Raw genomic sequence first — 43,406 nt, 5'->3', positions numbered from 1 at the left:
CAGATGGGGATCCCGGCCGCCGAGTGGAAGAAGGGCGGCTACCGGATCACCACGACGATCAACCAGGAAGCGCAGAAGGCGGCCGAAGGCGCGGCTCGCCGGATCAAGGGCTCTCCGATGGAGAAGACCCCTGCCTACTACCGGTCGGCGCTGGTGGCGATCGATCCGAAGAACGGTCGCGTGATGGCCTACTACGGTGGCGACAACGGCACCGGCTTCGACTACGCCGGCCTCAACAACGGCGGCACGGCCGGTGGCCACGCTCCCGGTTCGACGTTCAAGATCTATACGCTCGCGGCGGCGCTGCGAGCAGAGATCCAGATCGAGTCGTACTGGGACGTGACCAAGGACGACGACGGCGGCCGTAAGATCAACAACGCGGGTCGTACCAACATCCCCTGTGGCAAGTCCTGCACACTGGAAAAGTCGACGGTCGAGTCGTACAACGTGCCGTTCTACTGGATCGCCAAGGAGCTCGGCCCGGCCAAGGTCGTCGAGGCGGCCCGCGACGCCGGCATCCGCACCATGTGGGACACCAGCAAGGGCGAGGCGCACGACCTGACCAAGAACTCCCCGAAGGAACTGGCGCCGGCGGAGTTCGACAACGAGGTCGGCTTCGGCCAGTACCCGGTGACGGTGCTCGACCACGCGAACGGCATGGCCACCCTTGCCAACCGCGGCGTCTACAACAAGGCTCACTTCATCCAGAAGGTCGAGTGGCGCAACCCGGCGACCGGCAAGTACGACCTGGTCGCGGGCACGGGCGAAAAGCGGGATCCGCAGCGGAAGTTCGAGGAAGCCCAGATTGACAACATCAACTCCGTGTTGTTGAAGATCCCGGGAAGCATCTCGAACTCGCTCGACAACGGCCGGCAGGCGACGGGCAAGACCGGTACGTGGGAGCTCGGCCCGAGCGGCAACAAGGGCGACAGCGGTGACGCCTGGATGGTCGGCGCGACGCGCCAGATCGCGGCCGCGGTCTGGATCGGCACCGAGGGCAAACGCAGGGCGATCAAGGATCCCTTGACTGGCAGGGCCATGAGCGGTGGCGGCACGCCCGCCGCCGTGTGGGAAAAGTTCATGAACGACGCTCACAAGGCCCTGAACATGGAGAGGGAGACCTTCCCGGATCGCAAGGAGATCGGCGACCCGAACAGCGAGTACCCCAACGGCGTCAAGCCCGTGGAGCAGCCGACCACACCGGACCCATGCGCGCTGCTGCCCGACTTCCTGTGCCCCGACCGCAACAACGGGAACAACAACAGGAACGGCAACAACAACGGCAATGGCAACAACAACAACGGGAACGGCAACACGACTCCGAGCCCGGGTACAGACAACGATGACAACACGTTTCCCGGCACGGGGGGTGGCGTCGTCATACCAACGCCATCGCTGACACCACGGAGACGGTGATGACCAGGGGCCCGGCGGCGACACTCCGCCGGGCCCTACGCTTGGGTCGGCCGATAAGGCAAGATGCCTGTTCATGAGCGTTCAGTCGGCGGAGGACATCGACGGCCCTGAGCGGGTTGACCATCCGGCGCAGTCCGACCCGTTCGTACGCGGGCTCTCCGAGGCGATCGGTGGCCCCATCGGTGAGCATGCCGTCGGCCGAGACCGGCCGGACGGCTGGGGCGGGCGATTCTGGACCGCCGCGCGGATCGTGCTCGCCCTCACGTGCCTCACGCTGGCGCTGCACTGGGTGCAGAAGTCGCCTTGCCGCGATGGCGCCTGGGCCGACCACATCCAGTACACCAAGTTCTGCTACACCGACGTCCTCGCGCTGTACTACGCCGAGGGCCTCAACGAGGGCAAGGTGCCGTACCGCGACCACCCGGTCGAATACCCGGTCGTCACCGGGTACTTCATGGGTGCGCTGGGCCTGCCGGTGCATGCGCTCGGCGAGAGCCGCCCGGAGCTCAACCAGGCGCTGTGGTTCTACGACCTGAACGCGCTCGTGCTGGGCGCCTTGGGCGTGGCAACCGTCGGCGTGATCCTCGCGTTGCGCAGGCGCCGCCCGTGGGACGCGGCGATGTTCGCCCTCTCCCCCGCCCTCTTCGTCACCGCCACGGTCAACTGGGACCTGCTGGCGATCGGGTTCGCCGCGTTCGGCCTCTACGCCTGGGTGAAGAAACGACCGGCCGCCGCGGGCATCCTGCTGGGCATCGCCGGCGCGGCGAAGATGTGGCCGCTGTTCATCCTCGGGCCACTGCTCGTGCTCGGCCTGCGCACCGCCCGTCTCCGGCCGATCCTGACCACGATCGGCACGGCGATCGCCACGGTCGTCCTGGTCAACCTGCCGGTTGCCATTCCATACCGGGAGAACTGGGACCGGTTCTTCGAGCTGAACACCGAGCGCCCGATCGACTGGGGCACGTTTTGGTACGTCGGCCGATACCTGGACGGCAAGTGGAACTCAGGCAACGCCGGTGACCAGGGTCCGTTCCAGTGGCTCAGCAACCACGTCGACCCGCAGCTCAACTACCTCACGTACGGCATCTTCGGCCTCTGCTGCCTGGGCGTCGCCGCGCTCGCCCTGTTCGCGCCCAGGAAGCCCCGGGTGGCGCAGCTGGCATTCCTCGTGGTGGCCGCGTTCCTGATCTTCAGCAAGGTCTGGTCCCAGCAGTTCGTCCTGTGGCTGCTGCCGCTGGTGGTGCTGGCCCGGCCGCGGTGGGGCGCGTTCCTCGCCTGGCAGATCGCCGAGGTGCTGTACTTCGTGTCGTTCTACGGCGAGTTGCTGGGCGCCTCGGGCAAGCAGGTCTTCCCGGAGGGCGTGTTCGTGCTGGCCGCCTCCCTGCGGCTGATCACGGTCGGCGTCCTCTGTGGACTGATCGTGCGCGACATCCTCAAGCCCGAGCAGGATCACGTGCGACGCACGTACGAGGACGACCCGGACGGCGGTGTCTTCGACGGCGCACCGGACGCGCCGTGGCTGGTGCGCCGCCGAGAACGCCGGGACCGCCGCGAAGAGGAGGAGGAGGCTCTCGCCCCCGCGTGACCTCCCTTGGTCAGAGGCGGAAGATGATCGTCTCTCCGACGTCTTCGCGCTCGATGCCGAGGCTGTCGACGGACAGGTCGGCGGCCGCCTGCCATGGCGTGCCGGAGATCTGGTCGCGCAACAGGACCACCGTCTTGACGCCCATCTCCCGCAGGTAGTCGACGCTGGCCTGGTCGGGGAAGGTGCGAGTCACCTCGCGCACCTCCTCCTGCCTGGCCGGCGTGAACCCGCTGCCGCCGTTGACGATCGGCTGGAACCGCGTCGTCGACCACAGCATGACGTTCTGGTCGATCTTGAGTGTGCTCGGCAGCACCAGGATCGGCCCCTCGTCGACCCGCATGACCACGGGCTGCCGCGGCACGACCGGGTGCGGCGTGGTGCCCCGGCCCTCGACGAGCACCAGCACCAGTGGCAGGAACGTCAGCAGGCGCAGCCACGGCTGCGGACGCGGCGGCACCCGCAGCGTCGAGATCTCCTCGACCCGACGGACGAACGCGCTCACCGCGCCGGCGGCCAGGATGCCGAGCAGCAGCGATGTCCACAGCATCAGGCGGCCGGGGGTACGCAGACCGTCCCAGCCCGGCAGGTTGTCGAAGAGCGGCAAGTAGGTATATGTGCCGCCGAAGAAGCGGGGGCCCATCGCGAGGATGCCGCTGACGAGCACACCGGCGAACAGCATCAGCCGGTGGCGCAGCTTCCAGACGGAGAAGAAAAGCCCCGCCAGCGCCAGGCCGTACAGCACGAAACCGGGCAGGAGAGTCATCTCCGGCGCCCACGGCAAGCCGGCGCGGGCACTCTCGTGCAGGTTGCCCCAGACCAGCGACTCCGGGGGCGCGATGAAGAACCCACTCGGCGGCGGCGAGTATGCCCTGAGGTCGTTGACCGTGCGAGCCGCTTCGGGATGCTGGTGCGCCACCTCGAAGTACGGCAGCGACATCAGCGCGCCGGTAGCGGCGAAGATCGCACCGCCGACCACGTCGGCCAGCGCCAGCCGTATCCCGAACGGGCGCTTCACCGCCCAGCTCCGCGCCTTCCGCCAGAACCAGGCGCCGGTAGCCACGACGCCGAGCAGCGCCAGCACGTACGCGAAGGGGAGGCCGATACCGAAGCCGAGGCTGATCTGCCAGGCAGCCACGACCCATCCGGCCAGCGCCCACCCGGCGTGCCGCCGGTCAGGCCGGTATCCGTGCCGGAACGAGTAGCCGTGGCCGCGCGCCAGCATCGCCAGCGCCAGCGGGATGCCCCCGTTCGACACGATGTGCAGGTGACCCGCCTGCGCCAGCATCCACGGGGCGTACGTGTAGGCGGCCGCCGCCACGACGGCACCGGTGCGCCCGGCGCCGAGCTGGCGGACCAGCGCGTACGCGCCGAGGGTGGCCAACGCGTGTGCCAGCACGAACATGATGTTGTATCGGAGCACCGCCGCGGTGGGCCCGTCGCCGAGCATCCCGGCCGGCGCGTACCCAAGCAGCGTGTCGGAGAACGCGAAGCTGAGCCGTTCCGGGAAGAAGGCGTTGGCGTTCCAGAGCTGGGTCGGGTCGCTCAGCAGGATGTGGCCCGACCAGGCCATCTGCCACGCCTGGAGGGTCGGATCCCAAATGTCCTGCGGCAGCGTGTGCTGCGGGTAGCGCAGGGTGGGCCAGGTCATGAGGACGGCGAGCGCGAGCGAGCCGACGACCGCCAGGAACCGTTCGTGCACCAAGAACCGGCCGACCGCGCGGCCGAAGCGCTGGAGCCGGGTCGGCTGGTGCTCGGGCTCCGGGGCGAACGAGGTGAACGGATCACGGGCCGGCTTCGCCGCCTCTGCCTCGCTGGCCGCGCCGTCCTTCTCGGATTTCTCTGACTTCTCTGGCGTCTCGGCCTTTTCGGCCTTCTCCAGCTTTGTGGCGACCGCCTCAGTCTCGGCATCGGCCTTCTCGGCCTTGGCCGTCTCGCCGGGGTTGATCGCGGCTCCGGCAGGTGCTGGCGAGGTCGGCGCGCTGGCAGGCGTCGGCGTGGCCAGGGAGCTCTTCGCCTCGGCCGGCCTGTCGGAGCTTGCCGGGTCAGAGCTTGCCGGGTCAGAGCTGGCCGTGTCGGTAGCCGGTGTGGGGGTGGCGGGTGCCGGCGGCTCGGTAGTCATCGACCGACGACCCTATCGGCCGAGGCGGTCACGCAGGAACTCGATGTCGGCGCCCTGCCCCGCCACGCCACCCGGAGTCTCGACGACCACGGGTGCGCCCGCCGCCCGCACCACGGCCACGATCAGCTCCGGGTCGATCGTGCCGGCCCCGAGGTTGTCGTGGCGGTCGCGGCCGGAGTCGAACGGGTCCTTGGAGTCGTTGGCGTGGATCAGGTCGATGCGGCCGGTGATGGCCTTGATCCGGTCGACCGCGTCGAGCAGGTCTTCACCGCCCGCGTACGCGTGGCAGGTGTCGAGGCAGAAGCCGACGTCGTAGTCGCCGATCGCCTCCCACAACCGGGCGAGCGCGTCGAACCGCCGGGCGCACGCGTTGTCGCCGCCGGCGGTGTTTTCGATCAGGATCGGCGTCGGGAACCCGCCCGCCTTCGCTCCGTATTCGAATGTCTTTCGCCAGTTGTCGAAGCCGACCGCCACATCTTCACCCTTGCCGACGTGTCCACCGTGGACGATCAGACCCTTGGCGCCCAGCGCGGCCGCGCCCTGGGCGTGGGTAAGGAGCAGCTTGCGGCTCGGGATGCGGATCCGGTTGTTGAGCGTCGCCACGTTGATCCGATACGGCGCGTGGATGTAGACGTCGATGTCGGTGGCGCGCACGGCGTCGGCGTCTGCGCGCGGCTCCGGGTCTTTCCACGCTTGCGGGTCGGTGAGGAAGAACTGCACGGTCTCGGCGCCGCGGGCGGCGGCCTCGCCCAGCGGGTCGGTCGAGTCGACGTGGGCTCCGATACGCATGGTGCCGAGCCTACGACCCGCGTCCGACACAAGCATGCCGGCCTACCCGGCAAATCACCCGTCACCGTCGTGTTGACCACCTCGTTACCCCGGATAGACCGACTCACCGACCTGTCGCCGACCCTGGGAGATGGTGAATGCCGCCGCTGGCCCGACATCGCGCCGCAGCTACCGCTGTGGCCGCTCTGTTCGTCGCCGCACCGCTGCTGGCCACCGGAGCGGTGTACGCCGCACCGGCGCCGTCTCCCGTCGTGTCCGTGCCGGAGAGCGGCGAGGAGGTCGTGTTCAGCGGCGGAAGAGGGCTGCTTGGCGTCTCGTGCGAGGCCAACCCCAGCGCATCGGCGGTCACCGTGCCGGCGGAGACGACGCTGCGGGTGGTCAACCGGACGGGGTACCGCGCCAAGCTGTACCTCGACGGCGCCTCGCAGGGTGAGATCGAAAACGGCGGCGTCGCCCCGGTGGTGTTCCACCGCGGTCCGGTGACGCTAGGGCTCAAGCCGAGCTGCATGCTCGGCAAGCAGTCGGCCGTACGCGTGGAGGTTGTCGCGGCATCCGGATCGGCGACGCCTGGTTCCGGTACCAAGCCGGGAGCCAGCCGCCCGGAACGCCCGCCCTCCAATGAGGGCGACCGGCCGCGGACGCGGGCGTCGGCATCGCCGGCGCCGGACGCGAGCCCGTCGGCGGACGCCAGCCCGGACGCGGCTGTCACCAGCGAAAACGGTGGCAACCTGGACGAGGGCGTGGCTACCGTTGACGAGACGACCGGCGCGGAAGGAGCCGCCGCGGAGGCGCTGGCTTCGGTCGAGCCGGTACGCGAAACCGGGCCAATCGGATTGTTAGCGCTTATCGCCACAGTCTGTGTCGTTGGCGTGTCAGCAGGGGCAATTCGGGCTATTATCGCTCAACGTGCAACTCGGACGGGTGTCGCGTAATATGTAAGTGAACAAAGGCTCCGCGGGGCGCCTTCTATCCAACCTCATCGGTGTGGTCGTTCCTCCCCAGGTCCCACCCAAAGAAGCGGATAGGGCGCCCCGCGGCTCTTCGTACCGGGGCCTCCCGGTACCCTGGTTCAGTTCGCCGGTCGCCGTGGGCCTATCCCGCGGCACCATTGTGCGAACAGACGCACGACCTCCTGCCACGGATGGACCGTGGCCGCTAGCCCAGAGGAGGTGAGCACGTCTTGCGTCATTACGAGATCATGGTCATCCTCGATCCAAGCCTCGAGGAGCGCACCGTCGCCCCGTCGCTCGACACGTACCTCAACGTGATCCGCACCGCGGGTGGCTCGGTGGAGAAGCTCGACGTCTGGGGCCGCCGGCGCCTGTCGTTCGAGATCAACAAGAAGGCCGAGGGCATCTACGCGGTCATCGACCTGCAGGCTTCGCCTGAGGCGGTGGCTGAGCTGGACCGCCAGCTTCGGCTGAACGAGTCCGTTCTGCGTACCAAGGTCATTCGTCCGGACGTCCGCTAGCGCGGCGCCCGGCCCACCCGGACCCGGCTCATCGATTGTTGTCGGAGGGCTCTGACAGCCTGAACGGCGAAACGATGAGTGCGCGAGGAGTTGGTCATGGCAGGAGACACCACCATCACGGTCATCGGCAACCTGACCGATGACCCCGAGTTGCGCTTCACCCCGTCGGGTGCGGCGGTCGCCAAGTTCCGCGTCGCTTCGACGCCGCGGTTCATGGACCGCACGTCCGGCGAGTGGAAGGACGGCGAGCCGCTGTTCCTGGCCTGCACGGTGTGGCGTCAGGCGGCGGAGCACGTCGCCGAGTCGCTGCAGCGGGGTGCCCGCGTGATCGTCTCGGGTCGGCTGCGCCAGCGGTCGTACGAGACCCGCGAGGGCGAGAAGCGCACGGTCATCGAGCTTGAGGTCGACGAGATCGGCCCGTCGCTGCGGTACGCCACGGCGAAGGTGCAGAAGATGTCGCGCTCCGGCGGCGGTGGCTTCGGCTCCTCCGGTGGCGGTGGCGGTGGTGGTGGCCAGGGCGGCGGAGGCAACTTCGACGACCCGTGGGCCACTGCGAGCCCGGCTGCTGCCTCGAGTTCCTCCGGTTCCGGCGGTGGCAACTTCGACGACGAGCCCCCGTTCTAAACAGGATCACAGGAGCAAGAGCCATGCCTAAGGCTGCGGCACTGCGCAAGCCGAAGAAGAAGGTGAACCCGCTCGACAAGGACGGGATCACCTACATCGACTACAAAGACACCGCGCTGCTGCGCAAGTTCATCTCCGACCGCGGCAAGATCCGCGCTCGCCGGGTGACTGGGGTTACGTCCCAGCAGCAGCGCCAGATCGCCCGTGCGGTCAAGAACGCCCGTGAAATGGCGCTTCTGCCCTACACGGCCACGGCGCGCTGAGGGGAGGCACCGACATGAAGGTCATCCTGACCCAGGAGGTGTCCGGCCTCGGCACCCCGGGCGACATCATCGAGGTGAAGGACGGCTACGGCCGTAACTACCTGCTCCCCCAGGGCTTCGCCATCGCCTGGTCGAAGGGCGCGGAGAAGCAGGTCACGGTCATCAAGCGGGCGCGCGACGCCCGTGAGATCCGCGACCTGGGCCACGCCACCGAGGTGAAGGCGCAGCTCGAAAGCCTCAAGGTCAGCCTGTCGGCACGTGCCGGCGACGGCGGCCGCCTCTTCGGCTCGATCACGCCGGCCGAGGTCGTCGACGCGGTCAAGGCCGCGGGCGGTCCGGCACTCGACCGGCGCCGGCTCGAGCTGTCGGGCCACATCAAGGCCTTGGGCGCCCACCAGGTGCGGGTGAGGCTGCACCCGGACGTCACCGCCAAGTTTGACGTCAACGTGGTGCGCTCCAAGTAGCAGCGGTAAACGAAAACGGGGGCGCGAATCGCGCCCCCGTTTTCGTTCAGTCCACCTCGCCGGCCTTGCCGATCAGGGACGTGAGGTCACGCACCGCTGGATCGCCGGTCTCCTCGCCCGCACGCCGGGCCATCAGCGCCCGGACCGCCAGCGCGGCGGGGAGCTGGTTGACGAAGACCTCGCGGGCGTGCGCGGGCTCGCTGACGTACACGACGAAGCCGTCGCCACGCGTCGCCGCGTCTTCGCCGCGGGTGCGCAGGCCCACCCGCATGAGCCGGACGTCGGACCCGGCCCCGTGGAACTCCGGCAGGCGGGCGCCGTCGAGATGCACCGCGAAGCCGTCACCGCGGGGCTCCGGGTACTCCTGGGTGAAGGAGTTCACGAACTCCTCGGGCCGGACCTGGCTGGCCTCCGGCTTCCGGCCGTCGGTGATCAGCTCCGGGCGTACCCGTACGAAGCGGTGTCCACGTCGATGGCGAATGTCGACTGTGGATCCTCTTCGACGGTGGTCTCCCCGTCGTTGTCCGGCCAGGGCGTAGTCGGGCGGTGGCGGTCCGGCGCGGGCATCACCGTGTCGGAATCCTGGTGCCCGCCCCCGCACGCCGCGAAGACGAGCGTGGCGGCGATCCCCAGGACCAAGAATGCGAACCGTCGAGTGGTGACCATCGAGTCCTCCCCGTGCAGATGACTTGATGGCATTGGGACAGATCAACGGCTGTCATGGCTCCAGCCGTAGCCGAGCCGATACCCAAGCGTGAATGTCGTGATCATGTCGTGCGGAAGCCGTGACCGCGCGGTGGTTGCGAGTGAGATCGTCAGCCGAGCGGCTGGCCGCTGATCACCGAAAGGACCACTGTGGACAGGCCGCCGCCCACGACGGCCGCGGCGAGGCCCACGCTCACCGAGCGCCACGTCGCGCTGAGCCAGCGTATGAACACGGCAACCACCACGCTCAACGCCAGCGCAGCACCGAACCGCCCGGTGGCACCCACCAGCGAGTTGAACGCCTGCGCACGATCGGCACTGCCGATCGTGAACGTGTAGACAACGAAGATCACCAGCGGCACCGCGTACCAGGCAAGTGTCGCGAGGATCGCGCCGGCCGTGGTGCCGCGGGGAGCCTCGTCGAGCAGCTCATCGTCGTCGGCAACCTCGACGAGGCTGGCGCGGCGGCTGAAGGCCGGGGCCGCCGCGCGCTGCCGCAACGCGGAACCCCTGTCGAGCGGCGGCGCGGAGCGCGGCGCCGGGACCCGGCTGCGCATCTCATCGGGGTACGCGACCGCGGGCGATCGAGGCGCGGATGACGGGATGCCGACCCACCGGGGATCGTCGCGAGACAGCCGGACGCTGGTCTCGTCGTCCAACTCGCCCGCGGTCCACCGCGTCTCGAACTTCTCGCGGCCACTACCACCGGAGCCGCCCCACCGCGGCTCGATGTCGTCGGACCCAGCCTCGGTCTCGGCCTCGTCGGTGTCCCACCGGGGCTCGATCTGGTCCTGCCACGAGCGACGACGCCGGCCGGTCGGCGACCGGTCGCGGCCGCCTCCCCAGGAGGGGCGGTCGTATTCGTCTTCGTCCCGATCGCGGTCGGCATAACGGCTGGGCACGTCGTAGCGGCCGGGCAACCCGGACGCCGGAATGGAGGAGGACGGGATCGACGACGAAGGCATGGACGACGACGGCATCGCCGAAGCCGGGATGCTGGAAGCCGGCGGGTCGTACGACCGCCGGCCGGTGTCCCATCGGCCGGCGCGGGTGGACTCCCCGCGTCCCGCGCCGGGCTCCTCGGTACGGCGTTCGCGGCGGCTTACACCGCGTCGCTCGCTGCGACTGGGGCGTGCCGCACCATCGTCGTAGGACGTGGGGGCTGCCCACTGCTCAGTGCTCGCCTCGCTGGTGGACCACTGGCCGGTGAAGTCGGAGCGGTCCGTGTACGTGGGCTGGTCAGCGTAGTCCGACCGGCTCCACTCGCCGGTGTAGGCCTCGCGGGTCCACTCGGCGGTGTTGACCCCGGGACGGAGATCGCGGCTCTCGTCGGCGGGTTCCTCCCAGCGCTCGCGGGCGCTGCGGCGACCGTACGGCCGGTCGGTGGCCGGTGGTGTGTCTTCCTGCCTGCGGCGTCCTCGATAGGCGCTTCGGAACTCACTCAGCGTGGCATAGCCGATACGAGGCGGCTCGGCTTCAGGGTCGCCCTCAGCGCGGTGCGCCCCGGCGCGGCGGCTGCGAAACCGCTCGACCTCACCGGTGGAGCCCCGTTCACTTGGGCGTGCGTCATCGCTGGCCCGCCGGTCGCGCGGGCCACGCGTGTCGTACCCCCAGTCCCGGTAGTCCACTGCGAAAGCGTGACCTTCCTGATACTGGACCGCAACCGGCCTTCTGGGCACATTCGCCAGCGGCAATGATAAGCCCAGTCTGGAAGTCACGGCAGGCCCGAATTTCTTCCTCCACACCGTGGGGATCGTGTCCGGGCACGTCACACGATACCCGGGCGGCCGTCCCCAATACTTATTCACAGGCTGTGCACAGGGCTGCACACACCCGTTGGATGACTGTCCACAGGTTGTCCCAAGCCTCGTCCACCGGCAGGTTTGAGGTGCTGAGCTGCGATTTCGTATCGTTGCGGCGCGGCCTGCGGTAACTTGTCACACCCCTGCGGTTCGCTTGTGGGCGTAGGCGATCGAGCGAGGGGGCCTTTGTGTCGATCACCGACGATGTGCGGTCGGAGGGCCGTTCCCCCTCCGGTCCGCCGCCAGGCGACTCCGGCGGATTCAGCGGTGGCGGCGGGCAGTACGACAAGACGCCCCCACAGGACATCGCCGCCGAGCAGTGCGTCCTCGGCGGGATGCTGCTGTCCAAGGACGCGATCGCCGACGTCGTCGAGATCCTCAAGTCCAACGACTTCTACCGGCCGCTACACGCGACGATCTTCGACGCGATCCTCGACCTGTACGGGCGCGGCGAGCCGGCCGACGCCATCACGGTCGCCGCCGCGCTCGCCGACTCCGGCGATCTGGGTCGCATCGGCGGCGCCCCCTACCTGCACACGCTCATCTCCACCGTGCCCACCGCGGCCAACGCCTCCTACTACGCCCGGATTGTCGGCGAGCGAGCGGTGCTGCGCCGGCTGGTCGAGGCCGGCACGCGCATCGTGCAGCTCGGCTACGGCTCTGGGCAGGGCGGCCGTGACGTCGACGACCTGGTCGACCTGGCACAGCAGGCCGTCTACGACGTGACCGAGCGGCGGGTGAGCGAAGACTTCGCGGTGCTCGCCGACATGCTCCAGCCCACCCTCGACGAGATTGAGGCGGTCGGCGCTCAGGGCGGCGTGATGACCGGTGTGCCGACCGGCTTCACCGACCTCGACCGTCTCCTCAACGGCCTACACGCCGGCCAACTCGTGATCGTTGCCGGCCGACCGGGTCTTGGAAAGGCGCTGGCGCTGGACACGCCGCTACCCACGCCGACCGGTTGGACCACGATGGGTGAGGTCGCGGTGGGCGACCAGTTGATCGGTGCCGACGGCCAGCCCACGACGGTGGTGCACGCCTTCGAAGTCAGGCACGGTCGGCCGTGCTACGAGGTCGAGTTCTCGGACGGCTCCGTCATCGTCGCGGACGCGGAGCACCTGTGGAAAACCACCACGCGGGCGAGCCGGCGGCAGGCGGCCGAACGGAAGCTCAGCCCCCAATGGCCCGTGGAGCAGCGGGCAGCCGCCCACACGGCGTACCAGATGGCCTCGAAGTCTCCCGACGAGCTGATCACCTTTGACGACGCGGTCGGTCTGGCCGGCACTGAGTTCCGCCACGTTCTCCACACGGTTGCGAAGCAGGTCGAACCCGCGGGCCAGGTCGTCCGCGAATACGTACGCGCCGGCAAGGCGTGGCACCGGAAGGTTCCCGCCTACTCGTGTCAGGCGGTCCTCGAAGGGTTGGCGCAACGGGTGAGCCGGCAGGTGAACGCTGAGACCACTGCAGACCACCCAGGGGTCTTTACCACCGCGCAGATCGAGGCGTCGCTGCGGTGTCCGACCGACGGCCGGCTCAATCACGCTGTGGAAAACAGCCAACCGCTGGCGTTGCCGCACCGGGACGACCTGCCCGTCCCGCCGTACACCCTCGGTGTATGGCTCGGCGACGGTCACTCCGCCGGCAGCCGCTTCACCACCGCAGACCCTGAGATCGTGTCCTATGTCGAGGCGGACGGGTTCGTAGTGCGCGCCACAGCGGGTCGCATGCGCTACAGCATCTCCCCGCCGGCTCCTGAGCCACTCGCGCCCCGTTCCTGCATCGTGTGTGGTGTCTCATTTACGCCTCGGGGACCAGCGGTCCAGACATGCGGGAGATCGTGTGGCGGCAAGTCACGCGGAATGGCAAAGCCTGCCAGCGGGGAAGGCTGCGTCTCCTGCGGTGCGGTGCTGGACGGAGCCTGGAACGGCAGTCGTAGGTGCGCGGAGTGTCACAGCCGGTACGGATCATTCGTTGGCTATCTGCGAGCCGCCAATGTCCTGGGCAACAAGCACATCCCAATCAGCTATCTACGAGCCGCGGAATCGCAACGTAGGGCGCTGCTGGCCGGACTACTTGATACGGACGGCACCGTCACGGCAACCGGAAACGTCCAGTTTTGTGTGACGTCCAGGCGGTTGGCCGACGACGTCCGCGAGCTGATCGTGAGCCTCGGTTACCGGTGCTCTATGACGACGAAGCAGGTCCGCGGTCGTCGACCCGACAGCTCGACCGCCTTCATCCTCAACTTCTCGACGGCGGATGAGGTCTTCCGCCTCCGTCGGAAGCAGCAGGCACAGCAGGAGAGGTATCGCGGCGCGAACCGGGCGCGTACCGGCTCGCGGTACATCGTCGCGGTCCGGCCGGTCCCCAGCGTGCCGGTGCGCTGTGTGACGGTCGACAACGTCGACCACCTCTACCTCGCCGGCCGATCGATGATTCCGACGCACAACTCGACCGCCTCAATGGATTTTGCCCGAAATGCGGCCGTTCGACATAATCTCGCTAGCGCAATCTTCTCGCTGGAAATGAGCAAGGTCGAGATCGTCATGCGACTGCTCTCGGCCGAGGCGCGGGTGCCGCTGCACGTGCTGCGATCGGGTCAGCTCTCCGATGACGACTGGACCAAGCTGGCCCGGCGCATGGGTGAGATCAGCGAGGCGCCGCTGTTCGTCGACGACACGCCGAGCATGAACCTCATGGAGATCCGGGCGAAGGCGCGGCGACTCAAGCAGCGCCACGACCTCAAGCTGATCGTCGTCGACTATCTCCAGCTGATGACGTCGCCGAAGCGCACCGAGAGCCGCCAACAGGAGGTCGCGGACCTTTCTCGTGGACTCAAGCTGCTCGCCAAGGAGGTCGAGTGCCCGGTGATCGCGGTGAGTCAGCTCAACCGTGGTCCTGAGCAGCGCACCGACAAGCGCCCTCAATTGTCCGATTTGCGTGAATCTGGCTCAATTGAACAGGACGCGGACGTCGTCATCCTCCTGCACCGCGACGACTACTACGACAAAGAGTCGCCGAGGGCAGGCGAAGCGGACTTCATAGTCGCTAAGCACCGAAATGGCCCTACCGATACCGTCACGGTGGCCGCGCAGCTGCACCTGTCCCGCTTCGTCGACATGGCAGTGGTCTAGCGTCCCTCGCCGATCGAGGGCTTCTTCAACGACCAAGGGCAAATGCACGTGGATTGGCGATCGAACCACGTGCATTTGCCCTTGATCGACGAAAGGCGGCGGGCCGGTGCGCCGGACGGAGCCGAAAGTGCCCGTGAGCGCTGTCAGTCGAAGAGTTCGCCCAGGAAGCCCTTGCGGCGCTTCTTGCGGTAGTGCCCGTGGTAGCCGTACTGGTGGCCGCCGCCGTAGGCCGGAGCGGGCGGCGGGTAGCCGTGCGACGGGGCGGGCGGGGGAGGCGGGGGCGGGGCGTAGCCGGGCGCTGGCGGCGGCGCGTATCCGCCCTGCTGCTGAGCCGGGGGACGCTGGCCGGCCGAGGCCGGCTGCTGCTGGTTCCAATTCGCCTCGGCGTCGAAGAGCTTCTCCAGCTCACCGCGGTCGAGGAAGATGCCGCGGCACTCGCCGCATTGGTCAATGGTGACGCCGCTGCGCTCGTACTGGCGCATTTCGCCGTGACACTTCGGACAGGTCATCATGCCTTCGACGGTACCGGGTCGCATCACCCAACGGCCGTCAGCGCGGCCCAGAAGGCTAAGCGTTCCCCCGCCGCGCCAGCTCGTTCGTGCGGCGCTGGTGGGCGACGCCTTCCCTCGTCGCTGCGCTCCTCAGTCCAGGCGCCGCCGCGCCAACTCGCTCGCGACGTCACCTGATGGGTCGCTCGTTCGTGCGGCGCTGGTGGGCGACGCCTTCCCTCGTCGCTGCGCTCCTCAGTCCAGGCGCCGCCGCGCCAACTCGCTCGCGACGTCACCTGATGGGTCGCTCGTTCGTGCGGCGCTGGTGGGCGACGCCTTCCCTCGTCGCTGCGCTCCTCAGTCCAGGCGCCGCCGCGCCAACTCGCTCGCGACCTCCTCATCGGTTACTTGGTGGAAGTCTCGGTAGTAACGGCTGACGGCCCCGAAGTCGCGGGGGCGCAGCGGGCACACCAGCTCGTCGACGAGGCGGCTGAGGCCGTTGCAGGCTTCGATCGAGCCGACGGGTACCGCGAGTACGACGCGGGACGCGCCGAGTTGGTAGGCGACCGTGGCGGCGGCGCGTGCGGTGGCACCGGTGGCGAGGCCGTCGTCGACCAGGATCGTGACTTGGCCGGTGAGGTCCAGAGGTTTGCGGTCGGCTCGGTACCGCTGCTCCTGGCGGCGTTGTTCGACCGTCTCGCGCTCGGTCACCTCGGCGATCTCGCCGGGGTCGAGGCGGCTGGCGATGTCGTCGTTGAGCACCTGTACGCCGCCTGGCCCCAGCGCGCCGAACGCCACCTCGCGCGCCCACGGTATGCCCAGCTTGCGGACCACGAGCACGTCCAGTGGGACACGGAGGTGCGCCGCTACAACCGCCGCCATTGGTACGCCGCCGCGTACCAGTCCGAGCACGACCGTGTCGGACCGGCCGGCGTATCGGGTCAGCCGGTCGGCGAGCGCCACGCCAGCGGTGAGCCGGTCGCGGTACACGTGCCGCACACCTACAGTGTCCGCCCGATGTGCCAGCCGAGCGCGGCGACGGCCAATCCGGCCCCGAGGGTGAGCGCGACGTTGAGCAGCGCGTATAGCCGGGCGCCGCCCCGGGCGAGTTGAATGGTCTCGTTGGAGAAGGTGGAGTACGTGGTCAGCGCTCCGCAGAACCCGACGCCGACCAGGGAGCCGACCCAGCCGGGAAGGGCACCGCCGAGCCCGGCGATCAGCCCGAGCAGGGCCGAGCCGGCCACGTTGACCGAGAGCGTGCCCCACGGCAGCACCGGGTCGAACCGGGTGCGGACCGCGAGGTCGGTCAGGTATCGCGCGGACGCCCCGACGGCACCGCCCACCAGTACGAGCAATAGCGTCATCCGGCCCGCCGACGAGTCAGCGGGCGGGCGGCGAGCATCCCCAGGGACAGGGCGGTTAGGGCTCCGACGAGGGTGCCGAGGGCGTAGGCCACGGCGGTGCCGGGCCGGCCGTCGGCCATGAGCACGCGGGTCTCGACCGCGTACGTGGAGAAGGTCGTGAACCCGCCGAGCACACCTGGGCCGAGAAACAGTCGCAGCAGCCGGTGCCGCGTGGAGAGGGCCTCGACGACGAAGCCGAGGACCGCGCATCCGATCAGGTTGACGGCCAGCGTCGCGGCTGGGTGCGGCCAGGCCAGGCCGACGCCCCAGCGGGCAGCCGATCCGAGCGCTCCGCCCGCCGCCACCATCGCCAGTCTCACGATGGCTCCCGGAGGGCCGGCAGCCGCAACGCGGGCACCCACATCAGGAACGCGACCGGATACAACAGGTATCCGAACCTTGTCGACGGCATCAGCAGGATCGCCGCCAGCAGCCCGATTCCGCACACCTTCGCCGCGTCGGCGGCGGTGCGCGGCGGTCGGCGGATCATCCAGACGGCTATGGCGAGCCCGGCGGCCACCAGCAGCGCTCCGGCGATCACCCGGCCGCCGGGCAGGTTGTTGGCGATCAGGTAACCGGGGAAGGGCGACTGCGCCGGGCTCTCGACCACGCCCTCGCCGAGTGGGAAGCGCACCACGTTGTCGAGCAGCGCGGTCGAGTCGAGTACGGCCGCGGGGATGAGCGCGAGGATCGGCAGCGTGATCGCGCCGATCGCCAGCCGCCGGTCGCGCGGCCAGGCATGCACGAGCAGCACGAGCGCCACCGGCCAGGCGAAGAGTTTGAGAGCGGCGGCCAGCCCGACGGCGACGCCCGCCGCGCCGTAGCGCGCCGCCGCGCACAGGGCCAGAGCACAAAGGCACAGCGCGAGTACCGGGATGTCGTCGCCGCCGGTCGCCAGCGTGAGCGCGCAGACGGGCAGCACGGTGGCGAACTGCATGGCGCGCAACAGGGCGGTGCCCCGGACCAGGAGCGTCGCGGCGAACCCCAGCACGACGGCGGTGACCAGGGCGAACCAGACGCGTGAGTCGGTCCACCAGGCGACGCCGGCGAGCGCGCGGGGCAGCCCGAAGAGAGCCATGCCCGGCTGGTACGGCAGGTAGCCGAGCAACTGCTCGCCGGACGGGAGGGCGGCGATTTCGTCGGTGCGCAGGTACGGCGTGCCGTGGTCGAGGAGGCGCTGGCCGCCGTGCTCGATGACGACGACCTCTTCCTGCGCCCGGTCGGTGCGTCCACCGGCCCGCTGGGCGGCCTGGATGACCATGGGCAGCAGCGCGGTCGTGGCCCACGCGAAGGCGCTCACCACCGTGCGGGCGGGGAGGCTGTCCGCGTATCGGCTGAATAGCAGGACCACCGCGGCGCCGGCGGCGATGGTGTAGCCGACGACGGCGACCGCGCCCCACGCGCGGTGCGGGACCAGCGTGGAGGTCGCGGCGGTGACCCCCGCGAAGGCCGCGGAGAGTGCGTAGAGGGCGAGGTCACCGGCGATCGCGCGGCGGCCTTTGGTGATCACGCGGGCAAGTGTGGCAGACGGTCGGTGCGGGCCCGGCCACCGGAGCGGCGGTTCGGCGAGAGGCGGATGACCGAGCCCTCGTCGTGAAGGGCGGGTGCGAGCGTGCCGGGGCGGCCGCCGGAGCCGCGGTGGAGGGCGGCGAGTAGGCGGGCGGACGGCATCGGACGGGCGAAGAGGTGGCCCTGGCCGGCGGTGCAGCCAAGCTCCCACAGGGCCCGGCGCTGCGGCTCGCTCTCGACACCTTCGGCGACTACGGCGAGGTTGAGGCTGCGTCCGAGATCCACAGTGGAGCGGATGACGGCGGCGGCCTCGGCGGAGGTGTCCATCGCGGTGACGAAGCCGCGGTCGATCTTCAGCTCGTGGACGGGGATCCGGGACAGCACGGACAGCGAGGAGTATCCGGTGCCGAAGTCGTCGAGCGCGAGCTTGATGCCGGCGTCGCGGAGCTGGCTGAGCACCTGGTCGACGACCTCGAGCTGGCTGATCGTCAGGGTCTCGGTGAGCTCAAGGAAGAGCCGGTCGGGCGGCAGGTCGTGGGCTCGCAGCCGGGCGACCACGGCACTGGGGAAGCGCGCGTCGAGCAGGCTGCGCGGGGAGACGTTGACCGCGACGGGCAGGTCGAAGCCGGCGTCGCGCCAGGTGCCGGCGGCGACGAGCGACTGGTCGAGCACCGCGTCGGCGAAGGCGGGCAGCAGGCCGGAGCGTTCGACGGTCTCCAGGAAGCGCAGCGGGTCGAGGTTGCCCCGGTCGGGGTGCCGCCAGCGGGCGAGCGCCTCGGCGGCGATCACCTCGCCGGTGCCGAGGTCGACGATCGGCTGGAAGTTGACGGTGAACTCGTGCTGGGTGAGCGCGCGGGGCAGGTCGCCGCCGAGCGCGAGCCGGCCGACGTCGGCGGTGTCGCGCGCCCGCGCGTAGGTGGCGATCTTCTGGCCGTTGCGCTTGGCCTGGTACATGGCGACGTCGGCGCGGCGCAGGAGCTCGGCCATGCCGCCGCTGCCGGGCGCGACCGCGATGCCGCCGCTCGCCTCGACGCTGATCCGCATGCCGTCGACGGACAGGGGCACGTGTAGCGCGGCCAGCAGCCCCTCGGCCCGGTGTGCGGCGATGGCCGGCGCGGGCAGCCCGGTGATGAGCACCGCGAACTCGTCGCCGCCCAGCCGGGCGACCAGGTCGTCGGGGCGGGCCTCACGGCGCAGCCGTTCGGCGACCTCGATCAGCACCTTGTCTCCGGCGGCGTGCCCGAGCGTGTCGTTGACCTCTTTGAAGTGGTTGAGGTCGATCAACAGGAGGGCGGTGACGCCGTCGACGCGGCGGTTGCCGAGCAGCTCGGTGCCGCGGTCCATGAGCTGGCGGCGGTTGGCGAGACCGGTGAGCGTGTCGTGCGCGGCCGCGTGCGCGTGCTCCTCGGCGACCCGGGTCAGCTCCTCGTACGCCGAGGCGTTGCGCACCGCGGTGCAGAGCGCGGACGTGAACGTGCGCAGCGTGTACTGCTCGCGCTCGGAGAGCGTGACCGGCCCGCGGAAGCGCAGCCGGAGCACGCCGACGTCGGCGGTGCCGTCGTGGCCTTCGAGGGCGGTGAGGATCACTGACCCGGTCATGGTGGGCGCGTCGGCGACCGGCCCGTCGTAGGTGATCGCGTCTCCGTTGCCACGGATGAGTCGCGGCGTGATGTGCAGCTCGATCTCGACCTCGTCGACCGAGAAGAGCTCGGCGGCCCGGGTGACGGCCGTGGAGAGAACGGCGTCGAGGTTGACGTCGTTCAGCGCGTCGGTGGTCTTGGCGAGGCGCTGCCAGGCCTGCCGCTCCTCGCGGCTGCGGATGCGCGTGGAATAGGCGAGATGGGCGCTCAGGATGAGGGGCGGCATGGCGAGCAGCAGGCGGTTGTCGAACTCCAGCAGGGCCAGTGTGCTGATCACCACGAGGAACCGGACCGCGATGCCGGCCAACCGCAGGTCCCAGTTGCTGCGGAAGCGCTGCAGGACGCTGGTGCGGGTGGCCAGTGCGATCACCGGGATGACGAGCAGGTCGTCGAGGAGAGCGGCGGCGAGGTACGCGACGGCGAGTGGGCCGACCTCAAGCGGCTGCTCCACCGACGACTGGCTGCCGAACGCGTAAAGGATCGCGCCAGCGGTCGCGGCGAGCAGCGTCTCCTTGCCGATGCTGAAGGCGGCCTTGAGCGGCGAGAGCCGCATGATGACGCGAACCACGGCCACCGCGATGGGTGTGCACACCACGACCCAGGGAACCGGCGCGACGGCCAGGCTGATGACGATGGCGGCCTCGGTCCAGGAGATGCCGTGCGTGGTGGCCCTGATCCGGACCCGGACCACGACGACGCAGCCAACGCCAATCAGGAAGGTGGCGGCAGCGAGGGTGCGGAAGCTGGGGCGCTCGCTCTCGGCCAGGATGACGGCGATCGCGCCTGCCACGGCGACGGCCGCCAACACGACGACGAGACCGACAAGCAGCAGTAGCCGCCGATCGGTCCCAGTCTCGCGTCGTGCTTTGCGAATCACACCCGCCACTCGGCACCGTTCCGTCGATCGCAGTGCGCCGCGGATAGCCTACGGGTGCTCCTTGCTCGGTGACACCCCTTCAGAGCCAGTCGTTACCGCGCATCGCGGTGCTCCCTCCCGGCGGGCCACTTTCGCAACTGTTGTTTGCGTGCGTGGCTTTTTGGTTGCCTTGATGGAAGGGAAGCTTAGGATCCCGTTCGCGGTCTTGCGACTAAAACCTGTCCCTATGCGCACTATGAGGAACTATGGCCTGATTTGTCACACTCTGTTTCTGCGAGGAAACGGAGGGTGTATATCGGTCCTGCGTGGTTTGTATTTTCTCTTTTATCACGGGCACATGGAATACTCGATCTTGTAGACGGCCTGATCACGCCTGGTGGTTGAGGTGATCTCGGCGACTGTTCCGTCCAATTGGTCACACTGACTGCGCCGCTCATCCGTATGGTTGTTCGAATAACGCGTGCAGGCGACTGCAACCGGGTGAATTGCAACCAGTGGACGCAGATGTGTCCCCTCCCGACGGTCTGGTTCATTGATCGTTGGCATTGGAAACAACAGTGTTGCGGTTGGGTTGGTGCGGGTAAACAACCGTCGATTCTGCCCGCAGTCCAGCCCGGCATCAGTGTGCCTATAGGCTCACTTCGTGAAGCTCACCCATGTGGATGATGCGGGCGCGGCGCGGATGGTCGACGTCTCGGCCAAGTCGGTATCCGCCCGCCGCGCGGTGGCCGCCGGCCGGCTGCACACCACGCCTGAGGTGGTCGACCTGCTCCGCCGCGACGGGCTGCCCAAAGGCGACGCGCTCGCCGTCGCCCGGATCGCCGGCATCATGGGCGCCAAGCGCACGCCTGATCTGGTGCCGCTCTGCCATCCCATCGCGCTGCACGGCGTGACCGTCGACTTCGCCCTCGGCGACGACATGGTCGAGATCACCGTCAGCACCAAGACCGCCGACCGCACGGGCGTAGAGATGGAGGCGCTCACCGCCGTGGCCGCGGCGGGGCTGGCGCTCGTCGACATGGTCAAGGCCGTCGACCCAGCGGCCTCCATCGAGGCGATCCGGGTACTGAGCAAGGAAGGCGGCAAGACCGGAGATTGGGTACGGCCAGAGGACCGGCCGTGATCCGTGCGCGCGTGATCGTCGCCTCCAACCGCGCCGCCGCCGGGGTGTACGCGGACACCAGCGGGCCTCTGCTCGTCTCCGGGCTGCGCGACCTCGGCTGTGAGGTGGGCGATCCGGTCGTCGTGCCGGACGGCGAGCCCGTCGGTGAGGCGCTGCGAACGGCGGTGGCCGACCGGATGGACGTCGTACTGACCAGCGGCGGCACCGGGGTGACACCCACCGACCGCACGCCGGACGTGACGCGGGCGGTGCTCGACTACGAGATCCCGGGCATCGCTGAGGCGATCCGGGCGTACGGGCGGGAGAAAGTGCCGGCGGCTGCGCTGTCGCGTGGCCTGTCAGGAGTGGCCGGGCGGACCCTGGTCGTCAACCTGCCCGGGTCGACCGGTGGGGCCCGGGACGGGTTGGCTGTGCTCGGGCCGCTTCTCGCGCACACCGTGGACCAGCTGCGCGGCGGCGACCACTGACTCTCATGTCCGCCCGCGGCGTTAGGCTCGGCGGGTGAGTACTGCTCCGGTCGACTGGGAAGCGGCGCGATCCCTGGTGTACACGGCCGGGCTGGCAGCCGCACCGCCGGCGGTCGACGTGCCGCTGGCCGATACCGACGGCCACACCCTGGCCGCCCCGCTCACCACGCTCACCGACCTGCCCGCGTTCCCGACGTCCAGTGTGGACGGATGGGCGGTGCGAGGGCCGGGGCCGTGGCGGGTCGTGGGCCGGGTGCTCGCCGGCGGTACCCCGCCGCCGTTGCCGGACGACGGCACAACTGTGGAGATCGCCACCGGCGCGATGCTTCCCGACGGCGCCACAGCCGTACTGCGGGTCGAGGAATCCAGCCGCACCGGTGACGGGCTGGTGACCGGCACGCCGCGCGCCCAGCCCGAGTGGCGGACGCCCGGTGAAGAGGCACGCAGGGGCGAGACCCTGCTGCCCGCGGGTTCCCCGGTCAACCCGGGCGTGATTGGGCTGGCCGCCTCGTGCGGATACGACACGCTGCCGGTGCGCCGGCCACCCCGCGCCGCGATGCTGGTCTTCGGCGACGAGCTGCTCACCGCCGGGCTCCCCGGCGCCGGTCGGGTCCGCGACGCTCTCGGCGCGCCCGTGCCGGCCTGGCTACGGCGATACGGTGCCGAGCCGGGGCACCTCGTCGGCCCGGTCGAAGACACGCTTCCGGCGCACGTGGCCGCCATCCGCAAGGCGCTCGAAGGAGCCGACCTGGTCTGCACCACCGGCGGCACGATGCACGGCCCTGTCGACCACCTGCACCCGGCGCTTGCCGAGCTGAACGCGGAGTACGTGGTCAACACCGTCGCGGTGCGGCCCGGGTTCCCCATGTTGGTGGCCCGGATACCCGGCCCCGACGGGCAGCCACGCTTTCTCGCCGGCCTGCCGGGCAACCCGCAGTCCGCGATCGTCGCCCTGGTGTCACTCGTCGCTCCGCTGCTCGCCGGGCTCCAGGGCCGGCCCGCGCCGGCGCTGCCCCGGGTCACGCTCGCCGAGGCGGTGCCCGGCCGCGGCGACTTCACCCACCTGGCGCTCGTGCGCGTCGACCCCGTCGGCGGCACCGCCCACCCGGTGCGGCACGTGGGTTCGGCGATGCTGCGCGGCCTCGCCCAGTCCGACGGGTTCGCGGTGATCCGTCCGGGCACCAGCGGTGAGCCCGGCGCCCAGGTGCCTCTCGTACCCCTGCCGCTCCTGAACGGAGAACGGCCATGACGATCGTCGCGGTCACCACCGAACCTCTTGACCTGGCAGCACACGAAGCGGCCGTCGCCGGCCCGCGCGCCGGTGCGGTGGTCTCGTTCCAGGGTGTCGTGCGTGACCACGACCACGGGCGGCCGGTGACCAAGCTGGAATACGAAGGCCACCCGACCGCCGAGGCGGTGCTGCGCGAGGTGGTCGCCGAGATCGCGGCCGATCCGGACGTGTACGCGGTCGCCGTGTCGCACCGCGTCGGTCCACTGGAGATCGGTGACGTGGCGCTGGTGGCGGCGGTGAGCACCGCGCACCGGGCGGCCGCGTTCGCCGCGTGCGCTCGGCTGGTCGACGAGGTCAAGGCACGCCTGCCGATCTGGAAGCACCAGATCTTCGCCGACGGCACGGAGGAATGGGTCAACTGCCCCTAGCGCTGATCAGGCTGCGTTTCGTTGGCGGGTGAAGTGGAGGGCTGGGGAGTCGCCGTAGAACGCCGGCTCGGCGCCCGGGCGCCACGGCAGCGCGGCCACCAGCAGGATGATCGCGAGTGCCAGCGAGTTTTCCATCAGCGCCCCGTACAGCCCGTCGGCGTAGTGCGACACCTCGGGGAGCCGGTGTTCGTACGGCCAGATCGGCGAGACCACGAAGAGCACATACAGCCCGACGGCGGCCGCCGCGTGGCGCAGCCCGGTGAGGGCCGGGAACCAGATCGGGGTACGCAGTCCGCTGACCCCGCTCAAAGCCTGGCTGGCGCCGCGGCGGCGGAGTGCCGCGTCGGCGAGCACCAGCACCGCCGGGATCACGAAGACCAGGTGGTGTGACCACGAAATCGGGCTGATCACGTTGGCGGTGAGGCCCACCAGCGTGAACGCGGTCAGCTCGTCGCCGTCGGCGTGCGCGTGCGCGGCCCGGGAGAGCCCGACGGCCAGCATCAGCAGCGAGAACGACAGCCACAGCAGGCCGGGCGTCTCGACCGAGTCGTACAGCCGGGCGAGCACCCCGGCGAGCGACTGGTTGGGCGTCATGTCGGCGGCGCCCACCCGGTCGGTCTGCCAGAGCACGCTGGTGAAGTACCTCATGGACTCGTGCCCGGCGACCACGAAGGTGGCGACGGTCACGCCGAGGGCGGTGCCCACGGCGGTGAGCGCCACTCGCCACTGCTTGGTCAGCAGCAGGTACACGATGAACAGCGCGGGCGTCAGCTTGATCGACGTGGCGAGGCCGATGCCGGCACCGGCCCACGCACCGCTGAAGAAGAAGCGTGCGAGCGGGCCGCGGCCGACGAGGCTGTGGTTTGCCCGGCCGCGGGCCAGCCAGCGCAGCGCGACCATGTCGGCCATGATCAAGGCGAAGAGCAGCAGGTTGACCTGCCCGTACCCGAACGTCTCACGCACGGGCTCGGTGGCGGCGGCGAGCGGCACGGCGAGGCCAACCGCGAACCACCTTGGCCAGCCGCAGCGCTTGGCGATCGGACCGACGAGAGCGGTGAGCACCACGGCGAGCGCGGCGATGCTGGCCAATACGTTGATCCAACCGGCTGCCGCCACGGGCAGCGTGGCCATCGGCAGCATCGCGAGGCCCGCGAATGGTGGATACGTGAAGCCCAGCGTCGTGTCAGGCTGGATGAACTCGTAGAGCTCGTTGCCGCTCGCCCACCAGACCACCGCGCCGTGGTAGATCTTCATGTCGAAGAACTCGTACGGCCGTCCGAACGCTTCGATGGCAAGCCAAGCAGCGTAGAAGACACCGGCAACGATGCCGATCCGCACGACCGTCCAACGGTCGATTCCACGTGTTACGCGGCGGACTGTAGCGAGGCGGTCCATCCGTCCTTCGACGGTCGCCGGCATGGCGTGGCCACCCCCATGTAGTACTTCCCGCCCAGGTCCATCTAGGAGCCTAGAACGGTCTGTCACTCCAGTACCTCCTGCGTTACCCGACCGTGTCCGATCCCACACTGGTTCGCGACATTTCCGGCTGGTTAAACGCACCGGGCGTAGTTGAGGTAATTCGTCTGGGTTATCCGGGGAGGTGACGCGCCACAGAGGCCGATTTACGGGCGATTCGGGCATCCCTTCGGACCGCGCGTACACCGTGACGCACCGTGTATCGGATGCTCGGCCGACCCTCGGTGTCGGCGGCGGCGAGCAACAACCCACCGAGCAAACCGAGGTTCTTCATGAAGTGAACGCGTTGGTGGCTGCGCTCCGCCGGGTCGTCGAGCGCCCAGAACGGGTGCCCGGCCACCGTGGTCGGGATCATGGTGCCGGCCAGGAGTGCGGCGGCCGGACGGGTGAAGTGGCTGGTGGCGAGCAGTAGCCCGCCGACGAGCTGGGCCGCCCCATTGAGACGCACCAGGGTGCGGGCGTCCTGAGGCAACTTCGCGGCGTCCAGTAGCGGCAGGGCTCGGTCGGTGACCAGCTTGGCGCGCGGTACCAGCGGCTCCGGGTTGGCGACGGCACGCGCCCCGCTGGCCACGAAGATGGCGCCCAGCATGGCGCGGGCAGCGCTGCGCACAGGTCTCATAGGCCGTTCATACCCCCAGGTGGGGGTGGTTATCCCACCGTTCGCAGGTATCGGCCGAAGTGCGGCACGGTGAAAGCGACCGTGCCGCGCTCGCCGGAGTAGATGAGGCCCTTCTTGATGAGCGCGTCGCGGGCCGGCGACAGGCTGGCGGGCTTGCGCCCCAACGACTTGGCGATCTCGGAGGTTGGCACGGCGACCTCATGATCGTCGTCGGACGATGGCGGGGAGAGAGCGGCCATCGCGCGCATGTACTCCCGCTCGGCGGGCGTGGCCCGCTCGTACCGCGAGCCGAAGAACCCGACCGCCAGCTCGGCCTCGGCCTCGGGCGCGGCCACCCGGACGTCCGCGGCGGTGATCGGGCTGCGCGGCGCGTGATCCCAGGTCGCCTTCCCGTACGCCTGCACGAAGTACGGGTAGCCGCCCGACTTCTCATAGAGCAGGTCGAGCGCCTTCTCCTCGTATTCGACGTCTTCCCGGGACGCTGGCGCGCACAGCGCCTGGTCGGCGGAGATCCGGTCCAGCCGGTCGATCCGCTGGTACCGGAAGAGACGCTCGGAGTACGACTTGGCGGCCGACAGCACCGCTGGCACGTGTGGCAGGCCGGCGCCGACCACGATCAGCGGCGCGCCGAGCTGTGACAGCTCGTGGCAGGCCGCGCACAGCGCCGAAACATCGGCCGCACCGAGATCCTGCATCTCGTCGATGAAGAGTGCGATGCCTGTACCCACGTCGGTGGCGATGCCGGCGGCGTCGGTGAACAGCTCGACCAGGTCGATCTCGATGTCGCCGGAGTCTGCCCGCCCGGCCCGCGCGGGCACGTCGATGCCCGGCTGCCAGCGGTCGCGGAGCTTCGCGTTCGCCGCGTTGCCCCGCAGCGCGAACGCCTTGAGCACGCCGAGCACCTCGTCGATGCGGTCGGGTGCGCGGTGGTGCGGCGCCAGCTCGCGGATGGCCATGTGCAGGGCGGCGCTGATCGGCCGGCGCAGCGACTGATCGGGACGCGCCTCGATCTTGCCGGTGCCCCAGAGCCGCCCGATCGCCTGCGACCGCAGCGTGTTGAGCAGGACGGTCTTGCCGACACCGCGCAAGCCGGTGAGCATCAGGCTGCGTTCGGGCCGCCCGCGGGCCACCCTTTCCAGCACGACGTCGAAGACGTCCAGTTCACGGTCGCGGCCGGCCAGCTCGGGTGGGCGCTGGCCGGCGCCGGGCGCGTACGGGTTCCGGACCGGATCCACGCATTGCAGAGTATCGGGCCCTCTACCGTTGGCGCTAGATTTCCCTAGAAGGAGCTAGCGCCGCTTGAGGCAGAGCACGAAGTCGAGCGTGTCGAGCTCGCTGTCGAAGAAGTAGTGGAACTGGTACCCGCTCACCGACTGGCACTTGGCCTTGTAGTCGACCGTGCCGTCGAAGCGGGCCAGCACCTCGAACGTCTTGTCTGCGCAGTCGGCGATCTCGAGCTGCGGGTCGGCGTCACTGCCCTTGTTGACGACGCACTGTCCCACCTTCACGAACCGCGCGTCCTCCGATGACTCGGAGGACGACGGCGAGGCGGAGCCGGACGGCTGTGCCGCACCGCTCGGGTCCGTCGTGGGCGTGGTGGTCTGTCCCGCCACGGGATCGGTGTCGTCGTCGCTGCCCAGCTTGATCAGTGCCGCCGTGCCGCCGCCCAGTACGAGCACCGCCAGCACCACGATCAGCGCGATCAGCGGACCGTTTCCCCGCTTGCGCGGCGGTTGCGGCGCCGGCTGGCTCCACACCGGATCGGTCGTGAACGCTGGTTCCGGAGAGCTGGCCTGCGGGTACGCGGGCTCGTAGTGTCGGGTGGAGGAGTAGCCCTGGTCGTAGCCGGGGTGATAGCCCGGGTCGCCGGTCGGCGAGCCGGGGCCGCCGGGCGGCGCGGACGCCGGCGTGCCGCCCCACGCGTCCTGACCGCCCCACGGGTCGGACGGCTGGCCGTACGGCTCCTGCGGCGGCCGGCCGGGCCAGGGCTCCTGCGAGCCTGGGTACGAACCGTAGTTCGACATCTCTCCGTCCTCCCGAAAGCGGTGCTGCTGTCGTCACCGTAGCCGGGCACCCTGGTGAGCTCACCTCCCGGAACCGCGCCAATTCTCCGATGTGCCGGGGAAGGGGAGCCGAGCGGGCCACCCTGCGGCGCCGTCCATGTGACGGATTGGTTGCTTGAGGTAATCGTTGCCGCTTGACGCCTTGATCACCTCTTGGGTCCATCAGGTATCTGACACGCCCGCAAGACGACCCATCCGGCTGTCGCCGGCCGGCTTCATGGGTGTCGAGTGGCCCAACATGTTGCTATTTAGTCCGTTTTGGGATCGCCGGGACGGTGGACCTGCTGTCGCCGTGGGATGTCACCGCCGGAGGACACGCCGCGTCAAACGGGGTCGGGCGAACACCGCTCTCCCGACTAGTGCGAGTTAGCGGCCATAGGCAGGCTTCCATCGCGGTCTTCGGCTGTCGATACGCACGGTCACCGCACAGGGAAACCGTTGAAGGGGGCAATCGATGCTCAAGCTCGTCACGTCAACCAGGAATCGGATGAAGGCGCTGCGTGCGCGGCGGGATCGCGGCGCGACCGCGGCCGAGTACGCCCTCATCATCGCGGTCGTGATCGCGGCGATCGCCGGTCTGGTCACCGCGTTCGCCAACGCGATCGGCGCCAACTTCCAGCAGGTCACCAACCTGCTCTGAGGCACCAGATCGCGGGCGGTGGAGCGATGGGGAGAGGAGCGGGGGTGGCGCGGTCACGCACGATCATGGGGTCGCTCCGCCGCGACCGGGGCGCGACGGCGGCCGAGGCCGCGCTCGTGCTGCCGGTCATCCTCATGATTCTTTTCGGGATTATCGACTTCGGCCGGTTGGTAAACGCCCAGATCGTGGTGAGCCAGGCGGCTCGCGAAGGGGGCCGCGCGGAAGCCGTCGGCGGCAGCGCCAGCACTCGTGCCAGCGATGCGGCCCAGGGTCTGGGTGCGGTCTCCACCGACGTCCTCGAGAGCTGCGGCGACGAGCCCGACCCTGAGGATCACGCCCACGTGGTCGTGACGTACGACTTCCAGTTCATCACGCCGGTGGTCGCGCTCGCCGGGCTCGCGGCTGACTCGATCACCCTCGACGCACACGGAGTCATGCCGTGCCGCGGATGACCCTGCTCCGGCGGCTCGGCGGCGTGCCCGGTGACCGGGGCGCGGTCGCGGCCATGGTGGCCGTCCTGCTCGGCGGGGGCGCGCTGCTCGGAATGGGCGCGCTCACCATCGACGTCGGCCTGCTCTACGCCGAGCGCGAGGAACTACAGACCGGAGCCGACGCCGCCGCGGTGGCGGTCGCGAAGCTCTGCGTCGCCGGCACCAGCCGCTGCCGGTCGACCGCCGGTTCGGTCGCTGGCGGGTACGCGGACGACAACGCGCACGACGGCGCGTCCGACTCGGCTGTCTGTGGGTATGCCCCGAACCTGCCGGACACCGGCAACCTGCTCTCGCCGTGTGGTGCTGGCGGCGGTTTCACCGACTGCCTCGGCGACGTGCCCTCGTCGCAGCCGCACGTCGAGGTGCACACGGCGACGCGCAGCGGCGGGGGCGGCGTCCTGCCTTCGGTGTTCGCGCAGACCATCACCGGCACCGCAGGCACCCGGGTCCATGCCTGTTCCCGGGTCACCTGGGGTCCGGTCGAGGAGGCAGACGACACGCTCGGCATCGCCATCGCCGAGGCGGAGTTCGAAAAGGCGGTCGAGGCCGGTGGTGGGTTCCAGCCGGCGCCGGGGGCGTCGGGCCGGGTCGCCCCGGCTTCCGAGGCCGTGCTCCGGTTCCGGACGCCCGACTGTCGCGACACCGACGGTCCGGGAGGCCCTGGCGGTCCGGGAGGTCCCGGTGGCCCCGGTGGAACCGGCCGTCGGGGAGATCCGGACGCCGGCTGTGACTCGGGCGGGTTCGGATTTCTGACCGGCGGTGGTGGCTGCGCACCGGACATCCGGGTCGGCGACTCCCGTAGGGGCGAGGACGAGCCGCGCGTGCCGGATGGCTGCGCCAAACGCATGCACGACCTGCACCACTCCTTGGAGCCGGTGCCGGTACCGATCTTCGACCGGGCCTCGGCCACTGGATTCCACATCGTCGGCATCGCGATGTTCCTGGTCACCGGCTGGCGCTCGCCGTCGGGATGGTCGGAGGAGCTCGACCACGACCACGGCCCGGAGTACTCGGGCACGAGTGCGTGCTCAGGCGACACGATCTTCTGCATCTACGGCTACTTCACCACCCGCCTCTTCCAGGTCGGTCCCAAGAGCACGCTCGGCAAGAAGCACTACGGCGCCGTCCACATCCGCACCATCGGCTGACCCACCAGAACGGACTCCTGGTCATGACCCGTCGCATCCTCGCCGTCTTCCTCGCGATCGTGCTCGCCGTCATAGGCACCGCGGCGGTGCTCTTCTACGTCAGCCGAGCCGACGACCGGGCGGTGGCCAACGCCAGCCCCGTCGAGGTTCTGGTGGCCAAGGGGCGCATCGCCGCCGGCACCACCGGGGAGAACGTCCGCAAGCGCGACCTGGTGGAGCTGCTGCGGCTGCCGGCCGGCACCCTGCCCGAGGGCGAGGTGCTGACGGAGATCTCCGGTGAGCTCGACAAGCTCGTGATCACCTCCGACCTCCAGCCGGGGCAGCTGGTGCTGCGGCGGATGTTCAGCCAGTCCACCCGCACCTCCGGTGGGCTCGCCATCCCCGAGGGCAAGGTCGCGGTCAGCTTCGAGGCCACGATGGCCGAGCAGGTGGCCGGGTACGTGCGGCCCGGCTCGCAGGTGGCGCTCTTCGTGACGTACAAGATCGTGCCGGACACGAACGTCAAGTCCGTCGGCAAGGACAGCAGCGACGACCCGGAAGGTACGGCGGTGCTGATGCCGAAGGCCGAGGTGATCGCGGTCGGCACGTACGGCGGTGACGGTGAGACCACCACGACGCCGCGCGACGAGGAGGTCCGCGAGGACACCGACGAGGAGCGGCGCACGGTGGTGCTCGTGACCGTGGCGGCGTCCGATGTGGAGGCCGCGAAGGTAATCCACGCGGCACAGGGCGACGCCATCTACCTCGCGCTGCTCTCCGACAGCTCCCAGGTCAAGCCCGGTACGGGCGTCGACAGCTCCAACTTTCTGCGATGAGGCAAGCATGACCGAATTAGTTGGCGCTCGCTCCGCACGCGCGGGCCATGCGCCTGTGTTGCCTCCCTGTAGCCGACCCTCCGCTCGGTCGCTACGATGCTGGCCCTCGCTCCGCGAAGGCGGTTCGGGCGCTGTATGCCGCCCTGTAGCCGCCAGTCGCTCCGGTCGCTGCGCTCCCTCCGCTTTGTGGCGGCTGCGGGCGGCGCGCCCTCACAGCTCCCTCGACTCCGGGCCGGCTGCGGGAGGCGGCGCATGACCGTGCTAGCTGGCGCTCGCTCCGCTCGCGCGGGTCATGCGCCTTTGACGCCGCCCTGTAGCCGACCCTCCGCTCGGTCGCTACGCTCCCTCGACTCCGGGCCGGCTGCGGGAGGCGGCGCATGACCATCCTGTACGAGCCGTCGCGCCAGGTCGCACAGCACTTCGCCATGCTCGTAGGCGGCGACGTACGCACCGCCGGCAGCCTCGGCGAGGCGCACGCGTTGCTGGAGGAGGACCCCGACGAGCAGCTGGTGCTCTTCGGGCCGAACACACCGGTGCTGGAGGCGGTCGGGTTTGCCGCCAAGTTCCGGCTATCCCGGCCGTCGCTGGGTGTCGTGCTGCTGCGCCACCAGCTCGAGGTCGGCGTGCTCGCCGACGCGATCCGCTCCGGCGTCCGCGAGGTGGCCGACGTCAACGACCCCACGAGCATCCTGGCCGCGTGCGCGCGGTCGCAGGACCTCTCCCGCCGCCTCAACTCGGGGGGCGGGCGCGCGCAGGGCGGCGAGCCCACCGCCGACGGCAAGGTCGTCACCGTGTACAGCGCGAAGGGTGGCTGCGGCAAGACCATGATCGCGACCAATCTGGCGATCACGCTGGCCGCCGGCGGCGCCAAGAGGGTCTGCCTGATCGACCTGGACCTCACGCTCGGCGACGTGGCGTTGATGCTCCAGCTCCAGCCGGAACGCACGATCGCCGACGCGGTGCCGGTCGCCGACCGGATCGACGAGACCGGCCTGCGGACGATGGTGTCGCCGTACTGCCCCGGCGTCGACGCGCTGCTCGCCCCGGTGGTGCCGACGGTGGCCGAGCAGATCAACCGGGAGCTGATCACCGAGATCCTGTACCTCACCCGGAGCATGTACGACTACGTCATCGTCGACACCCCGCCAATCTTCAACGATCACGTGCTGGCCGCGCTCGACTCGTCCCACCTGTACCTGCTGGTGGCGACACCCGCGGTCACCGCAATGAAGAACCTGCGCATCCTGCTCGACACGTTCGACGTGCTCGACTACCGCAAGGAGAACCGACTGGTCGTGCTGAACCGGGCCGATCCTCGGCTCGGCGTGACCCCGGCCGATATCGAGCGGGTGCTGCGCATCCCGATCACCAGCCACATCCCGGTGAGCCGTGACGTCTCCGTATCGATCAACCGGGGCGTACCGATCGTGCTCGACTCGCCCACCCATCCGGTGAGCGACGCGATCCGCCAGCTCGCCACCAAGCGGATAGGCGCCGAACCAAGCACACCCAAGGGTTTGAAGTCGCTCATGTCGAGGCGGACGAAGAGGTGATGTCTGATGGCTGAGCGGGACAACCACCGGGTAGACGAGATCCCCCGGACTGGCAGCGGCTTCACCGCGGCCGAGATCCTCAAGTTCAACGAGGACTCGTCGGCCCCGGTCACCGCGATCCCGGTCACCGCCGTACCGGTGACGGCGTTTCCCACCACCAGCATCGTGCCGTCGTCGGGCGGGGGCGCGTTCAGCCGGCGCAACGGGCGGCGCACCTACGATCCGCTCGCCGACGTGCGGCGGCGGGCCCACGCGGCGCTGCTGGAGCAGCTCGGCCCGCAGATGTACGACGGCGACGACGAGGTCGACGAGCTGGAGCGCCGGGTGCGCGAGGCACTGCCCGGCCTGCTGGCCAAGGAGGAGCAGCTCACCGCCGGCGACCGGGGCGTGGCGTTCCGGCAGATCCTCGACGAGATCATCGGGCACGGGCCGATCGAGCCGCTGCTGCGCGACTCCGACGTCACCGAGATCATGGTCAACTCATGGGACCGCATCTATGTCGAGCGGTTCGGCCGCATCCAGTCGGTGGAGACGGCGTTCCTGGACGAGTCGCACCTGCGCCGCGTGATCGACAAGATCGTGTCGCGGGTCGGCCGGCGGATCGACGAGGCGTGCCCGATGGTCGACGCCCGGCTACCGGACGGCAGCCGCATCAACGCGGTGATCCCGCCGGTGAGCCTCGACGGTGCCGCGTTGACGGTCCGGAAGTTCGCGGCCCATCCGTACGGCGTGGAAGACCTGGTCGCGTTCGGCACCCTCACCGACGAGGTCGCCGCGCTGCTCGCGACCTGCATCCAGGGGCGGCTCGACGTCCTGATCACCGGCGGCACCGGCACCGGCAAGACCACCTTGCTCAACGTGCTGTCCAGCATGCTGCCGGCCAACGAGCGCATCATCACCATCGAAGACGCGGCCGAATTGCGGCTCGCGCAGGAGCACGTGGTCCGCATGGAGTACCGCCCGCCCAACATCGAGGGCAAGGGCGAGGTCACCATTCGCGACCTGGTGCGCAACGCGCTCCGCATGCGCCCCGACCGGATCGTCATCGGCGAGGTCCGGGACGGTGCCGCGCTCGACATGCTCCAGGCGATGAACACCGGCCACGACGGCTCGCTGACCACCGTGCACGCCAACTCGCCGCGCGACTCGCTCTCCCGTCTGGAGACGATGGTGTTGATGGCCGGGATGGACCTACCGGTGCGGGCCATCCGCGAGCAGGTGGCCTCAGCGGTCGACCTGGTCGTGCACCTGAGCCGGCTGCGCGACGGCACCCGGCGCATCACCCAGATCACCGAGGTGACGGGCATGGTCGACGACGTCGTGACCACACAGGACCTGTACGTCTTCGACTTCCGTTCCGGCACCGACGCGTACGGGCGGGCGAAGGGGTCGCTGCGCCCGACCGGCGCCCGGCCGAGGTTCCTCGAACACCTCACCGACCAGGGGCTGGACGTGTCGCCGCACCTGTTCAAGACCGAATCCAAGGCCGATGCGGTGATCCGGTCGTGAACAGCCTGGACTCCGTCGACCGCCGCCTGATCCTGCTCGTCGTGGCCGCGGTGGTCTTCGTCGCCCTGCTCGTGCTCGCTCTGGTCGTCCTCGCGCCGCTGCTCGGCGGCGTGCAGCGCCGGCGCCGGCTCGCGCAGATCGACGACTACGGCCTCAACCTGGGCGCCGACAAGCCGAAGCTGGCGCGGGCGGCAAACCCGCTCACCCGCGCCGGGCTGGCGGTGAGCGCCGCTCTACTGAACGCGAGCGGGCTCGAACAGCGCTTCGCTGCACAGCTCGACCGGGCCGGCATGGCGTGGCGCCCGGCGGAGTGGGTGCTGCTGCGGCTGTCGGTCGCGCTGGGGCTCGGTGTGCTGCTCGCCCTGCCGATGCGCTTCGTTGGCCTGCTGCTCGGGCTCGTCATGGGTTGGCTGATCACCGCCCTGTACCACCGGCGCCGCGCTCGGCAGCGGGTGGAGAAGTTCGCCGCGCTGCTGCCAGAGGCCCTGCAACTGGTCATCGGCTCGCTGCGGTCGGGGTTTTCGCTGCCCCAGGCGCTGGAGGCGATGGCCAGGGAGGTGCCCGACCCGATCTCCACCGAGTTCAACCGGATGCTGGCGCAGGTGCGCCTCGGCCTGGACCTGGAGACCGCGCTCGAACGGCTGGCCCGCCGGGTCGCCAACCGCGACCTGGGCTGGACCGTGATGGCGATCCGGGTGCAGCGCGAGGTCGGCGGCAACCTGGCCGAGGTGCTGTCGACCACGGTCAGCACCATCCGGGAACGCGAGAACCTTCGCGGGCACGTGCGCTCGTTGTCGGCCGAGGGGCGCATCTCGGCCCTGGTGTTGCTGTCGCTGCCGATCCTGGTCGGGGCGTTGATGGCCGTGGTACGCCGGGACTACATCTCTCCCCTGTGGACAGATCCGCGCGGGATGATGCTGGTGATCGTCGGTGCCGGGCTGATCGCGTTCGGCGCGTTCTGGCTGAGCCGCCTGGTGCGGGTGGAGGTCTGAGATGGACACCGACGTGCTGGTGCTCGCCGCCGGCCTGGGCCTGGTCTTCCTGGGCCTGGTCACAGCGCTGCTGACGGTGGCGCTCGGCGGGGGCGGGCGCACCGGGGTGGCGCGGGCGCTCGCCGACATCGACCAGGTGTACTCGCCGGCGTCGGTAGCCGCGACCGAGTCGTTGACCGAGCGGACGCTGCGCCCGCTGGCCGTCGTGCTCACCAAGGTCGCGAAGGCCTTGACGCCACAGGGCGCGGCGGCCCGGCTGCAGCGGTGGCTGGACTACGCCGGAAACCCACCCGCCTGGCCGCCTGTGCGGATCATGGAGGCACAGGGCGTTGGCCTCGTGGTGCTCGGCGCGGTCGGTGGCGTGATCGGGTTCGTGCTCGCTCTCACGTTGCGGTACCCGATCGTCGCGTCGGTCGTGGTCGGCCTGATCGCCGGCGCGCTCCTGGGATTGTGGCTGCCCTTCGGCGTCGTGTTCGACCTCGGGCAACGCCGTCAGCAGAAGATCCGCGACGACCTGCCGGACGCGCTCGACATGCTCACCCTGTGCGTGGAGGCCGGGCTGAACTTCGACGCGGCGCTCGCGCAGGTCGCCGGCGGTACGCCCGGACCACTGGGCCGCGAGATCGCCCGCGCGCTGCACGAGATGCAGATGGGCAAGCGGCGCGCCGAGGCGTTCCGGGCGCTGGCCGAGCGGACCACGGTGCCGGAGCTGCGCACGATCGCGGTGGCCGTGGTGCAGGCGACCGAGCTGGGTATCCCGATCGCGACGGTGCTGCGTGAGCACTCGGCCGAGATGCGGGTGCGGCGCCGTCAGCGTGCCGAGGAGAAGGCCCGCAAGGTGCCGGTCAAGGTGCTCTTCCCGCTGGTGTTCTGCCTCTTCCCGGCGCTGTTCATCATCGTGCTGGGCCCTGGTGTGCTGCGCATCCTGGACACGCTCATCCAGTAGCTTGCCGCTGCCCGATGAGGCCCTGCTCGGCGGCCGCCGTCACCGCCTGGCCGCGGCCGTGCACGCCGAGCTTGTCGTACAACCGGGCCAGGTACGTCTTGATGGTGGAGTCGCTGACCCGCAGCGCGATCGCGATGCCGGGCGCGGTCAGCCCGTCGCGCAGGAGCAGCAGCACCTCCCGTTCCCGCGGGCTGAGCGCGGCGACCCGGCCCTGCCGGCGGCGCGCCATGGCGGCCGCTAGGTCGGGTGCGGTGAAGGACGACGGTGCCGCCGCGGCGTGCCGGATGGCCGCGAGGATCGTGGCCGGCTTCGCGTCCCAGGGCACGTACGCGGACAGCCCCGCGTCCAGTGCCCGGAAGAGCAGGTCGTCGTCGTGCCCGCCGATCAGCACCACCCCTGGATGCGGGTGGCGGTGGCGCAGCGCGGCGCCGTACGCGAGCGCGTCGCCGCCGAGGTACCTGTCGAGCAGGACGGCGGCTGGGCGCACCTGGTCGATGAGCGGCCGGGCCTCGTCGACCGTGCCGGCCACGCCCGCGAGAAGCAGGTCGTCGTGGCCGCCCACGAGGGCCGCTATGCCGGCGCGCACGAGCGTGCCTTCCGCCACGGCGACCAGGGAAAATGCCATGGCCGGAGTGTGGACCTCGACCGGCCGGACCGCGGTCGCAAACCCGACAGTGCCGATAAAGGGCAGGCCCCTAGAGAAGCCTGAGCTGACGATCCTTGGGGCGCCTGGCGGCGGCGTCACCCAGCCGTTCGAACAGACCCGCGTCGATCGCGTCGAGAAAGGGTGTTGGCCGGGTTTCGCGTTCGGTGCCGAATCGGGTACGCCGGGCGGCGTGGGTTACGTACAGGCGGTCCTGCGCCCGGGTCAGGCCGACGAAGAAGAGCCGCCGCTCCTCGGCCAGGTCGTCGTCGGTGGGCGGGCGCCCGGGCAGCCGCAGCGGCAACAGCCCGTCTTCGCAGCCGACCAGGAACACCACGGGGAATTCGAGGCCCTTGGCGGCGTGCAGGGTCAGCAGGGTGACCGCCTCGGCGCGCGGGTCCAGGGCGTCGACCTCGGCGCCGGTGGCGATCTGGCCGAGGAAGAGCGGCAGGTCGTCGCCGCACCGCTGGGCCAGCGGCATCAGCAGCTCGACGGCCGCCCAGATGTCTTCCGGGGTGGTGGTGACGGGCGTGTCGAGAGTAGGCGCCGCGAACCGGTCGGCCAGCACCTGCCCGGCGAGGCGTACCCGGGCGGCGAGCGCGCCGTCCAGCCCGGTGGCGTGGCGCAGCTCGCGGGCGATCGCGGCGACGCCCGGCCGGTCCCGCAGCCGGTTGTGCGAGCGCTTCTGCACCGGGATACCCGCCCGCGATAGCGCGTCGACGATCGTCGCGGCCTGCGCGTCGGTGCGGTACAGCACGGCGATGTCGGAGAACGAGATCGTGGACGAGCGTCCGTCGATCTTGCCGGAGTCGAGTGAACGGTGGGAGACGCCGCCGACCAGCTCGTCGACGGTGCGGCGCACGAAGTCGGCCTCGTCGCCGGCGGAGTCGGCGGCGTACCGGCCGACCAGGGGCGCCTCCGGGTCGAGGCGGGCCGGGTCGAGGCGCCGTCCCCGCACCAGCGTGGACGGCGCGATGGCCTGCACGGCGGCGGCCACGATCGGCGCCGCGGACCGGTAGTTGCGGGTCAGGCGGACCAGTCGGGCGTCGGTGAAGTCCTGGGCGAAGCGCAGGAAGTACGTCACGTCTGCGCCGCGGAACGAGTAGATCGCCTGGTCGGGGTCGCCGATGGCGCAGAGGTTGCCGTCGGCCGGGCTGAGCAGGCGCAACAGCTCGTACTGGGTCGCGTCGACGTCCTGGTACTCGTCGACGAAGATCCACTGCCAGCGCGCCCGGTAGTGCTCGACCAGCTCGGGTTCGTCTCGCAGCAGCGCGACCGGCAGCGTGACCAACTCGTCCAGATCGACCAGGTTGGCGGCGCGCAGCAGCTTCGTGTACGCGGCCTCGTCGTCACCGGCCTCGGCCCGCGCATCGGCGCGCTGGGTGTCGTCGGCGATGGCGAAGCCGTCCTGGAGGCCGGCGGCGACCGCCCGTTCGCGCAGGATCGCGAGGCCCAGCGAGTGGAACGTCGCCACGGTGACGTCTTCGGCGACCGGGCCGAGCAGCCCGTCGAGCCGCACCCGCAGCTCCTCGGCCGCCCGCCGGGTGAACGTGATCGCCAGGCAGTGCTCGGGGTAGACGTTCAGTTCGGCGCACAGGTACGCGATGCGGTGCGTCAGCGTGCGGGTCTTGCCGGTGCCCGGGCCGGCCACGATGAGCAGCGGCCCGCCGGGTGCGGAGGCCGCGACCCGCTGGAGCGCGTCGAGCCGGTCGAGCAGGCCGGTGCCGACCTCCTCCATGCCGGAGAGCATCGGCTCGAACGGCTCGTGAGGGGAGGGCGGCGGGGGGCTTGGCCGGAGAGGCTCCAGCGGCTCGGTTCGCTGCGCTCGGCGCTTCCGCTCCGGCGCGGGCTCGGCTTTCCGTTTCGGCGCCGGCTCCGCGGGGCGCCGCTGCGCGGGCAGGGGTACGTCGAAGAGCGCGTCCACCTGGTGGCCATGGCCGCCGCGGGGCAGCTCGTCCGGTTCGAAGATTTTGATGATCCCGTACTCGCCGTCGTACCCGGGAATTCGCCGCACCTGCCCGCGGCGCAAGCGCGCGACGGCCTCGGCCAGCAGTTCGCCGCCCACCTGGCCGATGTCGGCCAGCGGCGCCTTCGTGAGGATTTCCAGCTCCGGCCCGAGCGCCGCGACCAGCGTGTTGACCTGGCCGTCGACGGTCTTGGACCGCGGGCCGACGCCGTGGATCTCGCCGATGATCTGCGGCAGCGACAGCAGGTGGGTGACCGCCTTCGCGTCAGCCCGGGCGTCGGTGCGGTCGGCGAGGTCTTCCACCCGGCTCAGCACCCCGACGGTCAGCGGCTTTCCACATTCGGGGCACAGCCCGCCCGCCTCCCGGGTCTGGCTGGGCTGCCAGTTCACCCCGCAGGCGCGGTGGCCATCGGCGTGGTACTTGCCCTCCTCCGGGAAGAACTCGAGGGTGCCGTGCAGCCCGTCACCTGTGCGCAGGGCCTCGCGCACGCCGTAGTAGTCGAGCGGCGCCGTCAGCACGGTCGCCTCGCGGGCCAGCGCCGGCAGGGAGTGCGCGTCCGAGTTGGACACCAGCTGGTACCGGTCCAGGCTGGACACCCGCCAGTTCATCTCCGGGTCGGACGAGAGCCCGGTCTCCACGGCGAAGATGTGGTCGGCCAGGTCGGCGTAGCAGTCGGCGATCGCGTCGAAGCCGGACTTCGAGCCGAGCGCGGAGAACCACGGCGTCCAGATGTGCGCCGGCACCAGGTACCCGTCGGGGCTGGCCTCCAGCGTGATCTCCAGCAGGTCGCGGGAGTCGAGGCCCAGGATCGGCCGCCCGTCCGCGCCGATGTTGCCGATCCGGCCGAGCGCCGTGTTGAAGCGGGCCACAGCGTCGAGGTCCGGCAGGTAGATGAGGTGGTGCACCTTGCGAGTGCGGTCGCCACGCTTGTAGATCGTGGAAATCTCCACCGAAAGCATGAACCGCACCGGCTGCGCCTCGGCCGTGCTGGCGAGCCGGGGCGGCAGCTTGCGGGCGATGTCGCGCTCGGCCTCGGGGCTCAGCCGGAAAAGGCCCGGCTCGGCGGGGAGCAGCGCCTCCCGCAGGTGGTCGTACCAGGCCGGATGCGTGAAATCACCGGTGCCGAGGAGGCTCACCCCTTTGCGCCGGGCCCACCAGGCCAGATTCGGCAGGTTGAGGTCGCGGGAGCAGGCGCGCGAGTACTTGGAGTGGATGTGCAGATCCGCGACGTACGGGTTCGCGGGGAAGCCGTCCTGAGGTGCAACGCTGAACGGAGGCACGCCGCATACTGCCACGCGTCCCACTGTCAGCGCGCGGCGCCACGCTCTAGCGTGACCAATGACGCTCAGCCGACAGCGGTGAGTTCTACCAGGGTGACCTGGGGTGGTGCGCCCACGCGGACGGGTGGCCCCCAGAACCCGGCGCCGTTGGTCACGTACACCTGGGTGCCGTCGATGGTGGCAAGGCCGGTGACGACCGGCTGCTCCAGCGCGACGAGCAGGTGGAACGGCACCATCTGGCCGCCGTGTGTGTGCCCGGAGAGCTGTAGGTCGACGCCGTGCTTCGCGGCTTCGTGCACCTGCACCGGCTGGTGGGCGAGCAGCACGACCGGCCGGCTGGAATCGCGGCCGTCGAAGGTCTTGGCGAAGTCCGGCCCGTCGTCGTACTCCTCACCGGTGACGTCGTTGACGCCGGCCAGGTCGAGGCCTTCGATCTCCAGCCGCTCGTTGCGGAGCGGGCGCACGCCCAAGGCGGTCAGCTCGTCGAGCCACGGCTCGTAACCCGAGAAGTACTCGTGGTTGCCGGTGACGAAGAAGCTGCCCCGGCGGGAACGCAGGTCGCCCAGCGGCGCGGCCGCCGCGCCCAACTCGTCGACGGTGCCGTCGACCAGGTCGCCGACCACCGCTACGACGTCGGCGTCCATGTCGTTGATCATGGAGACGATCCGCTGGGTGTGGCTACGGCCGCGCAGCGGTCCAAGGTGGATGTCGGACACCAGGGCGATCCGGGTGCCGTCCATGGTGCGCGGGAGCTTGGCGAGCGGGATCCGCACCCGGTCGATCCGCGGCGGGCCGAGCGCGCTGCGGACGCCGTACCCGGTGACGCTCGCGGCGGTGAGGCCGGCGAAGATGGCGGCCCCGCGCGCGAGCAGCAACCGGCGGCTGTTGTCGTGATCTTCCGGTGCTGGGGTCGCTGCCGGAGGCGCCGGCGGCGGCTCGGAAGGCGGGCCGCCCGCGCCTACGAGCTCCGGTGCGGGCGCGGCGGCGGCACGGCGCCGCCGCAGGCGCAGCCAGAGCTTCGCCACCAGCATCGGCACCTCTAGGAGCACGAGCGTGACCAGCAGGTAGAACATCAGCGCGAGCCACAGGTATCCCGGCCAGGCGAGCCACCACACGCCCATGCGGGTGCCGACGAGGGTGGCGGCGACCAGCACGGGGAGCAGGATGGCGGCGATGCCTCCGGCGCGCCGCCACGGGCCTCGGCGTGTGGTGTCGCGTACCAGGCGCTTCCAGAGGTACAGGTGGATCAGGCCCAGGACGGTGAACGCGAACACCAGGAAGCCCACGATCAACTTTTACCCCCCAGCGAATGGGGGCAGCACATCCACCGTCACCCCGTCAGGCAGCGCTTTGCTGCGATCATGACAGGCGACCCCGTCCACGAGGAAGCTGGCCGCCTTCAGGACGGTGCCCAGCCGTTCCCCGCGCCGGCTCGTCAGCTCCACGGCCAGTTCGTCGAGCGAGAATCCGGCCGGTGCCGCGTCATGGTCCGTCCCCGCGGCGGCGCGCGCGCCCGCGAAGTACCGCACTGTGATCATGGTCAGCCGCCGATCGCGGACATGGGCCGAGCCGGCTGAAGGAACTTCGAGTCATCGATGCCGTGGCCGGCCCGCTTGCCCCACATGGCGGCCCGCCACCGCCGGGCGATCTCGTCGTCGTCGGCGCCGCCGCGCAGCGCGCCCCGCAGGTCGGACTCTTCGGTGGCGAAGAGGCAGTTGCGCACCTGGCCGTCGGCGGTCAGGCGGGTGCGGTCGCAGTCGCCGCAGAACGGCCGGGTGACGCTGCCGATGACTCCCACCTTCGTCGGCCGCCCGTCGAGTCCGTTGGAGCCGTCGACCAGCCAGGTCTCGGCGGGCGCGCCACCGCGTTCGGCCGGGTCGGGCAGGAGCGTGAACTCGGCCTGGAGCGCGGCGAGGATCTCCGCGGCCGTGATCATCGTGCCGCGGTCCCAGGCGTGCTGGGCGTCGAGGGGCATCTGCTCGATGAACCGCAGCTCGTAGCCGTGCGCCAGGGCGAACCGGAGCAGCGCCGGTGCCTCGTCGTCGTTGACGCCTCGCAGCAGCACCGCGTTGATCTTCACTGGCGTCAAGCCGGCGGCCACAGCGGCGGTCAGCCCAGCCAGCACGTCGTGGTGGCGCCGCCGGTGGGTCAGCCGCTCGAACCGGTCGGCGTCGAGCGTGTCCAGTGAGATGTTGACCCTGTCCAGCCCTGCCTCGCGCAGCGGCCGGGCGAGGCGCTCCAGGCCGATGCCGTTGGTGGTCAGCGACAGCTGCGGCCGAGGCGCCAGCTCGGCGCTCGCCGCGACGATCTTGGTGAGGCCGGGGCGGATCAGCGGCTCGCCGCCGGTGAAGCGCACCTCGCGCACGCCGAGCCGCTCCACGGCCACCCGCACCAGCCGGATCACCTCGTCGTCGGTGAGCACGTCGGCGTTGGGCAGCCAGGGCAGGCCCTCTGGGGGCATGCAGTACGAGCAGCGCAGGTTGCACCGGTCGGTCAGCGAGACCCGCAGGTCGGTCGCCACCCGCCCGTATCGATCAACGAGCCCTGCGGACGTCACCACTCGACGGTACCCCGCTCAGGGGCCCAACAGCGTACGGGTCGTGGTGCGTATCGCACTGCGGTACGCAGCGCCGAATAGCGCGGTATGTACGAGCAAAAGGTGCAATTGGTGCAATGGGACCCGGTCACGCCAGCCGTCCGCGAGCGGCCACGCCTCGTTGTAGGCGGCCAGGATGCGCTCAAGGTGCGGGGCGCCGCCGAAGAGCGCGAGCTGTGCCAGGTCGGTCTCCCGGTGACCGCCGTGCGCCGCCGGATCCACCAGCCAGGCCCGCCCGCCCGCGGCCCACAGCACGTTTCCGGGCCACAGGTCGCCGTGGATCCGGGCGGGCGGCTCGGCGCCGCCGTACCCGTCGATCCGGGCGATGACCCGCTCCACCGCCGTGACGTCGGCCGGGTCGAGCGCGCCCCGGTCCGCCGACATGCGCAGGTACGGTGCCAGCCGGTGGGCGGCGAACCACCGCGGCCAAGGGCCGCGATCGAGGTCGTTGCCCGCGGGGAGCGAGCCGATGAAGCCCGGCCACTCCGCGCCGAACGCCTTCGCGCCAGCGCGGTGCGTCGCGGCCAGTTCGCGCCCGAAGCGCTCGGCCGCGGCCGGCGAGGGCTCGCCGGCGTCGATCCACTCCAGCGCGAGCAGGTCGGGCAGCGCGGCCACTACCTCGGGGACAGGGGCGCCGCGAGCCGCGCGTAGCCAGCGCAGGCCGGCGGCCTCGGCTTCGAAAAACCCGGCGGGTACCGGATCCGCGCCCCGCCACGCCTTGGCGAACAGCGAGTTGCCGTCGTCGAGGGTGAGCCGGGAGGCGGTGCAGATGCTGCCCCCGGAGACGGGCGTCTCCCTTATCCGCTGGTGGGTCAGGAACGTGGGGAGGTGCTGTGGATGAGCCCGTATGTACGCCAGGTCCATTGAGGCAACCTAACCAAGTGGGTGTCGCGGCCGGCGGAACAAGGGTAAGCATGACGTCATGGCGGTGACGATCAGGTCATACCGGCCGAACGACCACAGTGCCGGGCGCCGGCTCTGGGTGGAGCTGGCCGCGCAGCACCGGGAGCTTTACGACGATCCGGGCTTCGGCGGCGCCGACCCGGGCGCCGCGTTCGAGGAGTACCTGACCCGTCTCGACCTCTCCGGCGTGTGGGTCGCCGACCATCCCGAGGACGGTGTCGTCGGGC

General features: G+C 70.2%; 40 protein-coding genes and 1 pseudogene (1 of these 41 only partly in view). 21 read left to right on the top strand and 20 right to left on the bottom strand.

Annotated features, from left to right (window positions below):
* Both V6V89_RS17655 and V6V89_RS17650 read left to right on the top strand, forming a co-directional pair.
* Positions 1-1,416: penicillin-binding transpeptidase domain-containing protein (locus tag V6V89_RS17655; RefSeq protein ID WP_334620225.1), on the top strand; the 1,416-nt coding region annotated here is incomplete at its 5' end.
* A gap of 73 nt (positions 1,417-1,489) precedes the next feature.
* Positions 1,490-3,001 (top strand): glycosyltransferase family 87 protein, encoded by a 1,512-nt coding sequence (locus V6V89_RS17650; protein WP_334620224.1) that lies wholly within the window; start codon positions 1,490-1,492, stop codon positions 2,999-3,001.
* 10 nt (positions 3,002-3,011) lie between these two features.
* Here the strand turns inward: V6V89_RS17650 and V6V89_RS17645 are convergent, their stop codons facing one another.
* Positions 3,012-5,120: a hypothetical protein gene (locus V6V89_RS17645; protein WP_334620223.1), complete on the bottom strand. Its 2,109-nt coding sequence runs from the start codon at positions 5,118-5,120 to the stop codon at positions 3,012-3,014.
* A 12-nt stretch (positions 5,121-5,132) separates the two neighbouring features.
* Positions 5,133-5,909 (bottom strand): deoxyribonuclease IV, encoded by a 777-nt coding sequence (locus tag V6V89_RS17640; protein ID WP_334620222.1) that lies wholly within the window; start codon positions 5,907-5,909, stop codon positions 5,133-5,135.
* Positions 5,910-6,046: 137 nt separating this feature from the next.
* Between V6V89_RS17640 and V6V89_RS17635 the strand changes: the two genes are divergently transcribed.
* From V6V89_RS17635 to rplI, 5 genes are all read left to right on the top strand, one after another.
* Positions 6,047-6,841, top strand: coding sequence for a hypothetical protein (locus V6V89_RS17635; protein ID WP_334620221.1), 795 nt, complete (start codon positions 6,047-6,049; stop codon positions 6,839-6,841).
* Positions 6,842-7,089: 248 nt separating this feature from the next.
* Positions 7,090-7,380, top strand: a complete 291-nt coding sequence (gene rpsF / locus V6V89_RS17630; RefSeq protein WP_265253751.1) for a 30S ribosomal protein S6 — start codon at positions 7,090-7,092, stop codon at positions 7,378-7,380.
* A 78-nt stretch (positions 7,381-7,458) separates the two neighbouring features.
* A complete protein-coding gene (locus tag V6V89_RS17625; RefSeq protein ID WP_334620220.1) occupies positions 7,459-8,004 on the top strand; it encodes a single-stranded DNA-binding protein in 546 nt (181 codons plus the stop codon).
* Between the two features lie 23 nt (positions 8,005-8,027).
* Complete coding sequence (rpsR, locus tag V6V89_RS17620) at positions 8,028-8,267, top strand: 30S ribosomal protein S18 (RefSeq protein WP_285690819.1); 240 nt, start codon at positions 8,028-8,030, stop codon at positions 8,265-8,267.
* Positions 8,268-8,281: 14 nt separating this feature from the next.
* The gene (gene rplI / locus V6V89_RS17615; protein ID WP_334620219.1) at positions 8,282-8,731 is read left to right on the top strand and encodes a 50S ribosomal protein L9; all 450 of its coding nucleotides are present in this window, start codon (positions 8,282-8,284) and stop codon (positions 8,729-8,731) included.
* Between the two features lie 46 nt (positions 8,732-8,777).
* On the opposite strand, the pseudogene V6V89_RS17610 reads toward rplI, so the two are convergent.
* Both V6V89_RS17610 and V6V89_RS17605 read right to left on the bottom strand, forming a co-directional pair.
* A pseudogene (locus V6V89_RS17610) lies at positions 8,778-9,298 on the bottom strand (VWA domain-containing protein).
* A 248-nt stretch (positions 9,299-9,546) separates the two neighbouring features.
* The gene (locus tag V6V89_RS17605) at positions 9,547-11,064 is read right to left on the bottom strand and encodes a hypothetical protein (protein WP_334620218.1); all 1,518 of its coding nucleotides are present in this window, start codon (positions 11,062-11,064) and stop codon (positions 9,547-9,549) included.
* Between the two features lie 362 nt (positions 11,065-11,426).
* Here V6V89_RS17605 and dnaB point away from each other — a divergent pair, with 362 nt between their 5' ends.
* Positions 11,427-14,372: a replicative DNA helicase gene (gene dnaB / locus V6V89_RS17600; RefSeq protein ID WP_334620217.1), complete on the top strand. Its 2,946-nt coding sequence runs from the start codon at positions 11,427-11,429 to the stop codon at positions 14,370-14,372.
* A gap of 143 nt (positions 14,373-14,515) precedes the next feature.
* Here the strand turns inward: dnaB and V6V89_RS17595 are convergent, their stop codons facing one another.
* From V6V89_RS17595 to V6V89_RS17570, 6 genes are all read right to left on the bottom strand, one after another.
* Complete coding sequence (locus tag V6V89_RS17595) at positions 14,516-14,884, bottom strand: TFIIB-type zinc ribbon-containing protein (RefSeq protein ID WP_334620216.1); 369 nt, start codon at positions 14,882-14,884, stop codon at positions 14,516-14,518.
* A gap of 333 nt (positions 14,885-15,217) precedes the next feature.
* Positions 15,218-15,859, bottom strand: a complete 642-nt coding sequence (locus V6V89_RS17590; protein ID WP_334620215.1) for a phosphoribosyltransferase — start codon at positions 15,857-15,859, stop codon at positions 15,218-15,220.
* Positions 15,860-15,861: 2 nt separating this feature from the next.
* Positions 15,862-16,224, bottom strand: coding sequence for a fluoride efflux transporter FluC (locus tag V6V89_RS17585; RefSeq protein ID WP_334620214.1), 363 nt, complete (start codon positions 16,222-16,224; stop codon positions 15,862-15,864).
* Positions 16,221-16,583, bottom strand: a complete 363-nt coding sequence (crcB, locus tag V6V89_RS17580; protein WP_334620213.1) for a fluoride efflux transporter CrcB — start codon at positions 16,581-16,583, stop codon at positions 16,221-16,223. Before crcB ends, V6V89_RS17585 begins: the two co-directional genes overlap by 4 nt.
* Positions 16,580-17,773, bottom strand: a complete 1,194-nt coding sequence (locus V6V89_RS17575; protein ID WP_334620212.1) for a glycosyltransferase 87 family protein — start codon at positions 17,771-17,773, stop codon at positions 16,580-16,582. The genes crcB and V6V89_RS17575 overlap by 4 nt, the downstream gene beginning before the upstream one ends.
* On the bottom strand, positions 17,770-20,289 hold the full coding sequence (locus tag V6V89_RS17570; RefSeq protein WP_334620211.1) for a putative bifunctional diguanylate cyclase/phosphodiesterase: 2,520 nt from the start codon (positions 20,287-20,289) through the stop codon (positions 17,770-17,772). Before V6V89_RS17570 ends, V6V89_RS17575 begins: the two co-directional genes overlap by 4 nt.
* Positions 20,290-20,932: 643 nt before the next feature.
* Between V6V89_RS17570 and moaC the strand changes: the two genes are divergently transcribed.
* The 4 genes from moaC to V6V89_RS17550 are packed head-to-tail and all read left to right on the top strand — an operon-like array spanning position 20,933 to position 23,538.
* Complete coding sequence (moaC, locus tag V6V89_RS17565; RefSeq protein WP_334620210.1) at positions 20,933-21,412, top strand: cyclic pyranopterin monophosphate synthase MoaC; 480 nt, start codon at positions 20,933-20,935, stop codon at positions 21,410-21,412.
* Complete coding sequence (locus V6V89_RS17560; protein WP_334620209.1) at positions 21,409-21,879, top strand: MogA/MoaB family molybdenum cofactor biosynthesis protein; 471 nt, start codon at positions 21,409-21,411, stop codon at positions 21,877-21,879. The genes moaC and V6V89_RS17560 overlap by 4 nt, the downstream gene beginning before the upstream one ends.
* Before the next feature lie 34 nt (positions 21,880-21,913).
* Positions 21,914-23,128: a molybdopterin molybdotransferase MoeA gene (locus V6V89_RS17555; protein ID WP_334620208.1), complete on the top strand. Its 1,215-nt coding sequence runs from the start codon at positions 21,914-21,916 to the stop codon at positions 23,126-23,128.
* Positions 23,125-23,538: a molybdenum cofactor biosynthesis protein MoaE gene (locus V6V89_RS17550; protein WP_334620207.1), complete on the top strand. Its 414-nt coding sequence runs from the start codon at positions 23,125-23,127 to the stop codon at positions 23,536-23,538. The genes V6V89_RS17555 and V6V89_RS17550 overlap by 4 nt, the downstream gene beginning before the upstream one ends.
* Positions 23,539-23,544: 6 nt before the next feature.
* Here the strand turns inward: V6V89_RS17550 and V6V89_RS17545 are convergent, their stop codons facing one another.
* The 4 genes from V6V89_RS17545 to V6V89_RS17530 all read right to left on the bottom strand — a co-directional run bounded on the left by V6V89_RS17545 (position 23,545) and on the right by V6V89_RS17530 (position 27,657).
* On the bottom strand, positions 23,545-24,957 hold the full coding sequence (locus V6V89_RS17545; RefSeq protein WP_334620206.1) for a glycosyltransferase 87 family protein: 1,413 nt from the start codon (positions 24,955-24,957) through the stop codon (positions 23,545-23,547).
* A 169-nt stretch (positions 24,958-25,126) separates the two neighbouring features.
* Complete coding sequence (locus V6V89_RS17540; RefSeq protein ID WP_334620205.1) at positions 25,127-25,633, bottom strand: DoxX family protein; 507 nt, start codon at positions 25,631-25,633, stop codon at positions 25,127-25,129.
* 29 nt (positions 25,634-25,662) lie between these two features.
* A complete protein-coding gene (locus tag V6V89_RS17535) occupies positions 25,663-26,868 on the bottom strand; it encodes an ATP-binding protein (RefSeq protein ID WP_334620204.1) in 1,206 nt (401 codons plus the stop codon).
* A gap of 54 nt (positions 26,869-26,922) precedes the next feature.
* The gene (locus V6V89_RS17530; protein WP_334620203.1) at positions 26,923-27,657 is read right to left on the bottom strand and encodes an LppU/SCO3897 family protein; all 735 of its coding nucleotides are present in this window, start codon (positions 27,655-27,657) and stop codon (positions 26,923-26,925) included.
* A 493-nt stretch (positions 27,658-28,150) separates the two neighbouring features.
* Here V6V89_RS17530 and V6V89_RS17525 point away from each other — a divergent pair, with 493 nt between their 5' ends.
* The 8 genes from V6V89_RS17525 to V6V89_RS17490 all read left to right on the top strand — a co-directional run bounded on the left by V6V89_RS17525 (position 28,151) and on the right by V6V89_RS17490 (position 35,790).
* A complete protein-coding gene (locus tag V6V89_RS17525) occupies positions 28,151-28,336 on the top strand; it encodes a hypothetical protein (protein ID WP_334620202.1) in 186 nt (61 codons plus the stop codon).
* Between the two features lie 44 nt (positions 28,337-28,380).
* The gene (locus V6V89_RS17520; protein ID WP_334620201.1) at positions 28,381-28,788 is read left to right on the top strand and encodes a TadE/TadG family type IV pilus assembly protein; all 408 of its coding nucleotides are present in this window, start codon (positions 28,381-28,383) and stop codon (positions 28,786-28,788) included.
* Positions 28,785-29,975: a pilus assembly protein TadG-related protein gene (locus V6V89_RS17515; protein WP_334620200.1), complete on the top strand. Its 1,191-nt coding sequence runs from the start codon at positions 28,785-28,787 to the stop codon at positions 29,973-29,975. Before V6V89_RS17520 ends, V6V89_RS17515 begins: the two co-directional genes overlap by 4 nt.
* A gap of 23 nt (positions 29,976-29,998) precedes the next feature.
* Complete coding sequence (gene cpaB, locus V6V89_RS17510) at positions 29,999-30,790, top strand: Flp pilus assembly protein CpaB (protein WP_334620199.1); 792 nt, start codon at positions 29,999-30,001, stop codon at positions 30,788-30,790.
* A 377-nt stretch (positions 30,791-31,167) separates the two neighbouring features.
* Positions 31,168-32,343: an AAA family ATPase gene (locus V6V89_RS17505; RefSeq protein WP_334620198.1), complete on the top strand. Its 1,176-nt coding sequence runs from the start codon at positions 31,168-31,170 to the stop codon at positions 32,341-32,343.
* Between the two features lie 6 nt (positions 32,344-32,349).
* A complete protein-coding gene (locus V6V89_RS17500) occupies positions 32,350-33,852 on the top strand; it encodes a CpaF family protein (protein WP_334620197.1) in 1,503 nt (500 codons plus the stop codon).
* Entirely contained in the window at positions 33,849-34,844 is a 996-nt protein-coding gene (locus V6V89_RS17495) for a type II secretion system F family protein (RefSeq protein ID WP_334620196.1), read from the top strand. Before V6V89_RS17500 ends, V6V89_RS17495 begins: the two co-directional genes overlap by 4 nt.
* A gap of 1 nt (position 34,845) precedes the next feature.
* Positions 34,846-35,790: a type II secretion system F family protein gene (locus V6V89_RS17490; protein ID WP_334620195.1), complete on the top strand. Its 945-nt coding sequence runs from the start codon at positions 34,846-34,848 to the stop codon at positions 35,788-35,790.
* Here the strand turns inward: V6V89_RS17490 and V6V89_RS17485 are convergent.
* The 6 genes from V6V89_RS17485 to V6V89_RS17460 form a co-directional block, all read right to left on the bottom strand.
* Entirely contained in the window at positions 35,780-36,415 is a 636-nt protein-coding gene (locus tag V6V89_RS17485) for a response regulator transcription factor (RefSeq protein ID WP_334620194.1), read from the bottom strand. The two genes, V6V89_RS17490 and V6V89_RS17485, sit on opposite strands and share 11 nt — an antisense overlap.
* 70 nt (positions 36,416-36,485) lie before the next feature.
* On the bottom strand, positions 36,486-39,680 hold the full coding sequence (locus V6V89_RS17480) for a UvrD-helicase domain-containing protein (protein ID WP_334620193.1): 3,195 nt from the start codon (positions 39,678-39,680) through the stop codon (positions 36,486-36,488).
* A gap of 65 nt (positions 39,681-39,745) precedes the next feature.
* A complete protein-coding gene (locus V6V89_RS17475; protein ID WP_334620192.1) occupies positions 39,746-40,972 on the bottom strand; it encodes a metallophosphoesterase in 1,227 nt (408 codons plus the stop codon).
* Positions 40,973-40,975: 3 nt separating this feature from the next.
* Positions 40,976-41,218 (bottom strand): MoaD/ThiS family protein, encoded by a 243-nt coding sequence (locus V6V89_RS17470; protein WP_334620191.1) that lies wholly within the window; start codon positions 41,216-41,218, stop codon positions 40,976-40,978.
* 2 nt (positions 41,219-41,220) lie between these two features.
* Positions 41,221-42,237 (bottom strand): GTP 3',8-cyclase MoaA, encoded by a 1,017-nt coding sequence (moaA, locus tag V6V89_RS17465; protein WP_334620190.1) that lies wholly within the window; start codon positions 42,235-42,237, stop codon positions 41,221-41,223.
* 18 nt (positions 42,238-42,255) lie between these two features.
* Positions 42,256-43,140 carry a fructosamine kinase family protein gene (locus tag V6V89_RS17460; RefSeq protein WP_334620189.1) on the bottom strand — a complete coding sequence of 295 codons (885 nt, stop codon included), beginning with the start codon at positions 43,138-43,140 and terminating at the stop codon, positions 42,256-42,258.
* Positions 43,141-43,198: 58 nt separating this feature from the next.
* Here V6V89_RS17460 and V6V89_RS17455 point away from each other — a divergent pair, with 58 nt between their 5' ends.
* Positions 43,199-43,406 carry the beginning of a GNAT family N-acetyltransferase gene (locus V6V89_RS17455; RefSeq protein WP_334620188.1) on the top strand. 299 nt of this gene lie beyond the right edge of the window, so the window shows 208 of its 507 coding nt (coding positions 1-208); its start codon is at positions 43,199-43,201; its stop codon lies beyond the right edge, outside the window.

The organism is Micromonospora sp. CPCC 206061, from assembly GCF_036906915.1.
Classification (GTDB): domain Bacteria; phylum Actinomycetota; class Actinomycetes; order Mycobacteriales; family Micromonosporaceae; genus Phytohabitans.
Note: the sequence above shows the minus strand (reverse complement) of the source record. Positions and strands in the feature narration are given on the sequence as shown.

Coding starts and splice junctions, on each gene's coding strand:
- V6V89_RS17650 (WP_334620224.1), top strand. CDS start 1,490: ATGAGCGTTCAGTCGGCGGAGGACATCGACGGCCCTGAGCGGGTTGAC.
- V6V89_RS17645 (WP_334620223.1), bottom strand. CDS start 5,120: ATGACTACCGAGCCGCCGGCACCCGCCACCCCCACACCGGCTACCGAC.
- V6V89_RS17640 (WP_334620222.1), bottom strand. CDS start 5,909: ATGCGTATCGGAGCCCACGTCGACTCGACCGACCCGCTGGGCGAGGCC.
- V6V89_RS17635 (WP_334620221.1), top strand. CDS start 6,047: ATGCCGCCGCTGGCCCGACATCGCGCCGCAGCTACCGCTGTGGCCGCT.
- rpsR (WP_285690819.1), top strand. CDS start 8,028: ATGCCTAAGGCTGCGGCACTGCGCAAGCCGAAGAAGAAGGTGAACCCG.
- rplI (WP_334620219.1), top strand. CDS start 8,282: ATGAAGGTCATCCTGACCCAGGAGGTGTCCGGCCTCGGCACCCCGGGC.
- V6V89_RS17595 (WP_334620216.1), bottom strand. CDS start 14,884: ATGATGACCTGTCCGAAGTGTCACGGCGAAATGCGCCAGTACGAGCGC.
- V6V89_RS17585 (WP_334620214.1), bottom strand. CDS start 16,224: ATGACGCTATTGCTCGTACTGGTGGGCGGTGCCGTCGGGGCGTCCGCG.
- V6V89_RS17550 (WP_334620207.1), top strand. CDS start 23,125: ATGACGATCGTCGCGGTCACCACCGAACCTCTTGACCTGGCAGCACAC.
- V6V89_RS17545 (WP_334620206.1), bottom strand. CDS start 24,957: ATGCCGGCGACCGTCGAAGGACGGATGGACCGCCTCGCTACAGTCCGC.
- V6V89_RS17540 (WP_334620205.1), bottom strand. CDS start 25,633: ATGAGACCTGTGCGCAGCGCTGCCCGCGCCATGCTGGGCGCCATCTTC.
- V6V89_RS17530 (WP_334620203.1), bottom strand. CDS start 27,657: ATGTCGAACTACGGTTCGTACCCAGGCTCGCAGGAGCCCTGGCCCGGC.
- V6V89_RS17525 (WP_334620202.1), top strand. CDS start 28,151: ATGCTCAAGCTCGTCACGTCAACCAGGAATCGGATGAAGGCGCTGCGT.
- V6V89_RS17515 (WP_334620200.1), top strand. CDS start 28,785: ATGACCCTGCTCCGGCGGCTCGGCGGCGTGCCCGGTGACCGGGGCGCG.
- cpaB (WP_334620199.1), top strand. CDS start 29,999: ATGACCCGTCGCATCCTCGCCGTCTTCCTCGCGATCGTGCTCGCCGTC.
- V6V89_RS17505 (WP_334620198.1), top strand. CDS start 31,168: ATGACCATCCTGTACGAGCCGTCGCGCCAGGTCGCACAGCACTTCGCC.
- V6V89_RS17500 (WP_334620197.1), top strand. CDS start 32,350: ATGGCTGAGCGGGACAACCACCGGGTAGACGAGATCCCCCGGACTGGC.
- V6V89_RS17490 (WP_334620195.1), top strand. CDS start 34,846: ATGGACACCGACGTGCTGGTGCTCGCCGCCGGCCTGGGCCTGGTCTTC.
- V6V89_RS17485 (WP_334620194.1), bottom strand. CDS start 36,415: ATGGCATTTTCCCTGGTCGCCGTGGCGGAAGGCACGCTCGTGCGCGCC.
- V6V89_RS17470 (WP_334620191.1), bottom strand. CDS start 41,218: ATGATCACAGTGCGGTACTTCGCGGGCGCGCGCGCCGCCGCGGGGACG.
- V6V89_RS17460 (WP_334620189.1), bottom strand. CDS start 43,140: ATGGACCTGGCGTACATACGGGCTCATCCACAGCACCTCCCCACGTTC.